We start from the raw sequence: 57,671 nt of genomic DNA on the forward strand, positions 1-57,671 counted from the left end.
TGATGTTTTCCCAGACCTTCATCAGCGGAAACAGGGCAAGGTTTTGAAAGATCAGCGCAGTAGGACGCTTGTTGGGCCCGATCCCCCGCATATTGTTGCCGCCGATCAGGACGTTCCCTTCACTCGGCTCCAGAAAACCCGACACAGCGCGCAGGATGGTTGTCTTGCCGCAGCCCGAGGGGCCGAGGAACGAAAAGAAGTCGCCCCCGTTGATATTTACGTTTGCATCTCGCACGGCGACAAAATCACCGAAACGGATCCACAGGTTTTCCAGATCGACTCCGACCCCTGCACTCATTTTTGGTATCTCCCTGGAGCACGGCCCGCGACCGTGTCACATTTCAGTCCGTCGCACCGGGGCGGCGTACGGAAACAGCCCCCCGCGCCAGCGCGAGGGGCCAGATTTCAAGGCGATCAGGCGCTCTTGAACTTGTTGACGAACTCGGTCCGGGTTTCCGCGTACCAAGGTGCTTCGGCCGGCCACGGATTGAGGTTGGCCAGCGAGTCGCCTGGATAGGCCTCGGCGAAGTTCTTCTTGTAGGTGTCGCCCGAATATTGGTCGGCACCCAGCACCGGCGAGTTGTAGCCGTGGCTGTCAATTGCAACACCGGCAGGCTTGGCCTGATAGGCAAAGTCGATGAATGCATAGACCTGGTCGATATTCGCCGCACCTGACGGCATCGAAATACCGTCAACCCAGGCCATCGCACCTTCAACAGGCGCCTGATAGTGCACAGGCTCACCGGCAGATTTCAGGGCCAGCGGCGGGCCGTCCCATGTTTGGCCGACAACAACGCCTTCATTCAAAAGACCGTTCTTCTGTGTGTCCGCGTCGTTCCAGATCAGCTTGATCCGGTCCTTGCGCGCGATACACCAGTCGGCGATCTGACCCCAGACTTTGCGCATGGTCTCTTCGTCGCCATATGCGGCCCAGACCGAACCCGGCTCCATCTCACCGGAACGCTCCATATAAAGACCGGCGCCCAGCATCATCGAGTGCGCGCGGCCCATGGTCTTGCCGGCGTTTTCCTCGGACCAGACGTCGCCATAAGACGGTGCGTCGCCTTCAGGCAGCCACAGATCGGTGCGATATGCGATGCCTTCGGTGCCCCAGATATGCGGCAGCCAGTGCGCGCCACTATCGCCGAAGTTCCAGGCATCCGTGCCGATCTTCGCCATCGCCGGGTTCACCAGATCAATCGGAACCTTGTTCATGTCAAACGGCTGCAGCAGTTCCAGCGGCTCCCACTGGAGCGAGCGGTTGTTGGTGGGCGAGATGATGTCAAAGCCCTGGCCTTTGGTGGCCTTCATCTTGTTGATGATTTCTTCGTTCGACCCGATACCGGTGTAGTTGACCTTGATACCAGTCAGGGTCTCGAACTCTTCGATGAAGGACGGCGGCAGGTAATCCGACCACATCAGGATGTTGATCTCACCCGAAGATGCCAAAGCGGACTTGCTGTATAGTGGCGCTGCCAGCGCCGCTGCACCGGCCCCTTTAAGGACTGTACGACGTGTTACAGTTTTACGGTTTTCCATTGAGTGTACTCCCATTGTTGGAACGTCTTGTTTTTGTTTTGTAGTCGCAGGCTAGAACTTTGCGGCAAGCCTGTCAGGCCAAAAGTGACAGTTGACAAAAATAATAGGTCCAGATCGTCGGCCAACCGATTGGAAAACCTGGTTAAGCCACTGAGCCATCACGCCAGATGGCCAGGTCACACGGGCCAATACTGGCTCGTCCGACCAAAAATCGGCGGCTTTTGTCTTCAGGCAATGTTACTGCGACGTCACCAAAATTGAATGCGAATGTCAGGTCGCCACGGCGGGTGATGCGCACGTCAGGCCCAAGATCACTGCCAATTACTCCTGCCCAGTCCAAAGTTTCGGCGACAATCGCGTGCAGCAGCCCTTTTCGCGGAATCATCGCCAGGTAAGTGGCACGCGCCGAACGCACGGCCGCCGGGCTTCCATCGCGGTAGGGGCTTTCGAATCGCGCGATAACGTCCTGATCCGTCTCCACGATCTCGCGCCAGCCTGTGAACCCATGCGTCTCTCCATTAGTCAGGCGAACGCGTTCTGCCGCCAAATCCGGCAGCGACTCCACCCGCAGGACACGCAGTCCGGTCAAATCTGACAAAAGTCCGGGTGCCAGCCCCTCGGGGGTATGCATGTCGGGCGTTTTGCTGCCAGACCGTGCGCCGATCAGCAATTTTGCCGTGCAGTTCTTCAGCTTCTCGGCAAGATCGGGTGTGATGATCATGCTTTGCGGCAATGCAACCAGCGCATAGCCTGACAAATCGCTGTCCGGCCCCACGAAATCCAGATCCACCCCATACCGCCGGAATGCGGCATACCATTCACGCACGATCTGCGCGTTTGGAAACGCATCGTCATGCGGAAGGATGTCCGCAGCCCAAATCGACTCGTAATCCAGCAGCATGGCGACCTGCGCCCTGTCACAGACTTGTTCCGGCAGGTTATCGCGTTCCGCTGCAACCTGCGCCAGCTCGACCGATGCCTGATCCGGGCTGCCATCCGATCTCAGCAACGCAGTATGGAATTGTTCCTGAGCGAACTTGGCCTGGCGCCACCGAAAAAACATCACTGCCTGAGCGCCATGCGCATAGGCCGCCCACGTCCATAGCCGCACCATTCCATCCGCTGGCGAGGGGTTTTTCTCTGCCCAATCTACCGGACCTGGCTGCTGTTCCAGCACCCACATCCGGCCATTTCCCTGACTTCGGCACAGATCGCAATGAAACCCCTGATAATCCGGTGCCCCGGTGCGTAGGTACCGGTGCTTTTCCTCGTCCGTCAGCGTCGAACCCAGCATGTTTCCCAGCGGGTAACTGTCGAAACCCACGATATCCAGATCAGCACCAACGGCGTGATGATCAAACTCGAAACTGCCCGCCATGAAGTTATGCGTGATGTCCCGGCCCGGTGAAAACTGCCGCAGGATATCCACCTGGGTCCGATTGAACAGCCGCACCCGGTCCGAAGAATACCGCGCGAAATCAAGCGAATGGGTCGGGTTGGGCATGGCAACCAAACCATTCGGCAGCCCGATCTGATCAAAGTCCGAATAGACCGTGCTCCAGAAAACCGTTCCCCAAATCCGGTTCAGGTTTTCAATCGTCGCGTACCGCTCGGCCAGCCAGCGCTGAAAACCGCGGCGCGCCGCGTCCGAATAGCTGAGAACGGTATCGTGGTCATTGTATTCATTGTCGATCTGCCAGGCGTGAACATGGGGGTTCTGCCCGTAACGGCGGGCATATTCGGTGGCGATCCGGCTGGCTTCAGCCAGGTAAATATCGCTGGAGAAACAGTAATGCCTGCGCGATCCGAACCCGCGCACCCGGCCATCCGGACCCACAGGAAGGATCTCAGGATGCTGATCAATCAACCATTTCGGCGGCGCGGCAGTGGGCGTGGACATCATCACGCGCAAGCCAGCCTCGCCCAGAATGCCAATCACCTCGTCCAGCCAGCCCCATTTGAACCGCCCGCGCTCAGGCTCGATCAGACCCCACGTGAACTCGGCAATGCGCACCCAGTCCAGCCCCATGTCCGCCATCCGCGCAGCATCGTCACGCCACTGCGACGCGTCCCATTGTTCCGGGTAATAGCAGACCCCAAGTTCCAGTTTACTCATCTGTTTTCTCTTGCGGTCCGCCGCTCGATCCATTTCAGGAAACTGGCGCAGCCAAGGGTAATGACCACGTACAAAATGGCCGCAGTGTTGAACGGAGCGAAAGGCAGAAAGCTGGCGGCCTGAAACTCGCGCATGCGCTGAGTCATGTCGCGCACCGACAGAATTGACAGCAATGACGTATCTTTGATCATGGCGATGAATTCATTGCCCAATGGGGGGGTCACGATCCGCAGCGCTTGCGGCAGAATGATCAGCCGCGCAGTCTGCCAGCGCGACAGGCCCAATGATCCGCCCGCCTCGATCTGTCCTCGTGGGATGGCCTCGATGCCGGACCGGAAGATTTCGGCCATATAAGCCGAATAGCCCACCGAAATGGCGATGATACCACGGGTCATATTGGTCATGTCGATGCCGCCGCCAGTGGCATCCTTTACCGCGCCCGCCAGCGGCAGACCGATGTAAAGGATGATCACCAGCATCGGTATGCCCCGGATCGTGTCCACAAAGAACTCGGCCCCGACCGCAAGAGGATGCAGTTTGTGCTGCGCCCCACCTATCGTCAGGGTCAGAAGCAGAAAGCCGAAAACCGCAAAGGCCAGCGCCGGGTTTCGGTATTTGTCGGGCAAAAAGCTGGTCTGCCAGATCACCGGGTACCCTTTGGTATTTGTCCCGGCGGGAACAAAGGCACCCGACACGCTGTCCACGGACTCGATCTGATCCAGCGCGCTGACGGCATCCGGTGCACTGCGAATGCGATATTGCTGACCTTCGCCGCCCTCGAATTCGCCAAACCGAATGATGTCTGCCTGCGCCTGCGGCGTACCGCGCACAATGGCAATGCGGGCCTCGGTTGTACCGATCAGTTCATAGCTGACCTGCGGCTGCATGAAGAAAAAGGCCGAGGCTGCCAGCAGGGCCAGACTGATCGAGCCATAGACCATCGTTGTTCTGGCCTTGGGCTTGAAAGACTGCAATCCGACCCAGATCAGCCCCAGGATCGCGGCAAAGATATAGGCAAATATTGCCGCCCGGAAGGTGATTGCGACACCGGTCGCAAACTGCCAGTGCGCCATGAACATCAGATAAAACAGTGCGGCACCGGTAAGAATCTCTAACCCCAACCGGACATAACCGCGCATGGCAGGTGGCAGGTTTGGCGAAATCAGGATCACGGCCACCAAAGCCGCATAGACGCAAAGCAGTACCTGCAAACCGCTCTGAACCTGTTGAACCACTTCCGGGAACAGTACCCATGTCTGTTCTGATCGGTCGATCAGTGCTGACGTGTTTTCGCTGAGTGAGTGAAAGAACACGGATTCGGCAAATGGCATCAAAATTTGTGGGGCCACGAAGCCCAGAACCGCCAGCGCTGCGGCCGCTGGCAATGCCGCCAAGGCCGCACCGCGCAACCACAAGGGCGCGACCGTCTGAAACCGGGCGTTGCGGGCGCAAAGATAACCCAGCGCGGCCACTGTCAGGATCAGCAGGAACCCGACAAAGATCGCGCCTGCATTGTTGCCAATACCCAGAATGGCAATCAGGGATCGCAGATATTTTGAAGACGTTGCAAAGAGATAGATGATAAACGGAGCCGCGGCGAGCAATACAAGATTGCTCGGCCGGATCGAGCTGAGGCGGGACATGGGATTTCTTCGACCTCTCTGCAGGGGTTGGATCCGGCGGTCAGAACCGCCGGACCATCTGTTCGTTCAGAAGATCACTCAGTACTCCAGTACTTGCCGACCAGGGCGTCCAGCGTGCCATCTTCCTTGATCGCCGCCAGCCCTTCGTTGATCGCGTCAACGGTGGCGTCACCTTCCTGAAACACGATGCCCAGCGGATCGGACTGCAGACCGGTGATGCCCACGGTCAGTTCACCTGCAAACTCCTGCTCGTAAGCCGCAGCCGAAGTTCCGTCGATGATGACGCCCTGCACATCGGCGTTCTGCAGTGCCAAAATGGCGGCCGAGAAATTATCATACAGGCTGACATTCTCACGCCCAACCAGTTCTTCGGCCAACTGTGCATTGGTGGTACCGGTTTGCGCCGCCAGTTTCTGGCCGCCAGCCTTGAAGTCATCCAGTGTCATGTCAGAGTTATCGACCTGCAGCAGGATGGCCTGGCTGACCACGATATAGGGGTCTGAGAAATCCATGGTTTCTTCGCGTTCCGGCGTGATCGACACGCCCGAGATCACCAGATCGAATTCGCCCTGTTGAAGCGCCGCAAAGATGCCGTCCCAGGCGGTGTTCACGAAGTTCGGAACGCAATTCACCTTTTCACAGATCGCGTTCATCACATCCACGTCAAAACCAACGATCTGGCCCGTGGATTCATCAACGGTTTCCATCGGTGGATAGGTGGCATCGGTTCCGATTTTGAGCACGCGCCCTTCCAGATCGGCGGCCATGGCCACGGGTGCGGTCAGCGCGGTCAGCGCCGCTGCGGCAAACAAGTTCTTGAACATTTTCGTCTACTCCTCTGTTGGTTCAGTTTGTGTGCGCCGTTTGCGGCGCGGCAGTGTCAGGTTGCCGCTCGATCAATCTGGCCCTGATCTTTTTTTGTGTCCTTGTGGGGTCAGCCCCCTCCAGCGTTTTCAGCATGTACTCGCCCAGCAATTGGCTGGTCTCTTCGATCGGCACATAATAGGTGCTGGGTGGCGGAACGAAGTACCGACTGAGTTGCAGGTCATCGGTCGAGATGACCACAAGATCCCGTCCAACCTTTACACCGGCGCGATGCGCGCCGGACAATACACCAAGCGTCATCGCTTCGTTTGCGCATATGCAGGCGCTGGGTCGGTTCGGCAGGCGCATCAGATCATCGAAAACCCGCTGCCCCGTTTTTGCAGTGACCGGACCGTTGAAGATCAGTTCCGGCTCTACCGGCAAGCCCCCGGCCAACAGCGCTGTGGCATAGCCTTGCTGTCGTTGCGTCGCATAAATCAGGTTCTTTGGCGGGTTGGCCAAGGCGATACGTCGGTGCCCAAGCCGGATCAGGCGCGCCGTTGCATCATGCGCTGCGGCCTGACTGTCCAGATCGACGTAGGCATGTGGGGCTTTGCTTTCGCTCATGCCCATGGTGACGAAGGGAAAGTCTTTTTTCTGCAGGAACGCGATGCGCGGATCGTCGTGTAATGTACCGGAAAAGATCACACCATCGGCCAGACCGTCCTGAACAATCCGGCCCAGTTTTGCCATCGCATCTGTGACGTCCGAGACGCTGAACACACTCAACTCATACCGCGACCCCTGAAGGGCACTGGAGATTCCAGCCACGATACGGGTGAATTCCACCCCTTCCCACTCATCGGCCGTTTCCGGGGATACGCTGACCAAAACCGCAATGCGATAGGATTTATTGGTGCGCAGTTTCAGCCCGTCCAGATTGACCCGATAGCCCATTTTGGCCGCGGCGGCCTGGATCACTTCGCGCGTTTCCGCCTTGACCGACGCCGCCCCGCGCAGCGCATTGGAAACGGTTCCCACCGAATAGCCGGTTTGTCTGGCTATCGACTTGATCGTCGCCCGCGCCATTACCCGACCCCGGCCAAAAACCGGTCGCGCAGGAAACGACGGCCAGAGTTCAGTATTTCTGAGTGGTTTTGCGTGTCGTCATGTTCAACAAAAATGTCAGTGCAGGCACTGTCGGCCAGGGCCTGCAACACCAGCGCCCAGTCGACCAGCCCCTGCCCCGGCGCACACCAGAGATCACCCTCGGGCCCGGCTCGGGGCTTCACGTCCTTTGCGTGCGCCGACGTTATCCGGTTGGAATATCGGTTCAGTAGATGGTGGGGTTCAGAAACGGCAGATGCCAGCCATCCGATATCCGGCTGCCAATACAACGCCTTTCTGGACAATATGATATCCAGCGGCGTTTCACCCCTGGGGCCGACCATTTCAAAGTCATGGTTGTGATACGCCAGACATATGCCGTGCTCAGCCAGACGCGCGGCCCAGTTTGCCAACTGGCCCGACACTACCCACCATCCCTGGGCAGTGTCGGGCCTGGCCTCGGGCGCCAGCCAAGGCATGACGGCCACTCGGCATTCCAAACCCTTCAGCAAGGTGATGATTTCTTCGAACCGGCTTTCGAAGTCTTCCCATTCAAAATGTGCCGACCGAACCTTCAATCCGGATTGCCCCACCTGCTTTGTCATTTCCGATACAGAGAGACCGTGAAACCCGACCGTCTCAACATCGGCAAATCCGCAGTGCGCGACCAGATCAAGCTGAGATCGTAAATCGCCAAGCTGGCGCACGGTATATAGCTGGGCTGATATCCGCATTTACACCGGTTTAAGTTCATTGAAACGTTTCAAACATCGTGAAACAACCCGCCATTCTTTGTCAAGCACCGAAAAAAGCTGATGTCCCGACCGGATTCCAAGACGGGTATTTGAGCAGAAGAAGTCATTTTTGACTGCGCATACATCTGGATTGCCGCAAAAGGACCTGATAAATGGTAGCGCAATCATTCCCGACCCCGGCAGGTTCCGAGCATGAATTTCAAACGCAGCGACTTTCCCAAAGATTTCCTCTTTGGCGTGGCGTCACCTGCCTGCCACGGCGAGGAAGCCAACAGGGATGATCCGCGTCTGGTCGGGCAAGAAACACTTCCGGCTTCGACCGAAAACTTGGCTGGTTCGGCGTATGGCCCCCTCAGCAAGCTGGAACAGTGGCTCGATCCGGTAAGCGAGGCCGGGTTTGACGGCTTGGCTTTCACGGTCAGCTGGACACGGGTGATGCCCGAAGGCCGCGGCGCGGCCAGTCCGGATGGTCTTGATTACTATGACCGGTTGGCAGACGCTTTGCTGGACCGTGGCATACGCCCCTGCGCCACCCTTTTTCACCAGGGTTTGCCCACGGCGCTTGCGGACCTGGGAGGTTGGCGAAATCGCGATGTTGCCGGCTGGTTCGCTGACTTCACGGAAGTCATAATGGGCCGTGTCGGCGACAGGATGTACAGTGTCGCCCCAATTTGCTCGCCACAGGACGTTATTGAATCAAATCGCCAAAGCCCTGGACAGCGCTTTACACGGACTACGGCGCGTACCATGCACCATCTGCTGTTGGCGCACGGGCAGTCGATCCAGTCCATGCGCGGACTGGGCATGACCAATCTTGGCGTCATGCTGGATGTCGATCAGGCTGAAATTGCGACTACTGATAACCAAGGAGAGCGCACAGTCGGGAATGGCTCCCGATCACACGTGCGCTATATCAACAACGCCCTGTTCCGCAAAACCTATTCCGCAGACGAACCGGACAAGTTGGAGCACCTGCTGCCACATGGTTGGCAGGATGATTTCGAAACGATTGGCGCGCCGATAGACTGGTGTGCCCTCAACTGTGTTTCGTGCGAAGTCGTCGATCCACCAGACGGGCTTGAACAGAAAATCAGCCCCGAACTGCCGAAGCTTCTGTTACACATACAACAGGAATACACCGGCGACCTGCCCATCTATGTCACCGACGGCATTCGGCGGAAGCTCGGTCAGCGCGCAGTTGAACAAGGGACCGAACGCCTGAACCAAGCTCTTGGAGCGGTTCAATCTGCAATGGGTCAAGGCGTGCCGGTCGAAGGGTTTTTCGCCCGAACCTTGCCTAGCGATGACAAGTTTGCAGAAAACGGATCCTTCGAAGCAACAAAGAACGCGTTGTCAAATGTAGAGGTTCTGGCGCGTCCCATGGCGCAGCCTGCCGGTCGCATGCACGAACATTGGAACCTGGTTGCCGATATCGGTGGGACCAACACCCGGCTCGGAGTGATTTCGAACGGGCAACTGACCGAATTGCGAAAACACCCGACCGGCAATCTTTCCCAATTGCTCACGGCCTTCCACGAGATGAGGGACGACATCGGAACCGACCCGCGCGCGGTGGTCGCGGCCGGGGCCGGGCCGGTAAAAAATGGAACGATCCGGTTGACCAACGCCCATCTGGACCTTTCCGAAACAGACATCGGGCGGGCAACGGGCGCGAAGAATACATTCGTCATTAACGACTTCACCGCGGCCGCCTGGTCGGTAGCGGAAATCTCATCAAGTGATGTCGATGTCCTGCAAGGGTCCGAAACACCTCCGCCCGGAACCCGGCTGGTGGTTGGACCGGGCACTGGTCTTGGCGTTGGCGCCTTGCTCTACTCGGAAGGGCGCTACCATACCGTGTCGGGCGAAGGCGGCCATATCGGCCTCTCTCCGCGCCATGATGACGAGGTCGAGGTCTTCCGCGCTGCCCGAAGCATCGCGCCCGATTGTTTCTTTGACGACAGTCTGGTGCTGGAAGCCGAGATGTTTCTGAGCGGCACCGGCCTGCCGGTTCTGTATCAGGCTATTGGCCTGGCCGCGGGTCATGCCGGCACGCCAAAACGCAACGCCCGGGACATCCTACAGGATGCACGTGCGCAAACTGATCCGTTCGCGGTGAAGGCGGCGCAAATGTTCACCACGCATCTTGGCGCCATGATGGGCGATCTGGCGGTGACCCTCATGCCATTAGGTGGCGTTTATCTGGTTGGCGGTGTGGCAGAAAAGAACCGCTGGCTGTTTCGTGACGCATTCTGTGCGGCCTTCAACGCAGGTGGCCGCTTCAGTGAGTTGCGCCGGTCGATGAACCTCTATGTTTCAGAGCAGGCTGAATTCGGCATAATCGGAGCAAACAACTTCTGCAAAAACGCCCTGCGCGACAAGGGCATCTGATCTCCAATCCGAAAGGACCCCTATCTTGATCCTGTGTTGTGGCGAAGCTTTGATTGATATGATTGCCTCTCCGACGCTGTCCGGGGAACAGGGGTTTGTGCCCCATTCCGGCGGTGCCGTTTTCAATACGGCCATTGCACTGGGTCGTCTTGGGGCGCCGGCCGCGATGCTGACAGGTTTGTCTACGGACATGTTTGGCCGACAACTGGAAAAGGCGCTCAACGACAGTCATGTCGATACCACGCATCTGATAACATCAGACCGCCCAACAACGCTGGCCTTTGTGCAATTGCAGAACGGGCAAGCCACATACAGTTTCGTTGACGAGAACACCGCAGGACGCATGCTGCGCCCGGAAGACATGCCAGAACAGCTGACAACGGTATCAGCAATGTATTTCGGCGGGATAAGTCTGGCGTGTGAGCCTTGTGCTGATGCGTATGCCGCGTTGCTTGACCGCCACGGATCGGATCGCGCTGTCATGCTGGATCCGAATATCCGCCCGGGCTTTATCAAGGAACCGACCAGATACCGCACCCGCCTGAACCGCATGATTTCGCAAACCGATATCCTCAAGGTTTCGGACGAAGATTTGAACTGGATCATACCGGGCCCGGAACTTTTGGAAGAAAAGGTTCCTTTGCTGCTGCAGGCCGGTCCTGCCGTGGTTTTGGTCACTCGGGGCAGCGACGGCGCTTCCGGGTATCTTGCTGATGGATCGAACGTCTCGGTGCCAGTGAAACCGGCAGAGGTGGTCGACACGGTAGGCGCCGGCGACACATTCAATGCAGGCGTGTTGGCCCAATTGAACGGGTCGGGTCACCTGACCAAACCGCGCTTGCGTAATCTGTCCGGCACCCAGTTACGCGCGGCCCTCGAAATGGGGGCCGAAGTAGCTGCCGTTACCGTATCCCGCGCCGGGGCAAACCCGCCATGGCAGCACGAGCTATAAGAAAAGGAAGGTCTTTCGTGAAACGATCCGAAATCAATCGCATCAAGGCAGAAGCGCAGGCCTTCATCCAGTCTTTCGGGGCGGTTCTGCCACCCTTTGCGGACTGGTCGCCCGATAAAATCCGCAGCCCGCAAGCTGCAGGTATCCGCGAACGAGGGCTGGGCTGGGATATCACCGATTACGGACAAGGTCGGTTTGATGAACTGGGCCTGTTTCTGTTCACCCTGCGCAATGGCGACGTGACCCAACTAAATCAGGGGCGTGGCATGCTGTATGCCGAGAAACTGCTGATTTCGCGGGACAAACAGCTTTCGCCCATGCACCGGCATATCATCAAGGCTGAAGACATCATCAACCGTGGTGGTGGTGACCTGGTTATGGAAATCTATGGATCTGACGCCGGGGGCGGCATAGACCGCGATAATGCCGTGACCGTACCCAGCGACAGTTGCCCCGTGACAATCCAACCGGGCGAGCATCTGCGGCTGAAACCGGGCCAGAGTGTCACACTCATGCCCGGTATCTGGCATGCTTTCTGGGCGGAACAGGGCGATTGTCTGATTGGTGAGGTGTCCACGGTTAATGATGACCGTACCGACAACGTGTTCGAAGATCCCATTCCCCGCTTCGCCTCAATTGAGGAAGACGTGGCCCCCGACTTTTTGCTGGTTGCAGACTATTAAATCAGGTGTCGCCGGGCAGTCCGGCGTTGCTGAGACTGCGCAGCAGTTTCTGCTTGAATGCTTCATCCAGTTGCCAGATAGAGAGTGTTTTCAGCGCGTTGGCGGAAAACTCCGGCTGAAGTCTCAGCAGGTCACGGATTGCAGCCTTGGCGCGATCCGGCTGACCGGCTTCGTGACTGAGGGCGGCGCGCCACAGATGCGTCCAGAAAAAATCCGGCATCTCGATCTGGTTCAGCTCGGTCAGGGCCTGTTCGAATTCACCCTGATCAAACAGGTAGAAGACACGCGGGAACCGATACCAATGGGGGTAAACCGGATTCAGCGCAATCGCGCGATCCACCAGTGCCAACCCCTCATCCCAGTCTCCGCCGAAGGCCCGGCGCATACCATAATGTGCCAAGATGGCCGCATCATTTGGATTAAGGTCAATTGCTGCCGCACCCGACTTCCGGAAACCATCCATGTCACCCATGACAAACCTCAGGTTCGCCAGCATCAGATGAGCCGTCGGTAGGTTGGGATCGATCTGCAACGCCCGGCGCGCAGCCACGTTTGCAGATTGCAGTACCTGAGTGCGATCGCCACCCAGATTGAACCGGACCTGCTGCAGATAAAGGTTCGACAGAACCGCCCATGCCTCGGCGTAGTCAGGATTTTGGTCAACCGCTTTCAGAATGCAGGATTTGACCTCGGCGTGGCGACTGAGGTTTATGCGGATCTGATAGGCGTAATACTCGAGAACGCAGTCATAGGCGTCCCGGTTTCTGGGCGGTTTACGGGCTGCGGACCGCATCGCGTCATGTGTCAGCAATCCGTATTTGCCGGCCAACTGCCCGGTAACGTCCCGGACTATCTGATCCTGAGCACGATAGATCTCGGACGGGGACCGCCCGACAGAATAACTGCGCACCCAGACATACCGCGCCTCGGCCAGATTGATCAGCCGCGCTGACAAGCGCAGGGAATCTCTGGTTTCCAGAACGCTGCCTTCAAGCGCGTAGTCCGCTTTGAATTCAGTCCGGAGCGTCTGCGGGTCGGTGTCGCCGCCCCGAAAACGGCCAACCGTCCCCAGTGGCAGAACCCACAAATCGTTGAAACTGATCAGTTCGGTCGTCAGTTGTTGCGTAATGCCATCAGCCAGAACCAAGGACGCCTCGCCCAATGAGTCAAACGGCAAGACCGCAATGATTGGCCCCTTGGGCAACCCCGGGTCTCGTTCCGAGGGCGGGTCATACAAGACAGACCATCCCGCCCAGATCACTGCACATACCATCCCAAGGCACGACGCCAGAATTATTCTGGTGGATCGCGACCGGCCTTCCTTTTTCATAGGCTCTGATGCGGGTTGAACAGAACTGGGTTGGGCAAACGTCATCCGTTCGAACCGCGGCGCATAACCGCCCTTGGGAATGCTGAGACGTATCGGATCGTCGCGACCAGGACCGGCATAGAACCCATCGATGTCCTGACGTAGACGGCGCGCTTCAAGCCGGACAACCGGATCGGATTGCTGATCGAAACTGGCATCGCGGTCAAAGACCGACATGGCAATCGACACGCCCTTGATATGGCCGGCCCGGCCGGCCAGGTATTCGTCGACCACATACGCCAAAAAGGCCCTGCGCTGGGGCGTCGCTGAAAACTCTGGGTGGTCAAGAAGGCGCTGCAGCTGCGTGCGGATATCCCGCTCTGATATGGCCAAATCCGGCATCCAGTTCTGAAAAATGGTTTTGTTATCGGCTCTTATGGCAAATGTTTCGCCGCTTTTACGTCTACTACCGCCCAGGTAGCAACATGTTCGCACTTCACGAGCGCGCGCGAATGCATAACAGCCTTTGCTTCAACAGGAGTTGCTGCAGGTGATCGGTTTGTCTTTCCAAACTTCCACGAATGCGGAACGGAACATCTGAACACGCTCCTGAAAACCACGATCGAGCATTTATCAATTGGAGCTGCCCAACCTATGGCACGTCGACACATTCTGGCCCATTCCACCGCTTTGCCGACTGTCTCCGCCAGTCTTGTAGCCGCACAGGAGCATTTTGATCCCAAGGGCAAACTGCCCTCGGAGTTCACGGTCAAGTTTCAGGAAAAATTGCGCAACACCCTGCCGTTCGAGGATCAGCGGGATTTTGAAGAAAGCCGTAAAGGCCTGATCGCCCTTCCCGATTATCGCCAGATCACGACCGAGGACGGAACTGTGGCCTGGGATATCGGCAGCTATGACTTCCTGCTGGAAGACGGACAGGAGTTCGATTCGATCCACCCGTCGCTGCAACGTCAGGCAGTTTTGAACATGAACTACGGCCTGTTTGAAATTCTGGAAGGCCAGATCTATCAGGTGCGTGGCTTTGACCTGTCGAATATTTCCTTTATTCGCGGCGAAAACGGCTGGATCATCTTTGACCCGCTGGCGTCGAAGGAAACCGCCGCGGCCGCATTGAAACTGCTGAACGACACGGTGGGTGAGTTGCCGGTCAAAGCGGTGGTTTATTCACACTCTCACGCCGACCACTATGGCGGTGTGCGCGGTGTCATTACCGACGAAGATGTCGCCAATGGCGTTGAAGTCATCGCGCCTGCCGGTTTCATGGAACATGCTGTTTCCGAGAACGTTTACGCAGGCAATGTGATGAACCGCCGGCTGTTCTTCCAATACGGCGTTCTGCTGCCGCGAAATCCTTACGGCCATGTGGACCAGTCGATCGGCAAGAACATCTCGGCCGGAACCACCGGCCAGATTGAACCGACCCGCTATGTCTCGGATGACTATGAAGAGATCACCATCGACGGCGTGCGCATGATCTTCCAGAACACACCGGGTACCGAGGCCCCGGCGGAGATGAATACCTACTTCCCCGACCTCAAAGCATTCTGGGCGGCTGAAAACATCACCGGCACCATCCATAACATCTACACTCTGCGCGGTGCGCTGGTCCGTGATGCGCTGAGCTGGTCCAAGCATATCAACGATGCGCTTTACGAATTCGGGCAGGATGCCGAAATGATGTTCGCCTCGCACTCATGGCCGCGTTTCGGCAATGATCGTATTCAGGACGTGATGCGGGCACAGCGCGACACCTATGCCAACCTCAACAACGGGGTTCTGAACCTGGCCAACAAGGGCGTGACCATCAATCAGGTCCACAACGTCTATGAGGTGCCGCAGAGCCTTCAGGATCAATGGGCGGCACGCAGCTATCATGGCTCGGTCGAGCATAACAGCCGCGCAGTGATTAACCGCTATCTGGGTTATTGGGATGCCAACCCGACGACGCTGACGCCCCTTTCGCCCGAAGACAGCGCACCATTGTTTGTCGAGATGATGGGCGGCGCCGAGCTGATCATGGCAAAAGGTCAGGAACTGGTGGCTGCCGAGAGATATCTCGAAGCGACAGAGATCCTCAACAAACTTGTCTACGCCGAGCCGCAGAACCAGACCGCCAAGGACTTGCTGGCCGATGCCTTCGAACAGATTGAATATCACAAGGAAAGCCCCTCGGTCCGCAACTCGTTTCTGGGGGCGGCCTATGAACTGCGCAATGGTATCCCTCAGGGCGCCACCATCGAAACCACCGGCCCGGATACGATCAAGGCCATGCCGACAAGCATGTGGTTGGACTTTCTTGGCATCCGCGTCAACAGCGCCAAAGCGGCAGGGATGGAGTTCACGATCAATCTGACGATCCCCGATCGGGACGAAAACATCGTGGTCGAGATGAGCAACGCCACGCTGACCCACATCGTGGGCCAAAAAGCTGATGACGCCGACCTTTCGATTGCTCTGAACCGTACCGAACTGGAACAGGTCATGACCGGAAAGCGGAAGCTGACAGATGTGCTGGCGGACGGAACGGCGAAGTCCGAAGGCAATGCGGATCTGGTGGCGCAACTGGCCTCAACTCTGGACCAGATCGATCTGGGGTTTGAGCTGATGCCCGGGACCGGCGCGCAGGACCTGACGGCCCCTGCCAACGATTTTGCTCAGCCACCCCTTGCGAACTCCAACGGCGGCTGATTCCCCGATCAGCCAACCGGTTCCTTATCACACCGAACCGGCAACGTTGTGGAGGCAGGTTTGACCTGCCGAAAGACGGGCTGCCCCAGCGGCCCGTCTTTTTCGCCTTTCTTGTGAGGCTAGAATGTCTTTTTTGCCGCCGAACGCCACCACAGGGACGTGCGTGAAATCAGACCTCATCCGCAAAACAATGGCGCTTCGTGAGCCTTCAGGCCCCCGCAATCAACGATCTTCAGGTTGGTTCCAGTCCGGAAGTCAGCCCACCATGATGCTGGCTTCGTGTTTTTTCAGAACCCGCGCCGCCGTCGGGCCGTAGTTCCTACAAACGCCATCGGCAATCTCGGGAAAAATCTCGACGATCTCGTTCCAGGACTCCTCTGAGAAGCCTCGCGCGGCGATGTAACCGGGATAAAGGCTTTCAGAAAACGCGCCATTTGAATGCACGATTTCATGCCTGTCGAAGATGAAATGGAAATAGGTTACCTGCGACACGTCCGCCGCGACTGGCACGCCGGGTAAGCCCAGCAAATGCTTGGCCGCGACCAGCACCGCCTGGTCACCAAAGTGGATTTCATTGACAGGCTTCGTCACCAGCATCCGGTGGTTTGGCGATACCATCAGATCCGACGACGGAGAGTTCGGCGCGAGTGCCCCTTGCGCTATCCGGATCGGTGTCAGATGCCGCTGCGCGGACAAATCCAGGGTGCGTGATCCGATCCATCGAATTTTGCTGGCCTGCCCGTCCGCTGTATCAACCAGATCTCCGGCCATCAGGCTTTCGACAGGCCTTGAACCGTCTGGTGTGCCGATCAGGGTACCTTTCACGAAACAGGGTACATCGACAATTGCGTCGGGGTCAGTGGTATCCGGCGCGTTTCCTGGCGTTACATTTGAGATTGAGAACGGGTAGTTGGTGCCCGGAACAAGCGGTTCGGACGTGATATAACCGGCCAAGGTGCCGTCGACCTCGACCCGGAACACGTCGATCGTTCCGCCGCCCGGTTTGAAAAGCTGATAGGATTCTTCGAGGTAGATATTGCCACTCAGGAACGTGACAGACCCGTCCAGACTGGTCACGTCGCCTGTCTGCGTCAGGTCATCGCCAACTTCGTTGTTGAATCTGTCACCGTTGAAATCCGTGCCATTGTCCGGCGCGCCATTGACCAGCGTCCCTCCAGCGCCGTCAACCACCGAAAACAACACCCGGTCCGCATTCGGGTCATACGTATTGGACAGCGTGACACCGCCGCCAAAAAACGAGACGGTTATTACGCTGGGATCATACCCGATATACGAATAATTCGCCATAAAGTGACCTCACGCTCGCGAAACACGCTTCATTTGTTATACTGAGTTAAGTTGGGCTTAAATAAGGAACTTTTGTGCAGCAGAACCGATCACACATGTCCACGAAGTTGCTACCTTGCACGCCAATCAATTAATTCTTGATGAACAGAGACCCCGGACACCAACCGCGAGGCTCAGGTAGCCAAACAGAACACCGGGGCAGAAGGGTCCAAAGGGATGGTCACAAAAGCAGAGCTTGAACAGCAGGTTGCTGAGTTAAAGCGCCAATTGGCGGAGTATTCCCGCAACGAGAAGCCGATTGAACATCGCGAAACCAATGACCCACAGACACCTGATCACGAGATAATATCAGAAGCTTGGGCCGAAAATCTGCGACATCTTCCCGGGCAGATCGAAGATGTGCTGACCGAACTGGAAGATTTGCCCCACAAAAAGCCGATCCTGTTTGCCCTTGGTGTCTTTGCCCTTGGGTATTTGATTGGCCGGTCTCGGTAGGAGCGTATCATGAGCCGTATTTCCAGAAACTTGTCGATCGTCCTACGTTCAGAACGGCTGATTGCCCAGCGGCAATTTACCATCGCGGCGCGCCGAACCGGGCTTTATGCTGCGGCCGGTCTGGCCGTGGGGCTGGCTGTGATCATGCTGAATGTCGCAGGCTATTTCGCATTGTCAGAAACACTATCGAAACCGCTGTCGGCGCTTCTGGTTGCTGCAGCGAACCTTGTGTTGGCGGTTTTGCTGGCCCTCTTTGCCAAATCAATGTCCTCGCAGTCCGACAGTGAAACAGTGACTGAATTGCGCGACATGGCGCTGGCAGACATCGAAGAAGAAATCCGCGACGGGCTGACACAGGCGCAGGACGCGATTACGCATGTCAAAAAGATGTCACGGGACCCTTTTGGGACAATCGCGCCCGAACTGGCCGCCGTAATTGTGAAGATACTGGCGCGACGCGCTTCCGATCGCTCAAAAACGGACTAGAAAGCCTCAGAGTCCAAGACTGACGCCTAATCTAACTAAACGAACGGCCGCTACAGAGGTCGAAATGTCCTTCGCCGATGCCCTCGCGCCTACAGGCATGCGAGGGTCACAGTCGAATGGCCAAAGGTTCCCAAGCGCACTCCGGACGGAAGCAGCGCGCTTTAGGCTGCAGGTTCACTGGCAGGAACAATGCCCTGCGCGACCCATAGGTCGAATATCTCCAGGGCGGTGATGCAGAATTCCGGGTCATTGATATGGGCGTCCAGTGCGGTTGCCTGAACCGAAGGTGCGACGGTAGTTGTCAGAGCCTCAATAAACGCGCTCAGGCCATCTGGGTCGTGACAATCTCCACCCGGGCGGTCCCATTCCTCGATGCCGCCGCGCGGTATGATCAGATGGGTGGGCGCGGGACTTTCGCCAAGGCGCTTGTTCAGTTCGTGGGCAATTTCGCGCCGCTCGTCAGCAGTGTAGTAGGTGTTCTTGACCAATTTGTTGTGGGTGTGGATCGGACGGTTCAAAAACCGTTCCGGGATGTCTTGCCAGCCCGCAAAATCGATCAGGTCCATGCAGCCCGGGGCCACGATCTGCGGAATGCCGGCCCGCCCTGCCCCGCGATGCCGGTCCTTGCCTGCGTTCACAACGGAACCGGCCAGCAGATTGCCCAATTCGCACCCGGCAAAGTCCATAACGCAGACAAAGCCGTTTTGGCCTGCGATCTGTTCAAAGGCCATGCCGCCCATGCCCATGGCATGAAATACGGCAACTTCATAACCGCGCTCTTCCAACGCAGGTTTGAGTGTCTTGATGTATTTGAGGCATGAGGTCCCCAATGAGGTGACACCCACCATCGGACGCCCGCTTTTGGCCGGTTCTGCCGCGCGCGCGGCCCCCAAAACGGCGCCTGCCGCCTGTGACAGCGACGATTTGCAGATCGCATTCAACCCATACAACCCCCCGGCCCAAAGGATCATCTGGATGTCCGGCGAAAGACGCTCGGCCGGGATCAGGGCCGAGAAGGACACGGTCGAGACGACGTATTTGGGCACTCCGATGGGCAACGATTGACAGACATCCAGCGCAAGATCGGTACCCATGGTGCCGCCCAGTATGATCACACCGTCAATCAGGCCCTGATCGTGCAAGCGGCGGGTCAGGACACAGGCCCCGGCGGACATGATCTGCATAGCCACATGTTCGCTGCCGCTGTCTATGGCAGCCTGAATCGAGCTACCACCCGCCTTGGCCACATCATGTTTCGAATAGTCGGTGGGATTGGCGGGGTCGCCCAGAACACTGACGTCCAGGGTCAGCACACCACCGCCCAAGGAGCGGATCTTTGCCGCCATGAACTCCAACTCGTCGTTTTTGGTGTCATATGTCCCAACGACAAGGATCGTCTTGTCCGCCATGAGGTCCTCCGCTGAATTTTAATTAACATATTAAGAACTGGGCTGCGCAATTGTCAATTGAGCTTCCCTGGTCTGGTGTCAGCCCCGCATCAACTCTCCTTTGGGGTCGTAGTACGGCGCAAACTGAACCCTGAGCGGGTACATTTCCCCGGCGATTTGAACGTCAAAGCCGCCCTCGTCGATCCAGGCCTTTGTGACACCTTCCTCATGGTGCAGGCTGGCCAAACCGACCATCGCCTGCAACCGGAAGCCCCAGTCGCCCGAGGTGACATGCCCCACAATCCTGCCGTTCTTCCACACAGGCTCGTTGTGAATCAGATACGGACCGGTTTCAGCATCCAGGTCGTCAACTTTGCAGGATACGGTGCGGTGCGCAGTCGCGGCACCGCCAGCCTTCTGTTCAGTCAGAACGTCCATGCCAAGGAAGTCTTCCTCTTTGTCCAAAGCCACCGCAAACCCCAGCCCGGTTTCATAAGGCGTGTCATCCTCGGCGATATCATGCCCGAAATGTCGGAAGCCCTTCTCGAGCCTACACGCGTTCATGGCGAACATTCCCATATGGAGCATTCCGTGCGGTTTGCCCGCCGCAATCAGCGCTTCATAGACACCAGCGACGAACTCGGTGGGTATCATCAGCTCGTACCCGAGTTCACCAATGAACGAGCGCCGAATGGCCCACCCTCGGGCATAAGCCATGTCGATTTCTCGCGCCGCGCCAAAGGGGAAGGCCTCGTTCGACAGGTCATCGCCCGAGATGGCAGACAGAATGTCGCGCGATCTTGGACCGTGGATCGTGATCAGGCCATAGCCCGAGGTCGCGTCGAGCTCCTCGAACCGCCAGCCCGGTTCGGCGTGATCCTTGATCCATGCCTGATCGCGCATCTGGCTGGGATGGCCTGTAATCACCATGAAACAGTTCTGTGCAGTTCTGGTCACGGTCACATCGGCCTCGATCCCGCCGCGCGCGTTCAGGAACTGGGTGTAGACCGAGGTGCCGACCGCGACATCCATCTGCGCGCCGCAGACCTTGTTCAGCGCTTTGACAGCGTCCGGACCCTGCACCTGAATTTTCGAATACATTGATTGATCGATCAGCACAGCAGCATCCCGGGCGGCCAGACATTCGGCGCTGACGTGCGGTGCCCAGTCTTTGCGCCGCAGACTCGGTTCTTCGTTCCAACCCTTTTTTTCGGGGTCGTAGTACATCGGCACCTCCCAGCCGATCCGCTCGGCAAATGTCGCGCCTGCCTCTTTCAGCCGATCATGCAACGGCACCCGACGCACGCCGCGGGCCGAATGGACCTGCCGTCCGACCCAGTTGACGCCATAATGGAAGCCCACTGACTCGGCGCTGCGGTCATGATTGTATTTGGTATTGCGCTGGAATGGGTGCGCCCGGCGGGCCAGCATCGGGCCCATGCCCCGCGACGGAGCGCCGTCGGTCATCCATTCCGCCATTGTCAGACCAACACCACCCGAGTTAAGGATTCCGTTCGAGTTCATGCCGGCGGCGACAAACAGTCCTTTGATTTCGCTGGTCGGACCCAGATAGGGACGTCCATCGGGTGTAAAACTCTCGGGCCCGTTGAAAAATGTCTGTATGCCCATCTCGCCCAGTGCAGGCATGCGTTCGAACATCTTCTCAAGATTCGGTTCGACGTGTTCCATGTCAAACGGCAGCTCGTCGAATTCGAAGTCTTCGGGGATGCCGTTCCTGCCATAGGGCTTGCCATGCTTTTCGAATGACCCGATCAGCAGCTTGCCAGTGTCTTCTTTCCAATAGGTCCGCTCTTCGGCGATGTTCAAAATCGGCTGGGTCCTGAGCAGGCCGTCCACAAGTTCGGTGACAATATAGAAATGTTCAGTCGCGTGCAGCGGCACGGTTACTCCGTGTGCCTTGGCAAACAGGTGGCTCCACATGCCGCCCGCCAGCAACACCTTGTTGGTCGCAATCACGCCCCATTCTGTGTCGACACCAACCACCTTGCCATCCCGGATGACAAGACGATCAACCCTGGTGTTTTCGAACACCTGTGCCCCCATGGCCCGCGCGCCCTTGCTAAGCGCGACCGTGACGTCAAGCGGGTTCACCTGGCCATTCGACGGAACAAAGAATGCGGATTTCACGTCATCGGTTTCGATCCATGGCCATTTCTCTTTCAACTCGTCGCGGGACAGCATGAAGGTCTCGATCCCCATGCGGGCTGCGTGGTCGTGGCTGCGCAGCAGTTGTTCGTGGCGCACATCGCCGATTGCCAGATTGATCGTGCCGTTTGGCTTGTAGCCGGTCGCCTGTCCGGTTTCGATTTCCAGATCGCTGAAAAGGCGCGCTGTATATTTGCCCAGCTCGGTCTGTGCCGTGCTGTCGCGTAACTGCCCGACGATCCCGGCTGCATGCCAGGTTGTTCCGCTGGCGATCTTCCGCCGCTCGACCAGAACTGCGGGAACGCCGCGCTTTGCCAGATGATACAGGGTCGAGATGCCGATGATACCACCACCGATGATCACTACAGGCGCTTGTTCAGGAAAAGGGTCGGGCATCAAAACAATCCTTCAGTCTGCAAAGCAGCCGATCTTCGGGGTTTCGGATCACGAACGCCGTGGGGTCAGGCTTTGCCGGATCCACCCCGCGCTATCGGGTCTTGTGTGCCAAAGAATGGTCAGGAATCACAATTGTTCGCACCGTTGGTGCGAATAACGCACCATTCCTTCATCAGGGCCTTGGTGCGCCAGTCAGTGCGATTTCAAGCTTTTCCACTGCGGTTTGGAGAAGCACGGCAAGTTCCTCTGTTCGGGCTTCATCCAAACTCGCTTCGGGAACGGCAATGGCAACGGTACCTGCAGGATCTTTGCCATCGGTGAAAAACGGCATCGCTACGCTGGCAACGCCGATGTCAACTGCATTGCGACTGCAGGCAAACCCTCGGGCTCGGGTCTCCGAGATCAGCTTCCTGAGCGTCTCCAAATCCGTCACGGTGTACGGCGTCAGCTTTTCCCGTTTGAGTGCCAACAATTGCTCGCGCGTCTGATCCGAACAGAACGACAAATACGCAAGACCCGAAGACGACGAATGAAATGGGTAGGAATCCGCGGGCCGCAGGTTGATCACATTCCCACGCGGCGGCAATGTGAAGGCCGCGGTCGCCATCCCCTTGTCGCCGGGAATACCGACATGCACTGTTTCATTTGCCTGGGCGGACAACCATTGAGATACGATTTGCGTTGCTTTCACCATCGGAACGGTGGCCTCTCTCAACCTGGCCAGCGAGAGAAATCCGTGGCCCAAACGGTATTTTCGGTTCTCAGGGTTCTGTTCGATGAACCCATGACTGATGAGTGAGACCAGCAGCCTGCGCGTGACCGCCTTGTCTTGCCCTGTTGCCCGCGCCAGGTCGTTCAGACCGATTTCGAGGCTTTCCAAAGAAAACTGGCGCAGCAGCAGCATGGCTTTGTCGACAGTTTTCATTTCGATCTCCTCTCAAAGGCATAATCCAGAAATGACAAGACAATCATGCCACCGCACCCTCGTCTGCATGTCAGAACGTGACTAAGACGCCCAGTCGATGCTGAACTCCTCACGAAAAGCAAACCGCGCCAGGTGGGCTTCGATCACCTCTTGCCACCGGGCAAGGTCGCCCCGGGGTCCGGTTGCGGCCGAGATGGTCAGGCTGTTTTCGTCCGCCGTCAGCGTGACAGCATTGCCGCTCGCAAAGGCCACACTCCCTTGGGTGTCGTCAAAGAAAACTTCGGCCTTGTGGGACCAATGCTTGCACAGCTGCTGTAGATATTTGCTGCCAGCACTTGTCTGTGCAACGCCCGTGACACTTTGGTCCGGCAACAACGCCAGCGCCGCGTCGGCAGCGCCGCGTATAGCCGAGGCAAACAGGGTTACATCAATACTTGTCGCCAGAAAGGTCACGCCCAGATCCAGGCATTGGCGTTGCATTCCGGGGTCGAGTGTCAGGATACCCGCAGCCTTGCCAGCGGCGGTGATCCGCGTCAGGGCATCAAAAATCGCCTCGACCACATCGGGATGACTGGCGTTACCCAGGTGGCCCATATCCGCGGCAAGATCGGCAGGGCCAATAAAAACACCGTCCACATCCGTTGTCAGTATGTCATCCAGAGCGGCCATGCCCAGTCGGTTCTCAACCTGAACCAGCAGGCACACCTGTTCGTCCGCTGTTGTAAGGTAGTCCGGAATTGCGCCAAATCGCGAAGCCCGCGCCATTGATGATCCAACCCCCCGGACACCTTGCGGTGGGTATTGCACAGCCCGAACCAGTTGCCGCGCCTGATCGCCGCTTTCGACCATCGGCACAAGAATGGTCTGCACCCCGGCATCGAGATATTGCTTGATCATCCAGGTCTCGCCAATCGGCAACCGGGCCACCGGATGGCTACCCGAACCGTCGATAACGCGCACTTGCTCCAATACCGTGCGCAGGTCATTGGGCGCATGCTCACCATCCACCAATAGCCAGTCGAACCGTGATGTGGCCGCTATTTCAGCGGCATAGGCATCGGCCATACCCAACCAGCAACCGATCTGAGGTTGCCCGGCCTTCAGTGCGGCTTTGAACGGGTTCTGTGGCGCGGGCATTCTTAGCCTCCTCTAAGCGAATTGTATGTCGACCGAGCCGAACGAGCCGAAATCGGCGTGGATTTCGGTGCCCGAAGGACATTCGACAGGGCGAATGAAGCTACCCGACAGGATCACCTGGCCCGGCTCGATGCTCTGACCATATTGTGCCACGCGCCGGGCAAGCCAGACAACGCTTTCGACAGGATCATTCAGAACACCTGCACCCAGGCCGGTTTCTTCGATTTCGCCATTGCGGAATGTCAGTGCGCCGACCCAGCGCAGATCGAAAGTGTCGATGGCGTGGCGTTCTGCACCCAGTACTATGCCGGCATTGGCGGCGTTGTCGCTGATCGTGTCAAACACGGTGCGCGCCTTGCCGGTCTTCGGATCTACCCGCTGAATGCGAGTGTCGAGGATTTCGATGGACGGCGCGACATAATCAGTCGCAGCAATGACGTCTGCGCGGGTGACATGTTCCCCGGCCAAGGCGGTTTTCATGACAAAGGCGATCTCGGCCTCGATCCGAGGCTGGATGAACCTGCTCGCAGGCACTGAGCCACCATTTTCAAAGGCCATGTCATCGAACAGGATGCCACTGTCGGGAATGTCGATATTCAGCGCATATTGCATCGCCTTCGAGGTCAGCCCGATCTTCCAGCCAATCACCTTGCGCCCTTCGGCCAGTTTGGCGCGATGGATGGCGTTCTGCACCGCATAGGCATCGTCCATGCCCATGTCGGGATGCCGCAGTGTCAACAGACCGATCTGTTCGCGCGTCTGCTCGGCCCGCAACAGATCGGCGGCCGCGCGAGCGTGATCTTCAGGGGTCATACCTGTTCATCCTCGACGATGTTGCGCAGTGTGCCGATGCCGTCGACAGAAACCTCGACCACATCGCCGGGGATCAGGTATTTCGGCGGGTCAAACCGTGCACCTGCGCCGGTTGGCGTCCCGGTGACAATGATATCGCCGGGCTGTAGCGTCATGAAGGTCGAGATGTACTCGATCTCGCGCCGGATCGGGAACATCATACGATTCAACGTGTCGTCCTGACGCAACTCGCCGTTGACATGCGTCTGAATGCGGGCGTCGTCCAATTGGACCGCGTCGGTGAAAGGCACCAGCCAAGGGCCAATCGCGCCGGTTCTGTCCCAGTTCTTGCCCTGTGTGACGTTGAATTTGGCGTGGCGCACCCAGTCGCGGATCGTACCCTCATTGCAAAGCGTGAGTGCCGCGATGTGATCATAGGCGTCGTCTTGCGAAATCCTGCGGCCCGCCTTGCCAATCACGATGGCCACCTCGCCTTCGTAATCCAGCGTGTGGTTCTCCGGCGGGCGGATCAGAGGGCGGTCATGTCCCGTAAAGCCACTGGCAAAACGCGGGAACAAAGACATGTATTTCGGTTGCGCGCTGCCATCCTTGTATTCCGCGTTGCGGTCAGGGAAGTTCACGCCGACGCAGAGGATACGGCGGGCGTCGGGCATCACCATTTCATAGGTGAAATCTTCGTGAGTTTCGGGTTTGCCGTTCGCTTTTTCGACCAGTTGGTCGAACGCTCCGGCGGCGATAACTTCGTACAGACTGCTGTGGTTTGGAAATTCGCCATTCAGCGCAATTGCGCCGTCCTTGGTAATGGCACCGAAAAAGGTTGCGCCATTGGCGGTGTAAGTTGCAAAGCGCATCAGGCCTCCTCGGCGGCCTTGCTGCCACCCATGCAGAGAAAACATACCATACGAACCCGCGTCCCGACCTCAGACCGAGAAGCTGATGTTGGCCTGCCCCGTGCCGGAGCTTCCGAAATACGGTGTGTAAACATCGATCTGGCCCTTGTAGCTGCCCCAACCCAGCGCGCCGAAAAGTAAGGCGGTGTCGTTCATCGCGCACTCACCCGTGCATTTCCTGGCGTAGTCGGGAAGCATTTCCAAAAACTCTTCAAACCGACCCTGTTCCCACAGCTCCAGTACACGCATATCCATCTGACGATTGAACTCGCCATTCACGGCGTTCAGCCCTTCGACCGAGCGCTCGTTGGGCGTAAAGTCATGGCTCAGCGAACCCGATGCGAGAATTGACACATTGCGGTCGGATCGGCGGATACCTTCGGCGATGGCCTCGCCCCAGACACGGTTTTCAGCAATCGACGAGAACTGGTTGACCGCGACGGGTAGCACCCGCGCATTTACACCGTCATTGATGAAATGCATGGGCAAAAGGGTGCCGTATTCCATGCCCATATCGGGATGTGAATGGCCAAGGGCCCTCTCCCCCCGCTCACGCAAGACGTCTAGGATGGTTTCCCCCAATTCGTGATCCCCGCGATAGTCAAACTCCATGTCCGCCAGCATGTGCGGCAACTCGTGGCTGATGAAACGGCCTTTGTGGTGCTCTTTCGTGTTCAGATGGAAACCCTGATTGGTGATCCAGTGGGTGTCGAACACAACAAACGTATCTACCTTGCGGTCAATTGCATCCTGACGCAGGCGCGCATATCCGTCGATGGCAGGTTGCCGGATGCCTTTGTATTTCGGCATCGTGTGGGACATCCAGATGCTGGGCACATGCGTGATTTTCGCGGCCTGTACTATCTTTCCCATGACGGTTCCTCCTTATGATCGTGACGTAAGGCCTGACAGCCAGAATGTCCTATGGTCCGAGCGTTTGATGGACCAATGATGCGCACTTCCTGATTCAACTATAGTCAGCCAACCCCTGCCAAGGGATCAGGCTGCACGATATTATTTCCCAAGTTGCATGATCTTGTGCTGACCGGTGGCAAAGCCAACATGTTTTTGTTCCATGTAGAATTCAAAACTCCAGTCGCCGCCGTCCCGGCCGATACCCGAAGCCTTGACGCCGCCGAAGGGCGTGGGCAGGTGGCGCACATTTTCCGAGTTCACCCAGATCATACCTGCTTCCAGTTTGTCCGTGAACCGCAGGGCACGCGTCAGGTCGTTGGTCCAGACGTAACCGGTAAGGCCGTAAGGCGTGTCATTTGCGATCTGTAGCGCCTCTTCTTCGGTCGAGAATGGGATGGACGTCAGAACCGGACCAAATACTTCCTCGCGCGCGATGCGCATCTGGTTGTTGGCATTTGTAAACAAGGTTGGCCGCACGAAATACCCTTCGTCCCCCACTTTGACGCCGCCGGCTGCGATAGTCGCGCCATCGTCTTTGGCGATGTCGAAATACGAGGTGACTTTATTGTAGTGCTCTTCCGTTACCAGCGGGCCGATCTCGGTCGCCGGGTCCAGTGGGTGACCGACCTTGATGTTGTTCACGCGTTCTACCAGCTTGGCCTCGAACTCGTTTTTGATGGTGTCTTGTACCAGCAAACGCGAAGACGATGTGCAACGTTCCCCATTGATCGAGTAGATCATGAAAATCACGGCATCCAGCGCGCGGTCCAGGTCGGCGTCATCGAAGACAATCACCGGGTTCTTACCGCCCAGTTCCAGATGCATCCGCTTGAGCGTATCCGCGCCCTGCTTTGTGATTATGCTGCCGGTGCGGCTTTCTCCGACAAAAGCAATGGCCTTGATCAGCGGATGTTCGGTCAACGCCTTACCGGCATTCGGTCCAAAACCGTTCACGGTGTTCAGAACACCCTTGGGCAGACCGGCCTCTTCCGCGATTTCGACCAGTAAACGCGCCGACAGCGGTGAATCTTCGGCCGGTTTGTGAACGACGGTACAACCCGCTGCCAGTGCCGGTGCGATCTTCCAGGTCGACAGCATGAACGGCGTGTTCCACGGAGTAATGACACCCACCGGGCCAATTGGAACGCGGGTGGTGATGTTCATCAAGGTCGGTGACTTAAGATGCTGTCCGTCCCTTGCCTGCACCACCTGATCAGCGAAATAACGGAAGTTCTCGGCACCGCGCAGCGCCGCCTTGGACATGAAACGCAGGGTTTGACCGGTGTCCCAGCACTCACACAGGGCAATTTCCTCGGCACGCGCCTCGATCGCGTCGGCCACGTTCAGCAGGATGCGGCGGCGTTCGGTGGCGGGCATATCGCGCCACGCGGCGAATGTTGAATGGGCTGCCTTGGCCGCCGCATCGATGTCATCCGCCGTCCCATAGGCCACATCGCAGATCACGGACTTGTCCACTGGCGAAGTGGATTGAAACACCCCCGCCGCCCCGTCGCGATCTTCGCCCGCAATGCGGTTCTTGATGCCTGTCTCTTTGAACCGGGCCAGAAACCCCGCCAATTTTTTGATATTGGTGTCCAAGGCGCTCATGGTTCAGGTCTCCTGCTGGGTTGCAGCCAATTGGTCCCGGCCCAAATGCTCTCTGATAGTGCCGGTCTTGGGCGAAAGGTCCGGATCGATGTCACGCATCTCAAGCGACAGAGCGATGGAGTGCTTCGAAAAGGCCGGTTCAAGATACGCCCTTGCCGCTTCGAATATGCGCTGCGTTGCGTCCTGCTTGACGTCTTGGGGGCGACCGGCGCGCAGTCGGATCGAAATATCGACGAAACCATGCGCCGGGTTCCCGTCGGCAATGGAATAGTGATCGACCCGCGTGGCGCGTACGCGAATACCTGCCACCGGAAACATGTCAATTGCGGCGGCCGTTGCGCGCACACACTCGCACAAACCATCCATATCGACCCAGTCTTCAAGGTTGCCAGAGTAATCGATGTGGAAATGCGGCATGGTTCCCTTTCCCTTAATTAGTAAACATGTTTAGTATTTTCGTCACCACGTGTCAAGAACTTGACTTGTTAATCTTTGCAATTCCGGAAGCAGCGCTCTAGAAAACGGCATGACCACACAAAGCCACACCAAAAGCACTTCCCGCGCGCTTCCGATTGCGCTGCTGCGTGCCCGCGAAACAGTCATGGCGCCCATTCGGGACATGTTGAACAACATTCAGCTTACAGAGCAGAAGTGGCGCATTCTTCGCGTTCTGGACGAATTTGGTGAAATGGAACAAAGCGCCATCTCGAAAGAGGCCTGTCTTCTGTTGCCCAGCCTCACCCGCATTCTGCGCGCCATGGAAGCAGACGGCCAGATTACACGTCGCCAGGACAGTCAGGACAAGCGCCGGTCGATGGTGAAGATCACGGATGCAGGTCGTGGAATCCTGACCGAGAACCTTCCGACATCACTGGCAATCTATGATCGCATTGAAGAACAGATGGGTCAGGACAAGCTGGACGAACTTTTGGACCTGCTTGAGGAGTTGCAGGCCGTCAAGGTCTGACCCCGGCCAAACCGGACGGGGCCAGCCACACATCTACAGCGTCGACAGACCGGTATCCAGTGCCGACAGGATCTTGGCCACATCATCGGACGTAATGACCAGCGGTGGCGACAGAATGATGTTGTTGCCCGACACACGGACCATCACGCCATCTTCGTATGCCGCCTTCTGCACCTGCAAGGGCAGATGCTTGGCAATCGGCGCCTTGGTTGCACGATCAGATACCAGTTCCAGCGCACACATCAGGCCCTCGCCCCCGCGCACATCTCCGATTGCGTCGTGTTTTTCAGCCAGTTTTTTCAATCCGGTAAAAAGTTCTTCACCGCGGGCCGCGGCGTTTTCCCAAACACGCAGACGATTGATTTCAGACAGAGCCGCCAGTGCAGCCGCTGCGCCGACCGGATGGCCGGAATAGGTATAGCCCTGATCGACTGACGCCATACCAGTGTTGTCGCTTTCAAAAACCTCGGCGACTGCGCCCGAAATCATTGCCGCACCGAAAGGGAAGTAACCGTTGGTGATCGCCTTGGCTGTCGTCATGATGTCGGGCTGCACACCCCAATGCCGCGCGCCGCTTTCGCTGCCGGTACGACCAAAAGCAGTGATGATCTCGTCCGATATAAGAAGAATACCGTTTTTCGAACAGACCTCGCGCACCATCGGCATGAAGCTTTTGTGTGGTGGGATCACGCCGCCTGCGCCCAGAACCGGCTCCATGATGTATGCGGCGACGGTATTTGCCCCCTGGAATGCGATCTCGGCCTCCAGCGCCTTGGCGCAAAGCTGCGCCAGACGCTCGGGGTCTGTTTCGTCGAACGGATTGCGATAGGTCCACGGCGCGGGCACATGGAAACAGCCCGGCATCATCGGCTCGTAAACCGCGCGGAACTTCTGGTTGCCATTGACCGAAGCCGCCGCGAAATGGGTGCCGTGGTATCCTTGCTTGAGGCTGATGAACTTGGTCCGGCCGGCTTCGCCTCGCACTTTGTGATACTGTCGCGCAAGCTTCAGCGCGATTTCAACTGAATCCGATCCGCCCGAAGTGAAAAAAGCTCGGGTCAGACCATCAGGCTCGAAAAACTGCGCCAACTCATAGGACAGTTCAATCGCCTTGTCGTTGCTGGTGCCCCGGAAGGTCGAGTAATACGGCAGCGCATTCAACTGATCGGTAATGGCCTGCTTAACCGGATCACAGGAATAACCCAGATTGACGTTCCACAACCCGCCAACCGCGTCGATGGCCTTGTGGCCGTCTATATCGATGATGCTGACCCCTTCCCCTCCGGTCAGGATGGTGGGCGGATTGTTTTGACTGTCGGCAGGATGTGCCATCGGGTGCCAGAAATGGCGCGCGTTGTTTTCCTTCAGGAAATTGGAGTCTTTCATATCACGGGTCTCCGAGGATCTTGTCCGCCCATCGGTCAGGGCTGGAACGCGGTTGGGAAGTTTCGCGGAAACTGACCACCGAAATTCGCAGTCAGTTCGAGCGAAAGGGAATGCAATGTCGTCAGGATCAAAGGCAGGTGATCGCCGTTTGCACGAATTTCAGGCACCGCAATTGCGATTGTGCCTATCGCCACCTGATCAATTCCAAAGACAGGCGCAGCGTATCCATAAACGCCTGCTTCAAACCCGCCTGCGCTGTTTGACCAGCCCTTGCGCCTGATCTCAGAAACCCGTTCACGTATCAGGTCAGGGGACACCAGGGTTTCCGCTGTGTAGGACGTCAAGGCCTGGCGATCCAGATCTTCAAGCAGGTGAGCGGGGCCAAAACTCAGCAGGCACAGGCCGGAGGCCGTTGCATTGATCGGCAGAATTTCCGCCGGATCAAGGCTGACCCGCACGGTGTACCGCGTGGTTTCCAGCGCCAGAGCGGTCTGCAATTTACCTTGTTGCAGCAGCGAAAGGTGCATGCTTTCGCCGATTACTTGCATGGCGGACTGCATCCTTGCGCGCGCGCCTTCAAGCCCCGGATTTGCGATTTCCCGCAGCGCGGCAAGACGCACCACAGCCGGTCCGATCGCATAGGACTTGGAGTGCGGGTTTTGTTCGATCAGGCCAAACTCTTCCAATGCGCGAAGGTGGCGCAGAGTCGTTGCCTTGTTCATACCGGACAGCCGGGCAAGGTTGCTCAGACCGATCTCCGGCTGAGCACTTGAAAACAACTCGAGCAATTTCAAAGCATTAAGAGCGGTGCCCATGCGCTTTTCTCTCCTTCGCACGTAATACTTGACAGAAAGCATTTAACAAAGCAACATTATTGTTGTTACTTCGGTTCAAATAATGAACCAAGCCAGGGAGGCGTCAATGAAAAAAATTCTAACCGCTGCCGTTTTTGCAGCCTCTGCAACAGCAGCACTTGCTGAATACCCGGAAAAGCCGGTGACCTTTGTGGTTCCGTGGCCTCCGGGCGATCTGGAAGACGTGTTAACCCGGATGATCGCAGATGAATTCCAGGCCATGTACGGCGTTCCGGCCGCGGTTGTGAACAAGCCTGGCGGCGGAGGCGGCCCCTTCCCCGGCGCGGTTGAGGTCGCAACGGCTCCGGCAGATGGCTACACCATCGGATCCTTCGTTATTGGCGTTCCTGTCATCGGGCCCGAGATCGGAATCCCGGAGCTGAACCCAAATCCATTCGACCCTATCGGAATTTTCCTGACCTATCCGTTCGTTATCGCATCCAGCAAAGATGCGCCATTCTCGAATTGGGACGAACTTGTAGCGCACGGTAAGGAAAACGATGTGGCTCTTGGCCATTTCGGCTCGGTCCTGCCGCCCACACAGGTTACGTTTGCGGCTGCGGTGAGCAGCGGCTTCGACTTTGCAAGCGAAGCGGCGTTCGACGCGCTGGACTGCAACACATTGGCGTCAGGTGACGTGGACGTCATCAATACCACGCTGCAACTCGTGCTGCCCTGCCTCGACAATGTGAACATTCTGGCCAGCATCGGTGGTGAACGAATTTCGCTTGTACCGGACACACCAACGGTTGTCGAAATGAACCCGGACCTGCCGCTTGCGTTGTGGAACGGGTTGTTCGTGCACAAGGACACTCCGGCAGATGCCCGTGAAAAGATCACTGCCGCCGCGCAAAAGGCGTTGGAGTCCGACAAGGCCAAAAAGCTGGCTGAAGAAACCGGTGCGTTGATCTATTGGCAGGACCCTGACGCGTCAAATGCGCAAATCGAACAGGACAAAGCGTCGTTCGCGAAAATCGAAGAGATTCTGGGCGAATAAGCACCTAACAGGGCGCGGGTGGAAAGCCCGCGCCTTGTTGCATGTCGGGGAGGGACATGATGATTGCAAAAACGCTTCAGGACATGTTCAGAAGGTATCGCCGACCTGGCGACATCATCTTTGCCGTCTTTTTCCTTGCCTTCTCGTTGTTCCTGCTCAGCCAGTTGGGCACCGAGACAAAGTTGGTAAAGCGCACCAAGTGGTTTGCGCAGCCGTCGCTGTGGCCGACCATCGCCATATGGGGCATGGTGATTTTCAGCGCCCTGCATCTGATCGGCTCAGCCGTTTCCCCCCGTATTCCCGGGCGCTGGAGAGAGCTAACTTTTTGGCTCATGTCTCTTGAATATGTTGTCTATTTCCTGATCTACGTGGTGGCCGTGCCGTGGCTGGGGTACTTGCCCTCGACCATGCTGTTCGCCGCTTTTCTGGCCGCGCGCACCGGTTTTCGAACGCCCGGCACAATCGGGATTTCACTGCTGTTCGGCGCCAGCGTCGCCATTCTTTTCAGAGCATTTCTTCAGGTGAATATCCCGGCAGGTCGGGTTTACGAGTTCCTTCCGGACTCCGTCCGCGTCTTTGCCCTGACCTATCTGTGAGGCCGCTATGGACAATCTGATTTCCGGCTTTGCAATTCTGGCCCAATGGCAGGTTTTGATCGCACTGCTCATCGGGTCTGTTGGCGGAGTCATCATCGGCGCACTGCCCGGCGTCGGGGCGGCTGTCGCCATCGCCATTCTGCTGCCTGCTACGTTCGCCTTCGAGCCTATTGTTGGTCTGACCCTGCTGCTGGGTATCTACGGCTCATCGATGTACGGCGGCGCAATCCCTGCAATTCTGATCAACACGCCGGGCACGGCAGTGAATGCGCTGACAACCTATGACGGTTATCCAATGACAAAGCGGGGCGAGGGCCATCGCGCGCTGTCGCTGGCTTATTCCGCGTCGTTCTTTGGCGGCATCTTCTCGATCCTCTGCCTGATCATCCTGTCCCCGGTTCTGGCATGGGTCGCCCCGCATTTCGGCAGCCGCGAGATCTTTCTGGCCGCGTTTCTGGGCATCCTTCTGGTGATCCTGGCCCATCGTGGCCAGACATTTTCGGCGGCAATGCTGGCCTTCTTCGGCATCTTCCTGAACACGGTCGGGCTGGAGCCCGTCAAATACACAAAGCGTTTTACGTTTGACCAAAGCTGGTTGTCTTCGGGGATCGACCTTATTGTCGTTGTGCTGGGTTTGTTTGCCATCAGCCAGGCGCTATTGCTTCTGGTCGACAAGGAACACGCGCCCGGTGAGGCGCATGTTCGAGGCAACATCTTCGCCGGCCTCAAAGAACTGTTGGGCATCAAGCGCATCGCGACGGTGTCGTCTTCGTTAGGTGTCCTGATGGGCATGATTCCCGGAACCGGCGAATTCACTTCGCAATTCCTGTCCTACACCTATGCGCAAAAAAGCTCGAAGACTCCGGAAGCTTTCGGCAATGGCTCTCCTGAAGGTCTGGTTGCCTCTGAGGCTGCGAACAACGCGGTACCAGGTGCCGCAATGATCCCCTTGCTGGCGTTGGGTATCCCGGGCGAGGCGCTGACGGCAATGATGCTGTCGGTCTTTTATGTCCACAACGTAGTCCCCGGGCCGCAACTGTTTGCCGAGCAGATGGATTTTGTTCTGGCACTGTACATGTCGCTGATCCTGCTGAACGTGATCGTTCTGGTCTTTCTGTTGTTTTCGACAAATCTGCTGCTGAAGATCATTCAGATCCCGACCCGGTTCCTGGGCATCATGATCCTGACCTTGTCTTTTGTCGGGGTGTTCAGCCTGCGCAATTCGGTCACCGACTGCGCCATTGCGGCAGGGTTCGGAGTGTTTGGTCTGATCCTCAAGCGTCTGAACCTGCCGATCGTGCCGATCATTCTGGGCATGGTTCTGGGCGGCATCATGGAGGTCAAGCTGCGCAGCGCCATGGCGCGGGTCAAAACGCCGCTCGATTTCATTGACAGGCCAATCGCAGCGATCCTGTTCATCATGATCCTGGGCATCATTCTGCTGCACATCCGCACGCTGGTGAAGGAACACAAGGAACGGATCAAACCGCAGCCGATTGGCGACGAAGACTCGACACAGCAAGGATAACCCTCATGGACCAGTCCTCGATTGATGCGCTGCGCGCGCAGGAAATCTCCCCTCGCGGTCATTTCATCAATGGCGCCTATCAGGCCGCAGAGAACGGCGCGCAGCAGGAAGTGTTGTCGCCCATCGACGGTCAGCCCCTGACACGCATTGCCGAGGGAACGCTTTCGGACGTTGACACGGCGGTGCACGCCGCGCGCCTGGCGTTCGAAGATGGCCGCTGGTCCCGTATGTCGCCTGCTGGCCGCAAGAAAGTGCTGCTGAAGCTGGCCGATCTCATCGAAAGCCACGCACTCGAGATCGCCGTTATGGGCGTGCGTGACAACGGAACCGAGATCAACATGGCCTATAAGGCCGAGACGCTCTCGGCCGCTGGCACCTTTCGCTATTATGCCGAGGCGATAGACAAGGTCTACGGTCAGGTCGCCCCGACCGGACATGACGTACTGGGACTGATCCACCACGCTCCGGTGGGTGTCGTGGGTGCAATCGTGCCTTGGAACTTTCCGCTGATGATCGGAAGCTGGAAGATCGCACCTGCTCTGGCTGCGGGCAACTCCATTGTTCTGAAACCGGCAGAGAGCGCCTCTCTCAGCCTGTTGAAAATCGCCGAACTTGCGGCTGCGGCAGGCGTTCCGGACGGCGTGTTCAACGTTGTTACGGGGCGCGGATCAGTCGTGGGCGAGGCGCTGGCGCTTTCGATGGACGTGGACATCATGGTGTTCACAGGATCAGGTGCAACGGGCCGCCGTCTGCTGGAATATTCCGCACGCTCGAACCTGAAACGCTGCTATCTGGAACTTGGCGGAAAATCCGCCAACATCGTCTTCAACGATGCCCCCGATCTGGCCGAGGCCGCGAAGGTTTCGGCAGCGGGTATCTTCCGCAACTCGGGACAGGTCTGCGTTGCGGGGTCTCGCCTGCTGGTGCAGGAAGACATCTATGAAGACTTCGTGGCCGAAATCTCGCGCCACGCCGAGAGTTTCCTCGTGGGTGATCCGCTGGATCTGAACAGCCAGATCGGCGCCGTTCACAGCCTGCCCGAGCTGGAAGCCAATCTGGACTTCGTCACCAGGGCCGAAGCTGAAGGTGCCGTACGCCGCACCGGCGGTTACCGTATCCTGACCGAATCCGGCGGCTACTATATGGTGCCGACGGTGATGGCGGGTGTGAAAGAGACCGATAACCTGTTTCAGAACGAGGTATTCGGCCCGGTTCTTGCGGTGACACCCTTCAAGGACGAGGAAGAAGCGATCCGCCTGGCCAATGCCACTGTATACGGGCTTGCTGGAGGCGTATGGACGTCAAACCTCAGCCGGGCGCACCGCATGGTGGCAGGCGTGCGGGCGGGTGTCGTGCATGTGAACACTTATGGCGGTTCCGATCTGACGGTGCCGCTGGGCGGGGTACGTCAATCGGGCAACGGGCACGACAAATCACTGCACGCTCTTGAAAAATATGTGGACTTGAAAACAGCCTGGATAAAGCTCTGAAATGTTGTCTGAACAATCCGCAGAACTGATCGAACGCAGAACCAGGCTGCTGGGTCCCAACGTCTCGACCTTTTATGACGAGCCTATTCATTTCGTGAAAGGCGAAGGCGTCTGGCTGTGGGACGCCGAAGGGCGCAGATACCTGGATTGCTACAACAACGTTCCACATGTGGGCCACTGCAACCCGCGCGTGGTCGAGGCGATCTGCCGACAGGCAAGCACGCTCAATACGCACACGCGATACCTGCATGGCGGTATTCTTGATTATGCAGAAAGGCTGACCGGAACAATGGATGTCTCGCTGGACACGGCGATCCTGACCTGTACCGGATCCGAAGCCAATGACATCGCCCTGCGCATGGCCGAGGGCATGACTGGCAGGCGCGGCATCATCGCTACCGATGCGACCTATCACGGCAACACCTCACTGGTCAGTCAGTTGAGCAAATCGAACATCCCTGCCGTGGGTTTTGGACTGGGCCAGTATTTCCGCTTTGTCGAAGCGCCCGACAGCTTTCGCAACCCGGACCCGGACGGCACCAGGTTCGCGGATGCGGTGGCCGAACAAATCGCCGAACATGAGAAGTCCGGTCTTGGGTTTGCGGCCCTGATTGTCTGCCCGTATTTCCTGAACGAAGGGTTCCCGGACCATCCCGATGGCTGGCTGAAACCCGCCGCCGATATTGTCCGCAAGGCCGGAGGGCTGCTGATTTGCGACGAGGTACAATCCGGTTTTGGCCGCACCGGCACCCATATGTGGGCGCATCAGAAAATGGGCGCGGTGCCGGATATCATGACACTTGGCAAGCCGATGGCCAATGGTCACCCGGTGGGTGGTGTCGTCACACGCACTGAAATACTGACCAAATTCCGCAAGGGCTATCGCTATTTCAATACGTTTGGCGGCAACCCGGTCTCGTGCGCAGCGGCCATGGCCGTGCTGGAAGAGATCGAAGATAAGCAATTGCTGGAAAACGCCAGAACGGTCGGGAAACACGCCCGATCGCGCATGGGGGCTTTGGCCCGGAAGTACGAGTTCATCGGCGACGTGCGCGGCTCGGGCCTGATCTTCGGAGCGGAGATGGTGCTGGATCGGGACAGCAAGGAACCGGCCAGCGCCTTCACCGACCGGGTGATCAACGAAATGCGGCAGCGTGGGATCATTCATTCCAAGCTGGGACATCACAAGAACACTCTGAAAATCCGCCCTCCGATGCCTTTCTCGGTCGAGAATGCCGACTTGCTGTTTGACACGCTGGACGACGTTCTGGCCGAAACACCGATTTGCTCATGATAGACGCGGCAGAAAAGGCACTGGCGCTTTGGGGGTTTCAAGACGCAGTTTGCACGTTGGCAGCGGCCCGCGAAAACCACGTTTATCAGGTACAGCTGGATGGGCGCAGCTTTGCGCTGCGATTGCATCGTCCCGGCTATCGCACAGATGCCGAACTGTGGTCGGAACTGGAATGGATGGGTGTGTTGGCCGCAGAACATGTCGGGGTACCCGAACCCATTGCCAGCATCCGGGGCAACTTTCTCGAGGTCATTGAGAACATGCAGGTCGATGTTCTGACCTGGTTGCCGGGGCGGCCACTGGGGTCCACAACAACCGGGATCGACCACGAAGACCGCATCGGCCTTTTCCATTCCTTGGGCCGGGAAATGGCCCGCCTGCACTCCATCAGCGACGAGTGGGAGCGCCCTGCAGGGTTTTCGCGCTGGTCCTGGGACCGACCGGGATTGGTCGGTCAGGAACCCGTTTGGGGCCGGTTCTGGGAAAACCCGACGCTTGGCGACGAAGATCGAGCGCTGTTCATGCGCTTCCGTGAAAGGGCAGAGCGGGATTTGAAACGCATTGAATCGGAACTGGACTATGGCCTGATCCATGCGGATCTGGTCCGTGAGAACGTAATGATTGCGAATGGTCAGGTCTCATTGATCGATTTTGACGATTCCGGTTTCGGTTTTCGCCTTTTTGACATCGCCACCAGTATGATCAAAAACCTCGCGGAACCCGATTGTGATCGACTGCAAGCTGCGCTTTTGGCCGGATACCGATCACAGCGTCCGATTGACACGGACCATCTTGATCTGTTTCTGGCAGTGAGATCGGCAACTTATGTAGGCTGGGTTTCGACCCGGTTGCACGAAGATGGCTCAGAAGATCGGAACAGCCGATTTGTGGAAAACACCAGAAAACTGGCGCGCCGATACCTCAGGTTAAACGTTTGACATGGAGCCTCAATTTCGAGGTCGTCCACGCTCGCCAGCCGACTCCCAACTTTGAAGTGGCACCGCAAAATTCAGGCCTAACCCACGTTCGGGTTCCTGTTTCATTTAGGCTTCGGATTGGACCGTCCCGTATAGGTCGTAATGACGCGGCCCAATCACGTCAATTAGGCAACGGAGCCTGCATGTCGCGGTAGCCTCACAGCCCAAGTCGGCATAGAGAGGTTAAGAATAGAAAACGCATAGCGTTAACGCCGCTTTCAGGAGATCAAAAATGGTAAGTGACGAAAAGGACCAGCGGCTTTTGAAGCGCGGCATCGAGGACACTCTGGTTACCGATTTCGCAACCAAGCACCGCAGCAGCTATGGAGACTTTCTGGAACTCAAGACCCTGCTGAGCATTCAGAAGACTTTTCAGGACCCTGCGGAACCGGATGAGCTGTTGTTTGTGATCATTCACCAAGTCAGCGAGCTTTGGCTGAAACTGATGCATCACCAACTTGTGGAAGTCCGACGTTTTCTGCGCCAGGACGCCTTTGGTCCCGCTCTCAAGAACATTGATCGGATCAAGGCAATCCAGCGTCAGCTGATTGCGGCCTGGGAAACGCTGCTGACCATGACCCCGGCAGACTACATGACGTTCCGCGATGCGCTGGGAAGTTCATCGGGTTTCCAGAGTTATGGCTATCGCCAGATCGAGTTCATTCTGGGCAACAAGGACACCTCAACGCTCAAGGTTCATGCACACGACCCCGAGGTCATGGAGGAGTTGACCGCAGCGTTGACCAAGCCGTCTTTGTACGACGAGGTCATCATGATGCTGGCGCGTCAGGGCTTCGATGTTCCGCAGGACCTTGTCGAACGTGATTTTTCCCAGCCATATGCGGGTGATCCGCGCATTGTGAAAATCTGGGTCGAAGTTTACAGGAACAAAGACAAGTATTGGGACTTATATGCCCTGGCTGAAAAGCTGATGGATGTGGAAACACTGTTCCAAAGATGGCGCTTTGACCACGCAACAGCCGTTGAGCGGGTCATCGGAATGCAACCGGGCACAGGCGGGTCCAGCGGTGTCGCCTTCCTGAAAAAGGCGCTGGAGCTCAAGTTCTTCCACGACTTGTACGACATGCGTTCCGAGCTTTTCTATGCGGGCGGAGAAAAGAAGTGACCTATCACGGGTTTTCCCCGGACGAGCTGGAAAGACAATACTCGCCAAGTGTCATGGTTGGCGGAGATATCTCTCATTATCTGGCGGCCTATGCGGATATGAGTGCAGCCGCACGTGTCGAGCTGGAAGTGCTGGAATACCAGAAATATGGGGACCTCGAGTCCAATGTTTTAGATTTCTTTCCCGCAAGCAAAGCCAACGCACCGCTGCACGTTTTCATCCACGGCGGGTATTGGCAGGCGCTCAGCCAGCGTGAGTCAGCTTTGGTCGCGAAGCCGCTGGTTCGCGCGGGTCAGGCCTTTGCAACACTGAATTATACACTGGCCCCCAAAGCGCGTCTGGACGAGATGATCACGGAATGCGGCCGGGCGCTGTTGTGGCTTGCAGAACGGGCCGAGAAACTGGGGTTTGACCCCGGCCGGATCACTTTGTCCGGCCACAGTGCCGGGGCGCATCTGGCAGCAATGGCACTGAACCGCTTTGGCGAAGAAATGAAGCAGGCGGGTTTGGTGATCCGAGACCTGGTTCTGATCAGCGGCATCTATGATCTGGAGCCGATCGCGCAGACATCGGTCAACAACCCCCTGCAGTTGACCGACGACGATATCCTCAGCCTGTCACCGATCCATCACCTGCCACCGGCGGATGTTCGCACCCGCGTCACAGTCGCCGAACGTGATACACGCGAATTTATCCGGCAAAGCCGGGATTTTGCTGCCCTACTACGCAAGGCCGGTCGGGATGTATCATTTGAAGTGCAAAAGGGGATGCACCATTTCGATATTATTATGCATCCAAACAGCTTCTTCCCGGCACCCAGAACTCAGGTATAGCAGCAGGATAAAGGCATCTTAATCTCATAGACACCCACTGCCGGGACCCGTGAATTGCGTGGCAGCACTTCCGGCATGCCCTCGCCAAACATCCGTTCCAGCACGTTTTCGTGGCGGTTTTCCGACAATATGACGGTGCCGAAAGGCGAAGCAAAACGTTGTAACACGGTTGACTCTCGCGGAGTTGGCTTGGTTTGCGAGATGGGAATACGCACGTCGTTGCGGCCTTCCGGTTCGTCGGTCGGATAGTCTTCTTTCCGCCGCTTTGTCAGCGACATGGTCATCAGGACCAGCACCACCATCAGGGGCAGCGACAGCTTCCGCGCACCTTCTGTACCGCCCCGAAATTGACAGGTGTAAGACCATATTGTGCGTCTTACAGATCGGGCATCAGTCCGAGGCCAACCACCGCGACGAGGAGGACTTAAATCACGAACAATTATCGTGCCACTTCAGTTTCCTCTCTAAAGTTCAATGTCTCAACAAGTGAATAGTGATGGGTTTGTCCAACTTGCCTAAACGTCAGAACGACGTCTATTGCCTCTGTTGCGCCAGCATTTCCCGGGATGCTGACTGTTTCCGTGCCTTGTGAACCGGCAATTCACGTCAGTTCCTCCAGCGGACCAAAGACCACATTAGGACCTAAATCTCTTTGAAAACCGAAACCTGAGATTGAAGTCGAGTTGTCCAGAAATGCTCAATGTCTCGTTTGACAGGCGTTACAGCACTGAAAGGCTGATACCCGAACCATTTAAGGGCAACTTTGTGCAGAACATTGGAAGCCGGATCAGCAATAGTGCTTGTTCCGGGACATTCCGCCGATCCCCGGATTCATGCTGTTCGTGGGATCCACAGATTTGTAGAAATCAGCCAGATCGGGTTTGGCGGGGTACAGATGGCCGACATTGTGCTCGGCGGGGTATTCGGCGCCGCGACGGTCGAGGATCTTAAGCATCTCGGTTTTGATCGCCTTGGGATCAGCACCTTTCTTCACAATATAGTCCTGGTGCAGAACGTGGCACATGAAGTGACCATAATACAGCTTGCCCACAAGTTGCTTTGCCAGTTTCGGCGGCAATTCTTCGAACCAGTCAGTGTCATTGCGGCGTAACGCTATGTCGAGCGCAATGATGTCTTCAACTTCATGCGCATGTACCTTCATGTAACGAATGGCGGCGCCAGCCGCTGCAAAACGGTGCAAACCCGCGATTTTGGCTTCGCGCGGATCACACTCAAAATAGTCCAGCTTTTTCTTACCCGCCATATCGCTGAGCAAGGCACGGGCCTCGTCGATACCGCCGTCGCGCATTTTCAAGATCAGGTGGTGCGGGTATCGCTTGCGAAATCCGCGCATCCGCTGCGGGAGGATATCCGGCCAGAATCGCATCGCGAACTGCATGAAGCGGTCGGTGAAGTTTGTCAGACCGGGAATACCTTCAAGCCGCGCATCTACGGCGCCCTTGATGGCAAAGAAAGCCGGCAGCCGGTCCGTTCCCAGCTTGTCGATCATTGCCATGGTATCCTTGCCGTATCGGTCCGAGATATCGAAAACCTCCTCGTGCATGTATTCAGCGCTGACCGGCAAGGTCTTGAATGTCGACAGGATGCAGCGGCGCAATTCTGTCAGGGCTTCGGTATCCTCTGCGCCAATATAGAACGTGCGCTCAATGTCGTTCTTCGGGTAGGTGTCCAGCCGGACTGCAAAGACAGCCAGTTTCCCGGCGCAACCGGACGCTTCGTAGAGCCGCGACTTATCGGCATTGAAGCGCGCCGGTGTATCCGCGTCGACATTCCGCACGCGCCGGGCATAGTCTGTGTCCGAGGCTTTTCGGTTGTCGGTTTCAGTATCGCCCGGCCCGAAGTCGCCCTGTTGCAAGCGGGTCAGAATCTCTTCGACCGTGTCGCCCAGGTGGATGCCCAGATGATTGACCAGCTCCAGCGTTCCCTCCTGCGCAATACGCGCGTATAGAGACAGTTCGGTATAGGATGGGCCACGTTCGACCAGCGACCCACCCGAGTTGTTGCACACGCCCCCGACAACCGACGCACCGATACAGGACGACCCGATCACCGAATGCGGTTGCCGTCCGATCGGGTCCAGCAGCTTTTCCAGTGCAAAAAGGGTCGAGCCAGGCAAACTGATAACCTGTTTGCCTTCGTTTATCAGATGCAGGCCGTCCATCCGGCGGGTGTTGATCAGCACAACATCGCGATCATAGCGCCCCTTTGGAGTGGAGCCTTCGGTCAGCCCGGTGTTGGCCGCCTGCATGATGACGATCTTGTCCGCCTCAACACAGGCCTCAAGCACCTTCCATTGTTCCAGCAATGTGGCGGGCCGCACCACCGCCAGCGCGTCCCCTTCCCCCGATCTGAATCCCCGGCGAAAGCGGCGGGTGCTGCGGGCGGTTGTCAGCACATGACGCCGCCCGCAAATGGCCTGAAAGCGCTTGATCAGATCGGTATCGGTCATCCGGAACTCCTCAGTACGCCACCGAAGGCAGCCACGTGGCCAGTTGCGGCCAGAGGAACACGAAGAACAGGCCGGTCAACTGCAGGATCACAAAAGGAACGATGCCTTTGTAAATGTCGGTCAACTTGATTTCAGGCGGGCACACGCCTTTCAGGTAGAACAGTGCAAACCCCACGGGCGGCGTCAGGAACGAGGTTTGCAGCGTGACCGCGACAAGGATCACAAACCATACCAGCGCCGGTTCGTCGATGACGCCAAAGCCTTCGATATCCAGACCCAGCCCGTTCACAATGGGGCGCATCAGGGGCAGAACGATCAGGGTGATCTCGATCCAATCCAGAACAAAGCCCAGAAGAAAAACGATGAACAGGATCATGAAGACAGTGCCGTTGGGGCCAAGACCCGTGCCGTGGATCATGTCTTCGATCAGTGCATCGCCACCCAGTTCCCGCAGGACATAGGAAAACACCGTCGCACCCAGGAAGATCGCAAAGATATAAGCGGTGGTGTTGAACGTAGCTTTCAGAACATTGATCAGTTTTGCCAGCGTCAGTTTGCGATATCCCAGCGCCAGCAGCGTCGCACCCAATGCGCCCACGCCCGAGGCTTCGGTCGGTGTGGTCAGGCCCGCAAAGATTGAACCCAGAACGGCAAGGATCAGGGCAAGGGTCGGCAGTACAGCAATCAGCACATCCTTGACCGCCGCCCAATCCGGGCGGGTCGCCCCTTCGGGCACTGGAGCGACTTCGCGTTTGATCAGGGCGATCACAAAAATATAAGTCAGATACAACACTCCGATGATCACGCCGGGGAACACCGCGGCCATGAACAGGTCGCCAACTGACAGGGCCATCTGGTCCGCCATGATCACCAGCATGATCGAGGGCGGGATCAGGATACCCAGCGTGCCTGATGCGCTAACCACACCGGCGGCCAGCGAGGGGCTGTATTTCTGCTCCATCATCGACGGCAGAGACAGCACGCCCAGCAAAACTACGGAGGCACCGATAATCCCGGTCGAGGCCGCAAGAATGATGCCAATCATCGTCACCGTGATCGCCAGCCCACCCCTTACCGTGCCGAACAAGCGCTGCATCGAAGACATCAGCCGCTCGGCCACACCAGACTCGTCCAGCATCAGGCCCATGAAAATGAACATCGGCAAGGCCACCAGAACCGCGTTCGACATCGTGGCATAGACACGGTTTACCACAGCGCCCAACGTCAGGTAATCCAGTCCGGTCAGAGTTTCCTCTAGACCTGTCCAATTCATCATTCCGTTGTCGAACAGATAGGCCAGTCCGCAATACGCGACCCCGACGCCAGCCAGCGTCCATGCCACCGGGAAACCGGTGAACAACAGCGCGATGAAGGTCAGGAACATGGCGATGACCAGCTTTTCCTCGGTCGTCTCAACCAGGAAGGTCAACGCGGTCGCCACGACGGCGAAGCCCAAGAGCGCCCAGATGATCAGGCGCAGGCCCTTGCCCTGACGCTCTTCATCCAAATTCATGAACAGAGCGTGGATGTCGTGGATAAGCCGCGCGCCCGCTGCCAGAGCCAGCAGAATGAAACTGGCCGGGATCACGCCCTTCAAGGCCCAACGCGCAGGCAGACCAGTCGGGCTGTCCGACGACTCGTTTACACGCCAGCTTTCATAGAAATAGTCATAGCCCTGATCGATCATCAGCCAGATGAACGGCACCAGCAGCGTGAAGATCCCGATGATCTCGATAATCCGGCGGGCACGCTGGCTGAGTTGCATGTGCAGCAGGTCCACGCGCACATGGCTGTCCGTGACCAGCGCATAAGAGATGCCGATCATCGTGACCAGACCGTAAAAATGCCACTGGATTTCATCCAGCTTCGGGTAGTTCTGGTTCAGCAGATAGCGCAGGGCTACCTGCGAAACGATGGCGGCAACAAGCAACAGGTTGGCCCACATGACCACGTGACCCACGGTCTTGACCACATCGTCAACGGCGACTGCCAGTTTCTGACGGTCAGGCTCATCGTTTTCAAGAATGTCCTCGTAGATTTCGATCGGGTCGTGACGTGTCCGCTTGGTCTCAGCCATGGTCTCCTCCTAAAGATGCAGGCTTCGGGGCGGGAATACGCCCGTATCAGTTTGGAAATGACGAAAGTCGGGAAAGGTGGGGGCGGCGAAATAAGCCGCCCCCAGGGAGGCGCAAGTGCTCAGGTCACTTGCGAGGGAGGAACGCGTTTTCTTTCCATACGGCATAGCCATCCCGGAATTCGTTCATATCGGTCAGAACCTTGTTGAAGAATTCGTCATTGGCGGCCTGTTCGGCGGCAACCTCTTCCCAGGTGACGCGGAAGGTGGCCAGCATCTCGTCGTTCCACTGTTTGATCTGCACGTCGTTGTTTTCGACGTTGTCGATCAGTGCTGCGTGCTGGATCGCCTCGCCTTCGGCAAAACTGTCCGCCATCGACGCCTTACATGCGTTTTCGATGATCGCTTTGTGCTGATCGCTGGCTTCGCTCCACACATCCTTGTTGATCATCAGTTCAAACACGGTCGCCTGCTGATGCCAGCCGGGGAAGTAGTTGTACTTGACCAGTTTGTGGAACCCCAGACGCGCATCGATGGCAGGCATCGAGAATTCAGTCGCATCAATCGCGCCTTTTTCAAGAGCCGGGAAGATCTCACCACCAGGCAGCAACGACGTGGCGACGCCCAGCTTCTGCATGACTTCACCGCCCAGGCCGAAGAAGCGCATCTTCAGGCCATTCAGGTCTTCGGGGCTGTTGATTTCATTTGCGAACCAGCCCGAGGTTTCCGGCGCAATGATCGCGCAGGGGATGACATGGACGTTGAATCCGGCCTGATCGTACATCTCCTGATACAGGCTCAGCCCGTTGCCATAGTAAAGCCATGCCATGTATTCGCCGGCTTCCGGGCCGAAAGGCACGGCCGAGAACAGCGGAGCGGCGGGGATTTTGCCAGCCCAGTACCCGGCCGTGGTGTAGCCCGAATTGATCTTACCCGAGGATACGGCGTCCAGAATTTCAAACGGCGGAACCAGCTTTCCCGGCTCATAAACTTTCATTTTCAAAGTGCCGCCGGACATCAGGTCCAGTTGCTCGGCCACACGCGGGATCGGCGAGCCAAGGCCCGGAAGCGCCGTGGAAAACGCAATCGGGGTTTTCAGCAACATCTTGTCAGCGGCCTGAACGGCGGGTGCGGCCAGAAGCGAGGCCGCAACGGCGAGCGAGGTCAGGGTGGTTTTCATGTGTACTCCTCCAAAGTGCAGGTCAGCCATCAGATCTGACCGGTCTCACCGCAGTGGCGGTATATGAGGTAAATATTGTTGACCACTTTATTCAGTCAACAATTTTATTTACCTCTTGGCGCCACATTCTCCGTTTTCGAGCTCAGGCGATTATTCGCTTTCGAAAAGCCGAAATTGATCAAGAAAATCTATTTTCTAATTTTTACAAAGATATACGCTGCTCACACCCATCCGTATTTTTGGGTATTTTTCCTTGCATTACAGACCTTCATTGGTAAATTTTAAAGACAACTGGAATTTTGTGATTTCCGGCAAGCGAGGAAAAGAATTGAGCACCAGCGGGCCTTTTGAACCTGTCGGCCACGAATCAATCGCCGACGCGGTGGTCGAACAAATCGAGACGATGATCGTCGACGGCATCCTCAAGGAAGGGCGCAGATTACCATCGGAACGGGACCTTGCAGAAGCGATGGGCGTATCGCGCCCAAAACTGCGGGAGGCGTTGCAAACTCTGGAGCAACAGGGGCTGGTAACTGTCCGTCACGGCGAAGGGACATTTATCGCGCCTCTGACCGGACGGGCTATGTCACCCGCACTGCTGTCGCTTTACGCCCGTCATGGCGGCGCATTTTATGACTATCTTGAATACCGACGCGAACAGGAAGCCTTTGCCAGCCGGCTTGCGGCGCAGCGCGCGACACAATCCGACAAGGAACGCATCTCGGACATTATCGCGGAAATGCAGAAAGCCTGGGAAGAAGATGATACCGACGCCAGCCAGGAAGCTGATTTTCGCCTGCACACCGCCGTGGTCGACGCCAGCCAGAACACGACCCTTATTCACATGATGGCCTCGATCTACGATCTGACGCGCCAGGGCGTATTCTACAATAGAAGGTTTTTGCGCACGATGGACGGGACCGGAGAAGTGCTGTTGCAACAGCACAAGGACATCGCGCAGGCTATTCTGGATGGCGACCCGGACAGGGCCGAGGCCGCCGCGCGAAACCATATGGACTTTGTGGAAACGTCGTTTCGGACAGGGCAGGAACAACAGGCCCGGGAAATCAGGGCCGCGAAGCGCCGTCAGTTTTCCTCCTGAGCCTGCCAGTGGAGAGCGGATATGGTTGAGTTCGAGCAGCAACGCCAATCGGTAATCAGAACCTGTTTGCGCCTAGCCGGTGAAGGGTATCTTGCGGGCACCGGCGGCAATGCCTCCTTGCGTCTGAGTGATGAGCTATTTGCCATCACACCGTCCGCTACGGAATATCCGTCGCTGACACCGGAAGACATCGCGGTGCTGAGGCTGGATACTTTGGAACAAGTGGATGGAACCAAACCGGCCTCCATTGAAAAAGCGATGCACGCGCAATTGCACCATGCATTCCCCGGCCGCCGGGCCTGCATTCACACGCATCAACCAGTGGCAAGTGCCGTTGCACTGCTGCATCAGCGACTTGAGTGGCCAGAAGGCACGGACACGGAACTGAACGGGGATCACGTCGGGCTTGCGGAATACCAGTTCTCTGGCACCAAAGAACTGGTAAACGCCTTGAAACAGGCACTGCGCCCGAATGTGTTTTGTTACCTTCTTGCCAGCCATGGTGTCATCGCTTCGGCCTCATCTCTGGAAAAAGGCGCGGAATTGGTGGCTGCGATCGAATTTGCCGCCGCGCAATACCTTGCTGCTTTGATCCGGAATTCCAATGAATTGCCTGAGATGACTCGTCAGTTGGTATCTGAAACGCTGAGCATGGTCCACGAACAAGGGCTCACGTCATGACCCGCAATGTGGACGTCGAACATCAATTGCAGTTGGCTGCGTCTCGCTTGGCGGCCAAAGGCTTGCTGCAATCCGGCGACATGATGTCGATGCGGGTACCTGACGAGAATGCGACGGTCAGCGTACATACGGACGGCTCGTTCAGTCGCAGCGAAATCGAAGCATCCGGAACCACGCATGCGCGTATCTACGCGGCGCGTCCCGATGTCGGCGCGGTGTTGCAGTTCGATCTGATCTGGACCCGCGCCATGCATGAGATGCGCGCCACAATGCCCTCAGTTTTCGATGAACAGATGATCCGATTGGGACGCTCTGTTCCTTGTCTCGGCATCTCAAGCGACGATAACCTTCTGATCCCTGCTATCGCAGGACAAAACAACGCCTTTGTCTGCAACGATACTACGTTTTGCTTCGGAACAGGCCTTGAAAGGTTGTTGCTGAACGCCGAGTTGCTGGAAAAATGCGCTAAAGCCTTTTTACTGGCGCGCGCTTCGGGCCAGCCGGTGCACGAGATCCCCATCGCCGAGCAAGACATGGCCGCAGGCCGCCTGAAGAACGAAGAAGACGCCGCAGCCGCGCGACACCGTCAAGGGCTCTATTCCATTCTGACCAAAGGTTACTGAACCACCGGCAGCCCGCCAGCAAAGGTGAGGGTTTCAACCTTGTTGTTTGTGACCATCTTATCGTCCACCTCCAGTGGCCAACCAGTTGGCACCGGAACAACGGGCCGCAAAACCTCTTTGAAATTCAGCGCCCGTTTTTGTATTTTGGATACAAAGCCACCCAAGCTCGAGATCACTCAATGCCCAACACGCGCGCAATTTCAAGACAAAGCCTGCCGGATGTCATCACCAACGACTTGCGCGAAAGAATACTGAACGGGGAAATGGCCGAGGGTGAAACCATCAGGCAGGAAGCGCTGGCGGAAGAATATGACGTATCCCGCATGCCCATTCGCGAAGCACTGAAACGGTTGGATGCCGAAGGGCTGGTGCAGTTGACCAACAACCGGGGCGCGTCCGTTACAACGCACTCCCTGTCCGAGATCGGTGAAATCTTCGACCTGCGCGTTTTGATGGAGGTCGATTTGTTCAAGCGCGCGATTCCACATTTGACCGAAGCTGATTTTTCCAAATGCGAAAAACTGCTGGATGAGATGGAAAAGTCTTATGACGCTTATGATGTCGGGCGGTGGGGCAGCCTGAACTATCAGTATCATATGGCCCTTTACGCCGCCGCGGGGCGTGGGTTGACGAACGAAATTCTGCAACGGGTCAATCGTCAGTCAGACCGTTATGTCCGCCTGCATTTGAGCGTCATGAAACAGCGCGAGCCCGCCAAAAAGGACCATCAGCAGCTGTTGTCTCTTGCACGCGAAGGTCGTGTAGACGAAGCATGCGATCTGCTGACCAGACACATTCAGCGCACCAAGGATCAACTGTTGGAGATGGTCGTCGCCACACGTGCCGCCGAAGACCGCTAACAGATCAGGACAACGGATAAAGGCAGGCGACCTGATGGCCGGTACCGCGCAGATCCGGTGGAGCCGCTCGGCACCGGTCAGTTGCCAGCCAGCATCGCTGGGCAAATGCGCAACCTTTCGGAACGTTCATCGGTGATGGCAGTTCCCCCTCCAGCTTGATCCTTTCCTTGCGGGCATCCGGATCGGCGCGGGGTGTCGTGGACAACAACGCCTTGGAATACGGATGACGCGGGGCGGCGAACAACTGCTCTTTGGGGGCTTTTTCGACCGCGCGGCCCAAATACATGACAATCACGTCATCAGCAAAATGCCTGACAACCGAAAGGTCGTGAGAAATGAACAGGTAAGCCAGGTTCAACCTCTCCTGCAAATCCACCAGAAGGTTCAGGATTTGCGACTGAATGGAAACGTCCAGTGCCGAAACCGGCTCATCCAACACCAGAACCTTGGGGTTCAGCATCAATGCGCGGGCAATGGCGATCCGCTGACGCTGACCACCCGAGAACATGTGAGGATAACGGTCATAGTGCTCTGGTCGCAGGCCAACCATCTCGATCATTTTTCGCGCGCTGGCTTCGCGATCCGCAGCGGACATATCGGGTCGGTTGATCATCAATGGCTCCTGAAGGATCTGACCGATCCTCTGACGCGGGTTCAAGGAGCCGTATGGATCCTGAAACACGATCTGCACCGTTTCGCGCATTTGCGCCCATGTCGACGGTGTTATGTCGACCCCGTCAATTGTCAGACTTCCCGAAGTCGGCTCTTCGATCATCGTTACCAGCCAGGCCAGAGTTGACTTTCCGCATCCCGATTCGCCGACAACGGCCAGTGTTTTTCCGGGTTTCAGATCAAAATCGACCCCAGACAAGGCTTTGACCGTTGCCGGTCTGGACAACAGCCCGCCCTTGACGGTGTAGAAACGCGCAAGCGCGGTCGCCCGTACGATAGGTGCAGTCATGCGATTTCTCCGGCTGCAATCTTTTCGACATGATGGCATCTCGCCTTGCCGAATGCGTCACCATGCGGTGTCGGGGGTGTCTGGACACAGGTTTCGTCGGCGAAACGGCAACGCGGGCCGAAAAGGCAACCCTTGGGCCGGTCGAACTACCCCGGCACCACGCCGGGAATTGTTGGCAGCGTTTTGGACGTCGCCCGTTCAGGCAGAGCGCTCAGCAAAGCCGAAGTATAGGGGTGGCGCGGCGTGCGGAACAGATCGCCCACCGGCTGTTCCTCGACCTTCTGCCCGGCATATTGAACCTGAACCCGCTCGGCGGTTTCTGCCACCACACCCATGTCGTGGGTGATCAGAACCAGCCCCATGTCCTGCTCGTCCCGCAACCGGACCAGCAGATCGAGGATCTGCGCCTGAATGGTCACGTCCAGCGCCGTGGTCGGCTCATCCGCAATCAGAAGCTTGGGCTTACAAGCGATGGCCATCGCGATCATGACACGCTGATTTATACCACCGGACATCTGGTGCGGAAACGTGTTCAGACGGCTGGCCGGAGCGGGAATACCCACCTGATCGAACAGTTCGATCGCGCGTTCGTGCCGTTCCTTGCGATTCAGTCCAAGATGGATGCGCAGCGCTTCTTTGATCTGGAAGCCGACCGTGAAACAAGGATTCAGCGATGACATTGGCTCCTGAAAGATCATCGCCATATCCTTGCCGATGATCTTGCGCCGTTCGCGGGCCGAAATACCGACAAGATCGCGCCCTTCAAAGCTCATCTCATCAGCCGTGATTGTCGCTGTCCACGGCGACAGGCCCATCAGAGCCAGCATCGACACCGATTTGCCAGAAGCGCTTTCACCCACGATGGCCAGCAACTCGCCCTTGTTGACCGACAGGTCGACACCGTCGACGGCGCGGAACTTGCCCGAGGCGGTAGCGAATTCCACTGTCAGATTGCGGATCTGCAAAAGGCTCATGCGATCAGCTCCGTTTCAGTTTCGGGTCCAGCGCGTCGCGCAACCCATCGCCCATCAGGTTGATGGCAAGTACCGTGATCAGGATGGCCAGACCCGGAAAAGTTACCACCCACCAAGCGCGCAGAATGAATTCGCGCGCTTCGGCAAGCATGGTGCCCCATTCCGGTGTTGGCGGCTGTGCGCCCATGCCCAGAAAGCCAAGAGCGGCCGCATCCAGTATGGCCGTTGAAAACGACAGCGCCGCCTGCACGATGATCGGCGCAAGGCAATTGGGCAGCACCGTGATGAACATCAGCCGCGCTTTGCCCGCTCCGGCCACCCGGGCGGAAGTGACATAGTCTTTCTGGCGTTCCGCCAAAACCGAAGCCCGGGTCAGACGCACGTAATGCGGCTGGAACACGATGGCGATAGCGATCATCGCATTGGTTAGTGATGGCCCGAGGATGGCAACCAGAACCAGAGCCAACAGCAATGACGGGAAGGCCAGAATGATGTCCATCACCCGCATGATCAAAGTGTCCACCCATTTCGGTGCGAACCCTGACAGCAATCCGATCATCACCCCGCCTGACACTGCGACACAGACCACGACAATCCCCACAAAGAAGGAATAACGTGACCCCATGATCACCGTGACAGCATGTCCCGGCCGAGTGGGTCTGTACCCAACGGGAAAGCCCAGCTACCGCCCTCTTGCCAGGCGGGAGGTTGCAGGATGTGTTCGCGGAATTGCTCGGTCGGGTCATACGGGGCCAACAGGGGCGCGAAGGTTGCACAAAAGACAAAGATGGCAAAGACCCACAAACCGATGACCGCGCCTCAGTTTTCGCTAAAATAATACCAGAACTCACGCAGTGCGCTGGGGCGGCTTTCGGATTTGGGTTGGGTTGCGGAAAGCTCGGCCATCACCGCCTCCGGATCTTGGGGTTGATGATGCCGTAAAGGACATCGACCAGCAGGTTCACAAGCATCACGATCACCGCAATCATCAGCAGACCGCCCTGCACCACCGGATAGTCACGGCGGAAAATGCTGTCGACCATCCACTTGCCGATGCCCGGCCAGCTAAAGATCGTCTCGGTCAGGATCGCACCGGCCAACAAGGTGCCGACGGACAGACCGATCACCGTAACCACCGGAATCAATGCGTTGCGCAAGGCATGCAGCCCGTTGATCCGAGCCGGAGACAGACCCTTGGCACGAGCCGTTCGGATATAGTCTTCGCCCAGAACTTCCAGCATCGCGGAACGTGTCTGCCGGGCAATCACCGCCAGGGGGATCGTACCCAGAACGATCGTCGGCAGGATCAGGTGTCGCACGGCTGATCCAAACGCACCCGACTGACCGGACAACAGACTGTCGATCAGCATGAACCCCGTGACACTTGGGAAGTAATACAGCAGATCAATCCGCCCCGAGACCGGTGTCCAGCCCAGATTGCCGGAAAAAACGATGATCAGCAGCAGCGCCCACCAGAAGATGGGCATTGAATAACCCACCAGAGCCGAGGACATCAGTGCCCGGTCAAAGAACTTGCCCCGGTTTACCGCCGCAATAACGCCCGCCGGCAGCCCAAGGACAACCGCAAATATCATCGCGCAGAGCGACAATTCCAGAGTTGCCGGGAACAGGGCAAAGAACTCATCCCAGACTGGTTTTTTGGTGACAAAGCTTTCGCCCAGCCCAGCTTCTCGACCATTTCCTGATAGCGTTCCTCGGTCATGCCGCGTTCACCTGCCATGACAATGATGGGATCGCCCGGAAGAACCCGGATGAACATGAAGGAAATCAGCGTCACACCCAGAAAGGTTGGGATGAACATACCCAGACGGGTGAGAAAATAGCCAAACATCAGCGACCTATGATTCTGAGATCCTTGGGAAAGCTGGTCAATGACCGGCAACCGTCATCCGTCACCAGTACGTCATCTTCAATGCGCACACCGAAATTGTCCAGTTCATAAAGCCCCGGCTCATTGGTCCACACCATGCCAGCACGGATCACCTGATCGTTGCCGCGCATGATATAGGGGGCCTCATGCACATCGCGACCCAGCCCGTGGCCTGTCTTTGTGCGGATACGGTCGGCAAATGGCGAAGCCTCAAGCACGCCTATTACCGCGTCATCTATGTCATGAGCGGTCACGCCTGGACGGCACATTTCGAAACCCTTCAGATTTGCACGCAGCACAGTGTCATAAACCGCCCTGCCCTCGTCCGAGACCTCACCCACAAAAAAAGTACGTGTGATATCCGCTGCGAAGCCGCGCTTGCGGGCCCCGAAGTCGAACAGCAGCGCATCTCCTGACTGTATCTTGTAATCCGCACGCGCCTTGCCATGCGGACGGGCCGAATTGTCCCCGGCTGCCACGATTGGGTTGAATGCCAGCGACTCTGCCCCTTCGGCGAACAATGCCTGTATCAGCGCCTGCTCAACCTGCTTTTCGGTCTGGCCTATGCGCACATTCGCGATGACCTGCTCCAACGCGCGTTCGGAAACATCAATGGCCGCCTGCAAAGCCGCGATATCATCGTCGGTCTTGACGATCCGCAACCCTGAAATCTTTCGCTCGCCATCCACGATCTTCAGGTTCGGCATTGCGCGGGTCAGCGCTTTGGACACAAACACTCGCATGACCTGACCTTCCACCGCCACGGACGACAGCGGCATGTGATCGGCCAGCGCCGCAAAAGCTCCATCATAACCGGTCTGATCGAACCAGTCGTACACAGCGCCATCAAATCCGACCAGTTCCCACGAACCAAGTTCAAGGTTGGGTACGATAGCTGCCGGTTCACCGTTTGCGGGGATCACAACCAGAAAGGGGCGTTCGTGACTCATGAAAGCCTTGCCCAGCGCGCGGGTGAAATTCGGGCCGGGCACCAGCGCCACGGCATCAACTGACATATCGCGTGCCAGTTGGCTGTATTCGGACAAATCCGGCATTCCGGCCAGTCTCCAATAGCAAGAAAGCCAGAGCCGCCAAATCGGGCGGCTCTGACAAGTGAGTGGTGGTTTATTCGACGCTCACACCATAGAAGATGTGGCCGCCCAGCGGGTGCACCTTGTAACCCTGCACCTTGTTGCTCATCGGCATGTAGACAACCGAATGTGCGATGGTTGCCCACGGCGCCTGATCCTTGAAGACAACCTGCGCGTCTTCGTACAGTTTGGAACGCTCGGCCTGATCAGTGCTTTGCTTGGCTTTCTGGATCAGTTCTTCGAAGGGCTCGTGGCACCATTGTGCGCGGTTGGACGCTTCGCGACCGTCACAGCCCAGCAGCACGGCCAGGAAATTGTCCGGGTCGCCATTGTCACCTGTCCAACCCAGCAGAACCGCGCCATCCCGGTTCAGCTCTTTCGAGCGCGACAGGTACTCGCCCCATTCGTAGGACACGATTTCGACGTCCACACCGACCTTGGAAAAGTCTTCTTGGATCAGCTCGGCCATACGACGTGCATTCGGGTTTTAGGGACGCTGCACAGGCATCGCCCAGACCTTCATCGACAGATCAGACACGCCTTCAGCTTCCAGCATCGCCTTGGCCGCTTCCGGGTCATAGGCGTCGTCTTCGATGGCATCGTTATAGCCCCACATGGTTGGCGGGATCGGGTTCTTGGCCGCTTGGCCCGAGCCCTGGAAGACCACGTCGATGATCGCCTGCTTGTCGATCGCCATGTTCAGCGCCTTGCGCACCTTCGGATTGTCGAACGGCGCCATGGTGGTGTTGTAGGCCAGATAACCAACGTTCAGACCTTCCTGCTCCATCATGTTGATGTCGGCGTCATCCTTCATCGCCTGAATATCGGCAGGGTTCGGATACGGCATCACGTGGCATTCGCCCGCTTTCAGTTTCTGATAGCTTACCGACGCGTCCGGAGTGATTGCGAAAATCAGGTTTTCGACCTGAGCCGGGTCTTTCCAGTAATCGGCATTCTGAGCATAACGGATCACCGCGTCCTTCTGATGGGCCACGAACGAGAACGGTCCGGTGCCGATGGGCGCTGTGTTCAGCTTTTCAGGTGTCCCGGCCGCCATCATCGCGTCCGCATATTCCGCCGACAGGATCGAGGCGAAATCCATCGCCATGTTGGCCACAAACGGCGCTTCAGGCTTGGAGAGTGTAAATTTCACCGTATAGTCGTCGATCTTTTCCACCGACTCGACCAGATCCGGCATACCCATACCCTGGAAATACTCCCAGGTGCCGCCCGAGACCTGATTATAGGGGTGGCTTTCTTCTTTCTGGCGCATGAACGAGAATATCACGTCATCCGCGTTGAAATCACGGGTCGGGGTGAACTCGTCATTGGAATGGAATTTCACGCCCTGACGCAGTTTGAATGTATAGACCAGACCATCATCGCTGGCCTCGACACTTTCGGCCAGACCGGGGATCACATTTGTCGTGCCGGTTTCAAACTCGAGCAGTCGGTTATAGATCGGGTGCGAAGAGGCATCAAAGGTTGTTCCGGCAGTAAACAGCGCCGGGTCGAACCCCTCAGGTGATCCCTCAGAGCAATAGACCAGAGTGTTAGCCTGCGCCACGGCACTCGTCAGGGCAATCGCCGTGGTTGCGGCCAGCAATTTGAGTTTCATGAATTTCTCCCAGAAATGGACTTCTCAAGACAATCGCAGGGCTCATTGTCGTCAGAGCATTCAGTGACAGCACAGGTCGATGCGATCTGTCTCAGCAATGTATCCAAAATACAATATCCATTGTCAACTGGCAGGCTGCTGCAAACTTGGTTTTCCGGAAATGCCTTCCGGTTATCCCTATCGAGGAGTCCGATGTCTTTGCGCGACATCAAATGCAGTTTCAGTAAATTGGATTGCGGAATACACCTCCGCGTCGGCATCAGAATCTTTGTGAAATTGTGTGTAAGTCAGGCCCCGTAGCGCGCCATGAACATGTCAACGGCCTGCTGCGCGACTTCATCGATCTCGGCCCGGGTGAAGCTTTTCTGAAAACCAAAAATCGCCCGGGTCCAGATCCGCACCTTGCACAACTCCGAAAATTGCTCGGCGGCGATAAGGACATCGTCGATGGCCAATTCTCCCTTGGACACCGCTTTCTCAAGATACTCCGCCAACTGGCACTGACCATTTCGGGGACCCGCATCATAAAACGCCCGAACCAACTCAGGGAACCTGTCACGTTCAGCAACACAGATCCGAAACATTTGCTGGGCAATATCCGAAACCAGAAATTCGGTTAGCTGCGTCGCTGCGATAGTCAGCACTTCCCTTGCCGGTTTGCTGTCGTCCACCATCGCAACCACACGATCAGCCATGCGGGTACATTCGGTTTGGGCGACCTCCATGAACAGCAGCCTTTTGTCCGGGAAGTAGCTGTACAACGTTGCCTTCGAAACCCCGGCCACCCGAGCTATGTCGTCGACACTTGCACCCTCGAACCCATCCGCCAAAAAAACCTCTCGGGCGCCGCGCAGAACCTGATCGAATTTCCGGCCTGTGCGCAGAATTGTGGCGGCTTGGGTCATGTCTTCTCCTGAAGTGGTGCCTGACCTGAATTTATAAACCGTTCAGTTCAGATACAACGATTCTCGTATTTCCAAGCGGTTCAAACCGACAATTGCAACGAACCGAGTGCCATTTCCCCGCTAAAAGCACAACAAGCCTTTCCGAAAATTCGATCTTCATACGCCGAAGGCTTGCGACGCGGAAAATCCGTGCTACCAGTCTGCCCATGGTCGATATTTTCCTGCGCACGCTGCCCTTCTTCGCGATTATCGGCCTGGGATACTGGGCCGGGCGCAGTCGGTTTTTTTCCGAGGAAGCGACCGCATATCTAACCAAGTTCGTTTTCTACTTCGCGCTGTCGGCCATGTTGTTCCGATTTGCGGCCACATTGCCCTTTGCCGAGATTTTCAACGGACGGCTGGTACTGGGATATCTGATCGGCACTGTCACCGTTTACTTGCTGGCCACGTTTGTGGCGTGGCTGCGTGGTCTGGATGTTCCGACCGCCGCGGTCGAGGCGCAATGCGCAGCCATCGGAAATGTGGGCTTTCTGGGTTTGCCTATGCTGGCGATGCTGTTCGGGCAGGCCGCGATCGGCCCTGTCATGCTGGTCCTGACGGTCGACCTTGTGGTGTTTTCGTCGCTGATCGTAATCCTGATCAATGGCGGACGGGACGG

General features: G+C 57.2%; 47 protein-coding genes and 4 pseudogenes (2 of these 51 only partly in view). 20 read left to right on the forward strand and 31 right to left on the reverse strand.

The genetic code is table 11. The annotated features are described in order from the left end of the window. The 7 genes from ACR3EQ_RS21415 to ACR3EQ_RS21445 all read right to left on the reverse strand — a co-directional run. Nucleotides 1-298, reverse strand: partial view of an ABC transporter ATP-binding protein gene (locus ACR3EQ_RS21415; protein WP_170611238.1) — the 5' portion only. 815 nt of this gene lie to the left of the window's left edge; the window shows 298 of its 1,113 coding nt (coding positions 1-298); its start codon is at nt 296-298; the stop codon falls past the left edge of the window. Between the two features lie 116 nt (nt 299-414). Beyond that, nucleotides 415-1,539, reverse strand: coding sequence for an extracellular solute-binding protein (locus tag ACR3EQ_RS21420; RefSeq protein ID WP_170611241.1), 1,125 nt, complete (start codon nt 1,537-1,539; stop codon nt 415-417). Nucleotides 1,540-1,681: 142 nt separating this feature from the next. Continuing rightward, complete coding sequence (locus tag ACR3EQ_RS21425; RefSeq protein WP_480441565.1) at nt 1,682-3,655, reverse strand: beta-galactosidase; 1,974 nt, start codon at nt 3,653-3,655, stop codon at nt 1,682-1,684. Further along, nucleotides 3,652-5,298, reverse strand: coding sequence for an amino acid ABC transporter permease (locus tag ACR3EQ_RS21430; protein ID WP_170611248.1), 1,647 nt, complete (start codon nt 5,296-5,298; stop codon nt 3,652-3,654). Before ACR3EQ_RS21430 ends, ACR3EQ_RS21425 begins: the two co-directional genes overlap by 4 nt. Before the next feature lie 74 nt (nt 5,299-5,372). Next, nucleotides 5,373-6,122, reverse strand: a complete 750-nt coding sequence (locus ACR3EQ_RS21435; RefSeq protein ID WP_170611251.1) for a basic amino acid ABC transporter substrate-binding protein — start codon at nt 6,120-6,122, stop codon at nt 5,373-5,375. A gap of 22 nt (nt 6,123-6,144) precedes the next feature. After that, on the reverse strand, nt 6,145-7,191 hold the full coding sequence (locus ACR3EQ_RS21440; RefSeq protein ID WP_480492037.1) for a LacI family DNA-binding transcriptional regulator: 1,047 nt from the start codon (nt 7,189-7,191) through the stop codon (nt 6,145-6,147). Next, nucleotides 7,191-7,943 carry a sugar phosphate isomerase/epimerase family protein gene (locus tag ACR3EQ_RS21445; protein WP_170611257.1) on the reverse strand — a complete coding sequence of 251 codons (753 nt, stop codon included), beginning with the start codon at nt 7,941-7,943 and terminating at the stop codon, nt 7,191-7,193. Before ACR3EQ_RS21445 ends, ACR3EQ_RS21440 begins: the two co-directional genes overlap by 1 nt. A 213-nt stretch (nt 7,944-8,156) precedes the next feature. Between ACR3EQ_RS21445 and ACR3EQ_RS21450 the strand changes: the two genes are divergently transcribed. From ACR3EQ_RS21450 to ACR3EQ_RS21460, 3 genes are read left to right on the forward strand one after another with little or no spacing between them, the layout of a single operon-like run. Next, a complete protein-coding gene (locus tag ACR3EQ_RS21450) occupies nt 8,157-10,355 on the forward strand; it encodes a family 1 glycosylhydrolase (RefSeq protein ID WP_480492039.1) in 2,199 nt (732 codons plus the stop codon). Nucleotides 10,356-10,380: 25 nt separating this feature from the next. Next, nucleotides 10,381-11,307: a carbohydrate kinase family protein gene (locus ACR3EQ_RS21455; protein WP_170611263.1), complete on the forward strand. Its 927-nt coding sequence runs from the start codon at nt 10,381-10,383 to the stop codon at nt 11,305-11,307. 17 nt (nt 11,308-11,324) lie between these two features. Continuing rightward, nucleotides 11,325-11,990 carry a D-lyxose/D-mannose family sugar isomerase gene (locus tag ACR3EQ_RS21460; protein ID WP_170611266.1) on the forward strand — a complete coding sequence of 222 codons (666 nt, stop codon included), beginning with the start codon at nt 11,325-11,327 and terminating at the stop codon, nt 11,988-11,990. Nucleotide 11,991: 1 nt separating this feature from the next. Here the strand turns inward: ACR3EQ_RS21460 and ACR3EQ_RS21465 are convergent, their stop codons facing one another. Continuing rightward, a complete protein-coding gene (locus ACR3EQ_RS21465) occupies nt 11,992-13,692 on the reverse strand; it encodes a hypothetical protein (RefSeq protein WP_170611268.1) in 1,701 nt (566 codons plus the stop codon). Between the two features lie 261 nt (nt 13,693-13,953). On the opposite strand from ACR3EQ_RS21465, the gene ACR3EQ_RS21470 reads away from it, so the two are divergent. Next, nucleotides 13,954-16,008 carry an alkyl/aryl-sulfatase gene (locus ACR3EQ_RS21470; protein WP_480492041.1) on the forward strand — a complete coding sequence of 685 codons (2,055 nt, stop codon included), beginning with the start codon at nt 13,954-13,956 and terminating at the stop codon, nt 16,006-16,008. Nucleotides 16,009-16,263: 255 nt separating this feature from the next. Here the strand turns inward: ACR3EQ_RS21470 and ACR3EQ_RS21475 are convergent, their stop codons facing one another. After that, nucleotides 16,264-17,316, reverse strand: a complete 1,053-nt coding sequence (locus ACR3EQ_RS21475; RefSeq protein WP_480492043.1) for a Hint domain-containing protein — start codon at nt 17,314-17,316, stop codon at nt 16,264-16,266. A 216-nt stretch (nt 17,317-17,532) separates the two neighbouring features. Between ACR3EQ_RS21475 and ACR3EQ_RS21480 the strand changes: the two genes are divergently transcribed. Together ACR3EQ_RS21480 and ACR3EQ_RS21485 are read left to right on the forward strand one after the other, a co-directional pair. Further along, nucleotides 17,533-17,811, forward strand: a complete 279-nt coding sequence (locus ACR3EQ_RS21480; protein WP_170611274.1) for a hypothetical protein — start codon at nt 17,533-17,535, stop codon at nt 17,809-17,811. Between the two features lie 9 nt (nt 17,812-17,820). Next, nucleotides 17,821-18,297 carry a phage holin family protein gene (locus ACR3EQ_RS21485; RefSeq protein ID WP_170611275.1) on the forward strand — a complete coding sequence of 159 codons (477 nt, stop codon included), beginning with the start codon at nt 17,821-17,823 and terminating at the stop codon, nt 18,295-18,297. A 161-nt stretch (nt 18,298-18,458) separates the two neighbouring features. On the opposite strand, the gene ACR3EQ_RS21490 is transcribed toward ACR3EQ_RS21485, so the two are convergent. The 9 genes from ACR3EQ_RS21490 to ACR3EQ_RS21530 all read right to left on the reverse strand — a co-directional run bounded on the left by ACR3EQ_RS21490 (nt 18,459) and on the right by ACR3EQ_RS21530 (nt 28,952). Next, entirely contained in the window at nt 18,459-19,706 is a 1,248-nt protein-coding gene (locus ACR3EQ_RS21490; RefSeq protein WP_170611277.1) for a Tm-1-like ATP-binding domain-containing protein, read from the reverse strand. A 78-nt stretch (nt 19,707-19,784) separates the two neighbouring features. Then, a complete protein-coding gene (locus ACR3EQ_RS21495) occupies nt 19,785-22,247 on the reverse strand; it encodes an FAD-dependent oxidoreductase (RefSeq protein WP_170611279.1) in 2,463 nt (820 codons plus the stop codon). Nucleotides 22,248-22,419: 172 nt separating this feature from the next. Further along, nucleotides 22,420-23,172: an IclR family transcriptional regulator gene (locus tag ACR3EQ_RS21500; RefSeq protein ID WP_170611280.1), complete on the reverse strand. Its 753-nt coding sequence runs from the start codon at nt 23,170-23,172 to the stop codon at nt 22,420-22,422. 81 nt (nt 23,173-23,253) lie between these two features. Further along, nucleotides 23,254-24,309, reverse strand: a complete 1,056-nt coding sequence (locus tag ACR3EQ_RS21505) for an aldolase/citrate lyase family protein (protein ID WP_170611282.1) — start codon at nt 24,307-24,309, stop codon at nt 23,254-23,256. A 12-nt stretch (nt 24,310-24,321) separates the two neighbouring features. Further along, nucleotides 24,322-25,122, reverse strand: a complete 801-nt coding sequence (hpaH, locus tag ACR3EQ_RS21510) for a 2-oxo-hept-4-ene-1,7-dioate hydratase (RefSeq protein ID WP_480492046.1) — start codon at nt 25,120-25,122, stop codon at nt 24,322-24,324. Next, nucleotides 25,119-25,973 (reverse strand): fumarylacetoacetate hydrolase family protein, encoded by an 855-nt coding sequence (locus tag ACR3EQ_RS21515; RefSeq protein ID WP_480492048.1) that lies wholly within the window; start codon nt 25,971-25,973, stop codon nt 25,119-25,121. Before ACR3EQ_RS21515 ends, hpaH begins: the two co-directional genes overlap by 4 nt. 69 nt (nt 25,974-26,042) lie before the next feature. Beyond that, the gene (gene hpaD, locus ACR3EQ_RS21520) at nt 26,043-26,885 is read right to left on the reverse strand and encodes a 3,4-dihydroxyphenylacetate 2,3-dioxygenase (RefSeq protein WP_170807578.1); all 843 of its coding nucleotides are present in this window, start codon (nt 26,883-26,885) and stop codon (nt 26,043-26,045) included. Between the two features lie 141 nt (nt 26,886-27,026). Next, a complete protein-coding gene (hpaE, locus tag ACR3EQ_RS21525) occupies nt 27,027-28,535 on the reverse strand; it encodes a 5-carboxymethyl-2-hydroxymuconate semialdehyde dehydrogenase (protein WP_480492050.1) in 1,509 nt (502 codons plus the stop codon). Between the two features lie 3 nt (nt 28,536-28,538). Further along, entirely contained in the window at nt 28,539-28,952 is a 414-nt protein-coding gene (locus ACR3EQ_RS21530) for a 5-carboxymethyl-2-hydroxymuconate Delta-isomerase (RefSeq protein WP_480492051.1), read from the reverse strand. A 109-nt stretch (nt 28,953-29,061) separates the two neighbouring features. Here ACR3EQ_RS21530 and hpaR point away from each other — a divergent pair, with 109 nt between their 5' ends. Further along, nucleotides 29,062-29,502 carry a homoprotocatechuate degradation operon regulator HpaR gene (gene hpaR / locus ACR3EQ_RS21535; RefSeq protein ID WP_480492053.1) on the forward strand — a complete coding sequence of 147 codons (441 nt, stop codon included), beginning with the start codon at nt 29,062-29,064 and terminating at the stop codon, nt 29,500-29,502. Nucleotides 29,503-29,535: 33 nt separating this feature from the next. Here hpaR and ACR3EQ_RS21540 read toward each other — a convergent pair whose 3' ends face one another. Together ACR3EQ_RS21540 and ACR3EQ_RS21545 are read right to left on the reverse strand one after the other, a co-directional pair. Beyond that, the gene (locus ACR3EQ_RS21540; protein ID WP_480492055.1) at nt 29,536-30,888 is read right to left on the reverse strand and encodes an aminotransferase class III-fold pyridoxal phosphate-dependent enzyme; all 1,353 of its coding nucleotides are present in this window, start codon (nt 30,886-30,888) and stop codon (nt 29,536-29,538) included. A 35-nt stretch (nt 30,889-30,923) separates the two neighbouring features. Further along, on the reverse strand, nt 30,924-31,703 hold the full coding sequence (locus ACR3EQ_RS21545) for an IclR family transcriptional regulator (RefSeq protein ID WP_170611298.1): 780 nt from the start codon (nt 31,701-31,703) through the stop codon (nt 30,924-30,926). Between the two features lie 106 nt (nt 31,704-31,809). On the opposite strand from ACR3EQ_RS21545, the gene ACR3EQ_RS21550 reads away from it, so the two are divergent. From ACR3EQ_RS21550 to ACR3EQ_RS21585, 8 genes are all read left to right on the forward strand, one after another. Next, complete coding sequence (locus ACR3EQ_RS21550) at nt 31,810-32,739, forward strand: tripartite tricarboxylate transporter substrate binding protein (protein ID WP_170611300.1); 930 nt, start codon at nt 31,810-31,812, stop codon at nt 32,737-32,739. 56 nt (nt 32,740-32,795) lie between these two features. Next, nucleotides 32,796-33,335, forward strand: coding sequence for a tripartite tricarboxylate transporter TctB family protein (locus tag ACR3EQ_RS21555; RefSeq protein ID WP_480441575.1), 540 nt, complete (start codon nt 32,796-32,798; stop codon nt 33,333-33,335). A 7-nt stretch (nt 33,336-33,342) separates the two neighbouring features. Then, the gene (locus ACR3EQ_RS21560) at nt 33,343-34,863 is read left to right on the forward strand and encodes a tripartite tricarboxylate transporter permease (RefSeq protein WP_170611302.1); all 1,521 of its coding nucleotides are present in this window, start codon (nt 33,343-33,345) and stop codon (nt 34,861-34,863) included. A gap of 5 nt (nt 34,864-34,868) precedes the next feature. Further along, nucleotides 34,869-36,353, forward strand: a complete 1,485-nt coding sequence (locus ACR3EQ_RS21565) for an aldehyde dehydrogenase (protein WP_170611304.1) — start codon at nt 34,869-34,871, stop codon at nt 36,351-36,353. Nucleotide 36,354: 1 nt separating this feature from the next. Continuing rightward, nucleotides 36,355-37,647 (forward strand): aminotransferase class III-fold pyridoxal phosphate-dependent enzyme, encoded by a 1,293-nt coding sequence (locus ACR3EQ_RS21570; RefSeq protein WP_170611306.1) that lies wholly within the window; start codon nt 36,355-36,357, stop codon nt 37,645-37,647. Then, entirely contained in the window at nt 37,644-38,585 is a 942-nt protein-coding gene (locus ACR3EQ_RS21575; protein WP_480492058.1) for a phosphotransferase enzyme family protein, read from the forward strand. Before ACR3EQ_RS21570 ends, ACR3EQ_RS21575 begins: the two co-directional genes overlap by 4 nt. A gap of 271 nt (nt 38,586-38,856) precedes the next feature. Continuing rightward, the gene (locus ACR3EQ_RS21580; RefSeq protein WP_480492060.1) at nt 38,857-39,750 is read left to right on the forward strand and encodes a tryptophan 2,3-dioxygenase; all 894 of its coding nucleotides are present in this window, start codon (nt 38,857-38,859) and stop codon (nt 39,748-39,750) included. Beyond that, on the forward strand, nt 39,747-40,583 hold the full coding sequence (locus ACR3EQ_RS21585; protein WP_480492062.1) for an alpha/beta hydrolase: 837 nt from the start codon (nt 39,747-39,749) through the stop codon (nt 40,581-40,583). Before ACR3EQ_RS21580 ends, ACR3EQ_RS21585 begins: the two co-directional genes overlap by 4 nt. On the opposite strand, the gene ACR3EQ_RS21590 is transcribed toward ACR3EQ_RS21585, so the two are convergent. From ACR3EQ_RS21590 to ACR3EQ_RS21605, 4 genes are all read right to left on the reverse strand, one after another. Beyond that, nucleotides 40,574-40,885, reverse strand: a complete 312-nt coding sequence (locus tag ACR3EQ_RS21590; protein ID WP_480492063.1) for a hypothetical protein — start codon at nt 40,883-40,885, stop codon at nt 40,574-40,576. The genes ACR3EQ_RS21585 and ACR3EQ_RS21590 overlap by 10 nt on opposite strands. A gap of 485 nt (nt 40,886-41,370) precedes the next feature. Further along, nucleotides 41,371-43,053, reverse strand: a complete 1,683-nt coding sequence (dld, locus tag ACR3EQ_RS21595; protein ID WP_480492065.1) for a D-lactate dehydrogenase — start codon at nt 43,051-43,053, stop codon at nt 41,371-41,373. A gap of 10 nt (nt 43,054-43,063) precedes the next feature. After that, entirely contained in the window at nt 43,064-45,130 is a 2,067-nt protein-coding gene (locus tag ACR3EQ_RS21600; protein ID WP_480492067.1) for a TRAP transporter large permease subunit, read from the reverse strand. Between the two features lie 124 nt (nt 45,131-45,254). Next, entirely contained in the window at nt 45,255-46,307 is a 1,053-nt protein-coding gene (locus ACR3EQ_RS21605; protein ID WP_480492069.1) for a TRAP transporter substrate-binding protein, read from the reverse strand. Between the two features lie 328 nt (nt 46,308-46,635). Between ACR3EQ_RS21605 and ACR3EQ_RS21610 the strand changes: the two genes are divergently transcribed. The 4 genes from ACR3EQ_RS21610 (at nt 46,636) to ACR3EQ_RS21625 (ending at nt 49,573) form a co-directional block, all read left to right on the forward strand. Further along, complete coding sequence (locus ACR3EQ_RS21610) at nt 46,636-47,409, forward strand: FadR/GntR family transcriptional regulator (protein ID WP_480492070.1); 774 nt, start codon at nt 46,636-46,638, stop codon at nt 47,407-47,409. Between the two features lie 21 nt (nt 47,410-47,430). Continuing rightward, nucleotides 47,431-48,090 (forward strand): class II aldolase/adducin family protein, encoded by a 660-nt coding sequence (locus ACR3EQ_RS21615; protein ID WP_480492072.1) that lies wholly within the window; start codon nt 47,431-47,433, stop codon nt 48,088-48,090. Further along, nucleotides 48,087-48,713, forward strand: a complete 627-nt coding sequence (locus ACR3EQ_RS21620) for a class II aldolase/adducin family protein (RefSeq protein ID WP_480492074.1) — start codon at nt 48,087-48,089, stop codon at nt 48,711-48,713. The genes ACR3EQ_RS21615 and ACR3EQ_RS21620 overlap by 4 nt, the downstream gene beginning before the upstream one ends. Before the next feature lie 179 nt (nt 48,714-48,892). Beyond that, the gene (locus ACR3EQ_RS21625; RefSeq protein ID WP_170619389.1) at nt 48,893-49,573 is read left to right on the forward strand and encodes a GntR family transcriptional regulator; all 681 of its coding nucleotides are present in this window, start codon (nt 48,893-48,895) and stop codon (nt 49,571-49,573) included. A 4-nt stretch (nt 49,574-49,577) separates the two neighbouring features. On the opposite strand, the gene ACR3EQ_RS21630 is transcribed toward ACR3EQ_RS21625, so the two are convergent. The 7 genes and pseudogenes from ACR3EQ_RS21630 to ACR3EQ_RS21660 form a co-directional block, all read right to left on the reverse strand. After that, nucleotides 49,578-50,534 carry a dipeptide ABC transporter ATP-binding protein gene (locus tag ACR3EQ_RS21630; RefSeq protein ID WP_480492076.1) on the reverse strand — a complete coding sequence of 319 codons (957 nt, stop codon included), beginning with the start codon at nt 50,532-50,534 and terminating at the stop codon, nt 49,578-49,580. Beyond that, a pseudogene (locus ACR3EQ_RS21635) lies at nt 50,531-51,508 on the reverse strand (ABC transporter ATP-binding protein). The gene ACR3EQ_RS21630 and the pseudogene ACR3EQ_RS21635 overlap by 4 nt, the downstream one beginning before the upstream one ends. A gap of 4 nt (nt 51,509-51,512) precedes the next feature. Next, nucleotides 51,513-52,414, reverse strand: a pseudogene (locus ACR3EQ_RS21640) (ABC transporter permease subunit). Beyond that, a pseudogene (locus ACR3EQ_RS21645) lies at nt 52,414-53,360 on the reverse strand (ABC transporter permease subunit). Before ACR3EQ_RS21645 ends, ACR3EQ_RS21640 begins: the two co-directional pseudogenes overlap by 1 nt. Continuing rightward, nucleotides 53,360-54,454, reverse strand: coding sequence for a M24 family metallopeptidase (locus ACR3EQ_RS21650; RefSeq protein ID WP_480492078.1), 1,095 nt, complete (start codon nt 54,452-54,454; stop codon nt 53,360-53,362). The pseudogene ACR3EQ_RS21645 and the gene ACR3EQ_RS21650 overlap by 1 nt, the downstream one beginning before the upstream one ends. A 70-nt stretch (nt 54,455-54,524) precedes the next feature. Beyond that, nucleotides 54,525-56,108: pseudogene (locus tag ACR3EQ_RS21655) on the reverse strand (ABC transporter substrate-binding protein). Between the two features lie 287 nt (nt 56,109-56,395). Beyond that, nucleotides 56,396-57,013, reverse strand: a complete 618-nt coding sequence (locus tag ACR3EQ_RS21660) for a TetR/AcrR family transcriptional regulator (RefSeq protein ID WP_170611340.1) — start codon at nt 57,011-57,013, stop codon at nt 56,396-56,398. Between the two features lie 206 nt (nt 57,014-57,219). Here ACR3EQ_RS21660 and ACR3EQ_RS21665 point away from each other — a divergent pair, with 206 nt between their 5' ends. Further along, nucleotides 57,220-57,671: the 5' portion of an AEC family transporter gene (locus tag ACR3EQ_RS21665; RefSeq protein ID WP_170611342.1), read on the forward strand. It continues 478 nt past the right edge of the window; the window shows 452 of its 930 coding nt (coding positions 1-452); it begins with the start codon at nt 57,220-57,222; its stop codon lies beyond the right edge, outside the window.

The sequence above is a fragment of the Ruegeria sp. AN11 genome (assembly GCF_056536005.1).

Bases quoted from the DNA above. Each gene is read 5' to 3' on its own strand.
- ACR3EQ_RS21420 (WP_170611241.1), bottom strand. From the start codon at position 1,539: ATGGAAAACCGTAAAACTGTAACACGTCGTACAGTCCTTAAAGGGGCC.
- ACR3EQ_RS21425 (WP_480441565.1), bottom strand. From the start codon at position 3,655: ATGAGTAAACTGGAACTTGGGGTCTGCTATTACCCGGAACAATGGGAC.
- ACR3EQ_RS21430 (WP_170611248.1), bottom strand. From the start codon at position 5,298: ATGTCCCGCCTCAGCTCGATCCGGCCGAGCAATCTTGTATTGCTCGCC.
- ACR3EQ_RS21435 (WP_170611251.1), bottom strand. From the start codon at position 6,122: ATGTTCAAGAACTTGTTTGCCGCAGCGGCGCTGACCGCGCTGACCGCA.
- ACR3EQ_RS21440 (WP_480492037.1), bottom strand. From the start codon at position 7,191: ATGGCGCGGGCGACGATCAAGTCGATAGCCAGACAAACCGGCTATTCG.
- ACR3EQ_RS21445 (WP_170611257.1), bottom strand. From the start codon at position 7,943: ATGCGGATATCAGCCCAGCTATATACCGTGCGCCAGCTTGGCGATTTA.
- ACR3EQ_RS21450 (WP_480492039.1), top strand. From the start codon at position 8,157: ATGAATTTCAAACGCAGCGACTTTCCCAAAGATTTCCTCTTTGGCGTG.
- ACR3EQ_RS21470 (WP_480492041.1), top strand. From the start codon at position 13,954: ATGGCACGTCGACACATTCTGGCCCATTCCACCGCTTTGCCGACTGTC.
- ACR3EQ_RS21475 (WP_480492043.1), bottom strand. From the start codon at position 17,316: ATGGCGAATTATTCGTATATCGGGTATGATCCCAGCGTAATAACCGTC.
- ACR3EQ_RS21480 (WP_170611274.1), top strand. From the start codon at position 17,533: ATGGTCACAAAAGCAGAGCTTGAACAGCAGGTTGCTGAGTTAAAGCGC.
- ACR3EQ_RS21485 (WP_170611275.1), top strand. From the start codon at position 17,821: ATGAGCCGTATTTCCAGAAACTTGTCGATCGTCCTACGTTCAGAACGG.
- ACR3EQ_RS21490 (WP_170611277.1), bottom strand. From the start codon at position 19,706: ATGGCGGACAAGACGATCCTTGTCGTTGGGACATATGACACCAAAAAC.
- ACR3EQ_RS21495 (WP_170611279.1), bottom strand. From the start codon at position 22,247: ATGCCCGACCCTTTTCCTGAACAAGCGCCTGTAGTGATCATCGGTGGT.
- ACR3EQ_RS21500 (WP_170611280.1), bottom strand. From the start codon at position 23,172: ATGAAAACTGTCGACAAAGCCATGCTGCTGCTGCGCCAGTTTTCTTTG.
- ACR3EQ_RS21505 (WP_170611282.1), bottom strand. From the start codon at position 24,309: ATGCCCGCGCCACAGAACCCGTTCAAAGCCGCACTGAAGGCCGGGCAA.
- hpaH (WP_480492046.1), bottom strand. From the start codon at position 25,122: ATGACCCCTGAAGATCACGCTCGCGCGGCCGCCGATCTGTTGCGGGCC.
- ACR3EQ_RS21515 (WP_480492048.1), bottom strand. From the start codon at position 25,973: ATGCGCTTTGCAACTTACACCGCCAATGGCGCAACCTTTTTCGGTGCC.
- hpaD (WP_170807578.1), bottom strand. From the start codon at position 26,885: ATGGGAAAGATAGTACAGGCCGCGAAAATCACGCATGTGCCCAGCATC.
- hpaE (WP_480492050.1), bottom strand. From the start codon at position 28,535: ATGAGCGCCTTGGACACCAATATCAAAAAATTGGCGGGGTTTCTGGCC.
- ACR3EQ_RS21530 (WP_480492051.1), bottom strand. From the start codon at position 28,952: ATGCCGCATTTCCACATCGATTACTCTGGCAACCTTGAAGACTGGGTC.
- hpaR (WP_480492053.1), top strand. From the start codon at position 29,062: ATGACCACACAAAGCCACACCAAAAGCACTTCCCGCGCGCTTCCGATT.
- ACR3EQ_RS21540 (WP_480492055.1), bottom strand. From the start codon at position 30,888: ATGAAAGACTCCAATTTCCTGAAGGAAAACAACGCGCGCCATTTCTGG.
- ACR3EQ_RS21545 (WP_170611298.1), bottom strand. From the start codon at position 31,703: ATGGGCACCGCTCTTAATGCTTTGAAATTGCTCGAGTTGTTTTCAAGT.
- ACR3EQ_RS21550 (WP_170611300.1), top strand. From the start codon at position 31,810: ATGAAAAAAATTCTAACCGCTGCCGTTTTTGCAGCCTCTGCAACAGCA.
- ACR3EQ_RS21555 (WP_480441575.1), top strand. From the start codon at position 32,796: ATGATGATTGCAAAAACGCTTCAGGACATGTTCAGAAGGTATCGCCGA.
- ACR3EQ_RS21560 (WP_170611302.1), top strand. From the start codon at position 33,343: ATGGACAATCTGATTTCCGGCTTTGCAATTCTGGCCCAATGGCAGGTT.
- ACR3EQ_RS21565 (WP_170611304.1), top strand. From the start codon at position 34,869: ATGGACCAGTCCTCGATTGATGCGCTGCGCGCGCAGGAAATCTCCCCT.
- ACR3EQ_RS21570 (WP_170611306.1), top strand. From the start codon at position 36,355: ATGTTGTCTGAACAATCCGCAGAACTGATCGAACGCAGAACCAGGCTG.
- ACR3EQ_RS21575 (WP_480492058.1), top strand. From the start codon at position 37,644: ATGATAGACGCGGCAGAAAAGGCACTGGCGCTTTGGGGGTTTCAAGAC.
- ACR3EQ_RS21580 (WP_480492060.1), top strand. From the start codon at position 38,857: ATGGTAAGTGACGAAAAGGACCAGCGGCTTTTGAAGCGCGGCATCGAG.
- ACR3EQ_RS21590 (WP_480492063.1), bottom strand. From the start codon at position 40,885: ATGGTGGTGCTGGTCCTGATGACCATGTCGCTGACAAAGCGGCGGAAA.
- dld (WP_480492065.1), bottom strand. From the start codon at position 43,053: ATGACCGATACCGATCTGATCAAGCGCTTTCAGGCCATTTGCGGGCGG.
- ACR3EQ_RS21600 (WP_480492067.1), bottom strand. From the start codon at position 45,130: ATGGCTGAGACCAAGCGGACACGTCACGACCCGATCGAAATCTACGAG.
- ACR3EQ_RS21605 (WP_480492069.1), bottom strand. From the start codon at position 46,307: ATGAAAACCACCCTGACCTCGCTCGCCGTTGCGGCCTCGCTTCTGGCC.
- ACR3EQ_RS21615 (WP_480492072.1), top strand. From the start codon at position 47,431: ATGGTTGAGTTCGAGCAGCAACGCCAATCGGTAATCAGAACCTGTTTG.
- ACR3EQ_RS21620 (WP_480492074.1), top strand. From the start codon at position 48,087: ATGACCCGCAATGTGGACGTCGAACATCAATTGCAGTTGGCTGCGTCT.
- ACR3EQ_RS21625 (WP_170619389.1), top strand. From the start codon at position 48,893: ATGCCCAACACGCGCGCAATTTCAAGACAAAGCCTGCCGGATGTCATC.
- ACR3EQ_RS21630 (WP_480492076.1), bottom strand. From the start codon at position 50,534: ATGACTGCACCTATCGTACGGGCGACCGCGCTTGCGCGTTTCTACACC.
- ACR3EQ_RS21650 (WP_480492078.1), bottom strand. From the start codon at position 54,454: ATGCCGGATTTGTCCGAATACAGCCAACTGGCACGCGATATGTCAGTT.
- ACR3EQ_RS21660 (WP_170611340.1), bottom strand. From the start codon at position 57,013: ATGACCCAAGCCGCCACAATTCTGCGCACAGGCCGGAAATTCGATCAG.